52 protein-coding genes, 2 tRNA genes, 1 rRNA gene and 4 pseudogenes (1 of these 59 running past the window's edge) are annotated in these 57,671 nt (G+C 49.2%); 55 read left to right on the top strand and 4 right to left on the bottom strand.

What is annotated here, in order from left to right; translation table 11 throughout:
• From B5G27_RS04490 to B5G27_RS04455, 8 genes and pseudogenes are all read left to right on the top strand, one after another.
• On the top strand, positions 1-398 hold the end of the coding sequence (locus B5G27_RS04490) for a CD1108 family mobile element protein (RefSeq protein ID WP_076779153.1). It extends 1,339 nt beyond the left edge of the window; the window shows 398 of its 1,737 coding nt (coding positions 1,340-1,737); its start codon lies off the left edge, out of view; its stop codon occupies positions 396-398.
• Positions 399-428: 30 nt separating this feature from the next.
• Positions 429-686 carry a DUF4315 family protein gene (locus tag B5G27_RS04485; protein ID WP_002588926.1) on the top strand — a complete coding sequence of 86 codons (258 nt, stop codon included), beginning with the start codon at positions 429-431 and terminating at the stop codon, positions 684-686.
• The gene (locus tag B5G27_RS04480) at positions 676-1,449 is read left to right on the top strand and encodes a DUF4366 domain-containing protein (RefSeq protein ID WP_087177776.1); all 774 of its coding nucleotides are present in this window, start codon (positions 676-678) and stop codon (positions 1,447-1,449) included. The genes B5G27_RS04485 and B5G27_RS04480 overlap by 11 nt, the downstream gene beginning before the upstream one ends.
• A 195-nt stretch (positions 1,450-1,644) precedes the next feature.
• A complete protein-coding gene (locus B5G27_RS04470) occupies positions 1,645-3,744 on the top strand; it encodes a type IA DNA topoisomerase (RefSeq protein ID WP_087177775.1) in 2,100 nt (699 codons plus the stop codon).
• A complete protein-coding gene (locus tag B5G27_RS04465; RefSeq protein ID WP_002588923.1) occupies positions 3,741-4,022 on the top strand; it encodes a hypothetical protein in 282 nt (93 codons plus the stop codon). The genes B5G27_RS04470 and B5G27_RS04465 overlap by 4 nt, the downstream gene beginning before the upstream one ends.
• Positions 4,023-4,024: 2 nt before the next feature.
• Positions 4,025-6,686 (top strand): annotated as a pseudogene (locus B5G27_RS04460) (LPD16 domain-containing protein); the annotation flags it as partial.
• Between the two features lie 26 nt (positions 6,687-6,712).
• Positions 6,713-7,246 (top strand): YodL domain-containing protein, encoded by a 534-nt coding sequence (locus B5G27_RS17020; RefSeq protein ID WP_416385621.1) that lies wholly within the window; start codon positions 6,713-6,715, stop codon positions 7,244-7,246.
• 1 nt (position 7,247) lies between these two features.
• Positions 7,248-7,463 (top strand): transposon-transfer assisting family protein, encoded by a 216-nt coding sequence (locus B5G27_RS04455; RefSeq protein WP_087177774.1) that lies wholly within the window; start codon positions 7,248-7,250, stop codon positions 7,461-7,463.
• Positions 7,464-7,512: 49 nt separating this feature from the next.
• Here B5G27_RS04455 and B5G27_RS16335 read toward each other — a convergent pair whose 3' ends face one another.
• A complete protein-coding gene (locus tag B5G27_RS16335) occupies positions 7,513-8,316 on the bottom strand; it encodes a hypothetical protein (RefSeq protein ID WP_072853160.1) in 804 nt (267 codons plus the stop codon).
• Here B5G27_RS16335 and B5G27_RS16330 point away from each other — a divergent pair.
• The 7 genes and pseudogenes from B5G27_RS16330 (at position 8,315) to B5G27_RS04425 (ending at position 18,628) form a co-directional block, all read left to right on the top strand.
• Complete coding sequence (locus tag B5G27_RS16330; protein WP_072853158.1) at positions 8,315-8,671, top strand: TnpV protein; 357 nt, start codon at positions 8,315-8,317, stop codon at positions 8,669-8,671. The two genes, B5G27_RS16335 and B5G27_RS16330, sit on opposite strands and share 2 nt — an antisense overlap.
• A 767-nt stretch (positions 8,672-9,438) precedes the next feature.
• A pseudogene (locus B5G27_RS17015) lies at positions 9,439-10,020 on the top strand (hypothetical protein); the annotation flags it as partial.
• A gap of 321 nt (positions 10,021-10,341) precedes the next feature.
• On the top strand, positions 10,342-16,713 hold the full coding sequence (locus B5G27_RS04450; RefSeq protein ID WP_439777979.1) for an SNF2-related protein: 6,372 nt from the start codon (positions 10,342-10,344) through the stop codon (positions 16,711-16,713).
• A gap of 1 nt (position 16,714) precedes the next feature.
• A complete protein-coding gene (locus B5G27_RS04445) occupies positions 16,715-17,521 on the top strand; it encodes a DUF3848 domain-containing protein (protein ID WP_002578490.1) in 807 nt (268 codons plus the stop codon).
• Positions 17,518-17,862, top strand: coding sequence for a plasmid mobilization protein (locus B5G27_RS04440; protein ID WP_002578491.1), 345 nt, complete (start codon positions 17,518-17,520; stop codon positions 17,860-17,862). Before B5G27_RS04445 ends, B5G27_RS04440 begins: the two co-directional genes overlap by 4 nt.
• Before the next feature lie 152 nt (positions 17,863-18,014).
• Positions 18,015-18,320 (top strand): hypothetical protein, encoded by a 306-nt coding sequence (locus tag B5G27_RS04430; protein WP_002578492.1) that lies wholly within the window; start codon positions 18,015-18,017, stop codon positions 18,318-18,320.
• Complete coding sequence (locus tag B5G27_RS04425) at positions 18,317-18,628, top strand: CD1845 family protein (protein WP_087177773.1); 312 nt, start codon at positions 18,317-18,319, stop codon at positions 18,626-18,628. Before B5G27_RS04430 ends, B5G27_RS04425 begins: the two co-directional genes overlap by 4 nt.
• 33 nt (positions 18,629-18,661) lie before the next feature.
• On the opposite strand, the gene B5G27_RS04420 is transcribed toward B5G27_RS04425, so the two are convergent.
• Entirely contained in the window at positions 18,662-18,901 is a 240-nt protein-coding gene (locus B5G27_RS04420) for a helix-turn-helix domain-containing protein (protein ID WP_002578494.1), read from the bottom strand.
• 120 nt (positions 18,902-19,021) lie between these two features.
• Between B5G27_RS04420 and B5G27_RS04415 the strand changes: the two genes are divergently transcribed.
• The 6 genes from B5G27_RS04415 to B5G27_RS04385 all read left to right on the top strand — a co-directional run bounded on the left by B5G27_RS04415 (position 19,022) and on the right by B5G27_RS04385 (position 23,421).
• A complete protein-coding gene (locus B5G27_RS04415; RefSeq protein WP_002578495.1) occupies positions 19,022-19,459 on the top strand; it encodes a hypothetical protein in 438 nt (145 codons plus the stop codon).
• Positions 19,460-19,595: 136 nt separating this feature from the next.
• On the top strand, positions 19,596-20,189 hold the full coding sequence (locus B5G27_RS04410; protein WP_002578496.1) for a type IV toxin-antitoxin system AbiEi family antitoxin domain-containing protein: 594 nt from the start codon (positions 19,596-19,598) through the stop codon (positions 20,187-20,189).
• On the top strand, positions 20,186-21,040 hold the full coding sequence (locus B5G27_RS04405; RefSeq protein WP_002578497.1) for a nucleotidyl transferase AbiEii/AbiGii toxin family protein: 855 nt from the start codon (positions 20,186-20,188) through the stop codon (positions 21,038-21,040). The genes B5G27_RS04410 and B5G27_RS04405 overlap by 4 nt, the downstream gene beginning before the upstream one ends.
• Positions 21,037-21,369, top strand: a complete 333-nt coding sequence (locus B5G27_RS04400) for a hypothetical protein (protein ID WP_002578498.1) — start codon at positions 21,037-21,039, stop codon at positions 21,367-21,369. Before B5G27_RS04405 ends, B5G27_RS04400 begins: the two co-directional genes overlap by 4 nt.
• A 55-nt stretch (positions 21,370-21,424) precedes the next feature.
• Complete coding sequence (locus B5G27_RS04395; protein WP_002578499.1) at positions 21,425-22,840, top strand: relaxase/mobilization nuclease domain-containing protein; 1,416 nt, start codon at positions 21,425-21,427, stop codon at positions 22,838-22,840.
• A gap of 284 nt (positions 22,841-23,124) precedes the next feature.
• Complete coding sequence (locus tag B5G27_RS04385) at positions 23,125-23,421, top strand: hypothetical protein (RefSeq protein WP_002576327.1); 297 nt, start codon at positions 23,125-23,127, stop codon at positions 23,419-23,421.
• A gap of 80 nt (positions 23,422-23,501) precedes the next feature.
• On the opposite strand, the gene B5G27_RS04380 is transcribed toward B5G27_RS04385, so the two are convergent.
• Positions 23,502-23,855, bottom strand: coding sequence for a helix-turn-helix domain-containing protein (locus B5G27_RS04380; RefSeq protein ID WP_002576326.1), 354 nt, complete (start codon positions 23,853-23,855; stop codon positions 23,502-23,504).
• 165 nt (positions 23,856-24,020) lie between these two features.
• On the opposite strand from B5G27_RS04380, the gene B5G27_RS16720 reads away from it, so the two are divergent.
• From B5G27_RS16720 to bcrD, 5 genes are all read left to right on the top strand, one after another.
• Entirely contained in the window at positions 24,021-24,218 is a 198-nt protein-coding gene (locus B5G27_RS16720; RefSeq protein WP_009246557.1) for a helix-turn-helix domain-containing protein, read from the top strand.
• Positions 24,208-24,822: a bacitracin resistance transcriptional activator BcrR gene (gene bcrR, locus B5G27_RS04370; RefSeq protein ID WP_002576325.1), complete on the top strand. Its 615-nt coding sequence runs from the start codon at positions 24,208-24,210 to the stop codon at positions 24,820-24,822. Before B5G27_RS16720 ends, bcrR begins: the two co-directional genes overlap by 11 nt.
• Before the next feature lie 180 nt (positions 24,823-25,002).
• Entirely contained in the window at positions 25,003-25,920 is a 918-nt protein-coding gene (gene bcrA, locus B5G27_RS04365; RefSeq protein ID WP_002576324.1) for a bacitracin ABC transporter ATP-binding protein BcrA, read from the top strand.
• Positions 25,913-26,662 (top strand): ABC transporter permease, encoded by a 750-nt coding sequence (locus tag B5G27_RS04360; protein WP_002576323.1) that lies wholly within the window; start codon positions 25,913-25,915, stop codon positions 26,660-26,662. Before bcrA ends, B5G27_RS04360 begins: the two co-directional genes overlap by 8 nt.
• Complete coding sequence (gene bcrD, locus B5G27_RS04355) at positions 26,662-27,489, top strand: bacitracin resistance undecaprenyl-diphosphatase BcrD (protein ID WP_002576322.1); 828 nt, start codon at positions 26,662-26,664, stop codon at positions 27,487-27,489. The genes B5G27_RS04360 and bcrD overlap by 1 nt, the downstream gene beginning before the upstream one ends.
• A 205-nt stretch (positions 27,490-27,694) precedes the next feature.
• Here the strand turns inward: bcrD and B5G27_RS04350 are convergent, their stop codons facing one another.
• Positions 27,695-29,449, bottom strand: coding sequence for an IS1182 family transposase (locus B5G27_RS04350; RefSeq protein WP_087177592.1), 1,755 nt, complete (start codon positions 29,447-29,449; stop codon positions 27,695-27,697).
• Between the two features lie 254 nt (positions 29,450-29,703).
• On the opposite strand from B5G27_RS04350, the gene B5G27_RS04345 reads away from it, so the two are divergent.
• The 29 genes and pseudogenes from B5G27_RS04345 to B5G27_RS04205 form a co-directional block, all read left to right on the top strand.
• Positions 29,704-30,174 (top strand): RNA polymerase subunit sigma-73, encoded by a 471-nt coding sequence (locus B5G27_RS04345; protein WP_002576321.1) that lies wholly within the window; start codon positions 29,704-29,706, stop codon positions 30,172-30,174.
• A 476-nt stretch (positions 30,175-30,650) separates the two neighbouring features.
• The gene (locus tag B5G27_RS04335; RefSeq protein ID WP_002576320.1) at positions 30,651-30,881 is read left to right on the top strand and encodes a hypothetical protein; all 231 of its coding nucleotides are present in this window, start codon (positions 30,651-30,653) and stop codon (positions 30,879-30,881) included.
• A gap of 84 nt (positions 30,882-30,965) precedes the next feature.
• A complete protein-coding gene (locus B5G27_RS04330) occupies positions 30,966-32,177 on the top strand; it encodes a tyrosine-type recombinase/integrase (RefSeq protein ID WP_002576319.1) in 1,212 nt (403 codons plus the stop codon).
• Between the two features lie 145 nt (positions 32,178-32,322).
• Complete coding sequence (locus tag B5G27_RS04325; protein ID WP_002576318.1) at positions 32,323-33,534, top strand: tyrosine-type recombinase/integrase; 1,212 nt, start codon at positions 32,323-32,325, stop codon at positions 33,532-33,534.
• A 314-nt stretch (positions 33,535-33,848) separates the two neighbouring features.
• Positions 33,849-35,603 (top strand): annotated as a pseudogene (locus B5G27_RS04320) (IS1182 family transposase).
• Between the two features lie 785 nt (positions 35,604-36,388).
• Positions 36,389-37,110 (top strand): annotated as a pseudogene (locus B5G27_RS04310) (type I restriction-modification enzyme R subunit C-terminal domain-containing protein); the annotation flags it as partial.
• Positions 37,111-37,125: 15 nt separating this feature from the next.
• The gene (locus tag B5G27_RS04305; RefSeq protein ID WP_087177771.1) at positions 37,126-40,824 is read left to right on the top strand and encodes a hypothetical protein; all 3,699 of its coding nucleotides are present in this window, start codon (positions 37,126-37,128) and stop codon (positions 40,822-40,824) included.
• 67 nt (positions 40,825-40,891) lie between these two features.
• A complete protein-coding gene (locus tag B5G27_RS04300) occupies positions 40,892-41,131 on the top strand; it encodes a winged helix-turn-helix domain-containing protein (protein WP_087177770.1) in 240 nt (79 codons plus the stop codon).
• A gap of 154 nt (positions 41,132-41,285) precedes the next feature.
• Positions 41,286-41,507, top strand: a complete 222-nt coding sequence (locus B5G27_RS17010) for an AlbA family DNA-binding domain-containing protein (RefSeq protein WP_206608977.1) — start codon at positions 41,286-41,288, stop codon at positions 41,505-41,507.
• 72 nt (positions 41,508-41,579) lie between these two features.
• Positions 41,580-42,074 carry a hypothetical protein gene (locus tag B5G27_RS16325; RefSeq protein ID WP_242958228.1) on the top strand — a complete coding sequence of 165 codons (495 nt, stop codon included), beginning with the start codon at positions 41,580-41,582 and terminating at the stop codon, positions 42,072-42,074.
• Positions 42,075-42,532: 458 nt separating this feature from the next.
• Positions 42,533-43,243, top strand: a complete 711-nt coding sequence (locus tag B5G27_RS04290; RefSeq protein WP_242958227.1) for a hypothetical protein — start codon at positions 42,533-42,535, stop codon at positions 43,241-43,243.
• 311 nt (positions 43,244-43,554) lie between these two features.
• The gene (locus B5G27_RS16570; RefSeq protein ID WP_275533026.1) at positions 43,555-43,683 is read left to right on the top strand and encodes a hypothetical protein; all 129 of its coding nucleotides are present in this window, start codon (positions 43,555-43,557) and stop codon (positions 43,681-43,683) included.
• Positions 43,684-43,871: 188 nt separating this feature from the next.
• Positions 43,872-44,360: a DUF6431 domain-containing protein gene (locus B5G27_RS04285; RefSeq protein WP_275533020.1), complete on the top strand. Its 489-nt coding sequence runs from the start codon at positions 43,872-43,874 to the stop codon at positions 44,358-44,360.
• Positions 44,361-44,433: 73 nt separating this feature from the next.
• Entirely contained in the window at positions 44,434-45,849 is a 1,416-nt protein-coding gene (locus tag B5G27_RS04280; protein WP_087177647.1) for a DDE-type integrase/transposase/recombinase, read from the top strand.
• Positions 45,842-46,660 (top strand): ExeA family protein, encoded by an 819-nt coding sequence (locus B5G27_RS04275; protein ID WP_087177648.1) that lies wholly within the window; start codon positions 45,842-45,844, stop codon positions 46,658-46,660. Before B5G27_RS04280 ends, B5G27_RS04275 begins: the two co-directional genes overlap by 8 nt.
• 94 nt (positions 46,661-46,754) lie before the next feature.
• Positions 46,755-47,192: a hypothetical protein gene (locus tag B5G27_RS04270; protein WP_087177768.1), complete on the top strand. Its 438-nt coding sequence runs from the start codon at positions 46,755-46,757 to the stop codon at positions 47,190-47,192.
• A gap of 71 nt (positions 47,193-47,263) precedes the next feature.
• A complete protein-coding gene (locus tag B5G27_RS04265; RefSeq protein ID WP_087177767.1) occupies positions 47,264-48,652 on the top strand; it encodes a hemolysin family protein in 1,389 nt (462 codons plus the stop codon).
• A 58-nt stretch (positions 48,653-48,710) separates the two neighbouring features.
• The gene (locus tag B5G27_RS04260) at positions 48,711-49,424 is read left to right on the top strand and encodes an IMP cyclohydrolase (protein WP_087177766.1); all 714 of its coding nucleotides are present in this window, start codon (positions 48,711-48,713) and stop codon (positions 49,422-49,424) included.
• A gap of 50 nt (positions 49,425-49,474) precedes the next feature.
• Positions 49,475-50,653, top strand: a complete 1,179-nt coding sequence (locus B5G27_RS04255) for a phosphoribosylaminoimidazolecarboxamide formyltransferase (RefSeq protein ID WP_087178140.1) — start codon at positions 49,475-49,477, stop codon at positions 50,651-50,653.
• 207 nt (positions 50,654-50,860) lie between these two features.
• The gene (tsaE, locus tag B5G27_RS04250; protein WP_087177765.1) at positions 50,861-51,289 is read left to right on the top strand and encodes a tRNA (adenosine(37)-N6)-threonylcarbamoyltransferase complex ATPase subunit type 1 TsaE; all 429 of its coding nucleotides are present in this window, start codon (positions 50,861-50,863) and stop codon (positions 51,287-51,289) included.
• A gap of 25 nt (positions 51,290-51,314) precedes the next feature.
• Complete coding sequence (tsaB, locus tag B5G27_RS04245) at positions 51,315-52,523, top strand: tRNA (adenosine(37)-N6)-threonylcarbamoyltransferase complex dimerization subunit type 1 TsaB (RefSeq protein ID WP_087177764.1); 1,209 nt, start codon at positions 51,315-51,317, stop codon at positions 52,521-52,523.
• A gap of 179 nt (positions 52,524-52,702) precedes the next feature.
• Positions 52,703-52,945 (top strand): hypothetical protein, encoded by a 243-nt coding sequence (locus B5G27_RS04240; protein ID WP_087177763.1) that lies wholly within the window; start codon positions 52,703-52,705, stop codon positions 52,943-52,945.
• A gap of 46 nt (positions 52,946-52,991) precedes the next feature.
• A complete protein-coding gene (locus B5G27_RS04235) occupies positions 52,992-53,900 on the top strand; it encodes a ribonuclease Z (protein ID WP_087177762.1) in 909 nt (302 codons plus the stop codon).
• Between the two features lie 10 nt (positions 53,901-53,910).
• Entirely contained in the window at positions 53,911-54,939 is a 1,029-nt protein-coding gene (gene tsaD, locus B5G27_RS04230) for a tRNA (adenosine(37)-N6)-threonylcarbamoyltransferase complex transferase subunit TsaD (protein WP_087177761.1), read from the top strand.
• Between the two features lie 100 nt (positions 54,940-55,039).
• Positions 55,040-55,741: a 2-C-methyl-D-erythritol 4-phosphate cytidylyltransferase gene (gene ispD, locus B5G27_RS04225; protein ID WP_087178139.1), complete on the top strand. Its 702-nt coding sequence runs from the start codon at positions 55,040-55,042 to the stop codon at positions 55,739-55,741.
• Between the two features lie 81 nt (positions 55,742-55,822).
• Positions 55,823-55,908: transfer RNA gene (locus B5G27_RS04220), tRNA-Ser, on the top strand.
• Positions 55,909-56,121: 213 nt separating this feature from the next.
• A complete protein-coding gene (locus tag B5G27_RS16845; RefSeq protein WP_087177760.1) occupies positions 56,122-56,997 on the top strand; it encodes an ATP-binding cassette domain-containing protein in 876 nt (291 codons plus the stop codon).
• Positions 56,998-57,076: 79 nt separating this feature from the next.
• Positions 57,077-57,166: transfer RNA gene (locus B5G27_RS04210), tRNA-Ser, on the top strand.
• A 424-nt stretch (positions 57,167-57,590) separates the two neighbouring features.
• Positions 57,591-57,671 (top strand): 16S ribosomal RNA (locus B5G27_RS04205); the annotation flags it as partial.

Raw genomic sequence — 57,671 nt, 5'->3', positions numbered from 1 at the left:
ACATAGCCAAAAGTCAGGTGGGCAATGTGGGCGGTCAGCCCTACTGGAGCTGGTACGGCTTCAATTCCCGTGTGGAATGGTGCGCCTGCTTCGTGTCCTGGTGCTACGGCCAGATGGGGCTGTCCGAGCCGCGCTTTGCCGCCTGCCAGTCCCAGGGTATTCCGTGGTTCCAGTCTCACGGACAATGGGGCGGGCGTGATTACGCCAATATCGCCCCCGGCGACGCCATCTTCTTTGACTGGGACCTGGATGGCAGCGCCGACCATGTGGGCCTTGTGGTCGGCACAGACGGCAGCCGGGTCTACACCGTGGAGGGCAATTCTGGCGACGCCTGCAAGATCAAGAGTTATTCCCTGTCCTACGAGTGCATCAAGGGCTACGGCCTGATGAACTGGTAAGGCCGATTTATGAGAAAAGGAGTGATTGAAATGGCTAAGAACAAAATCCAGCGCATTGACCAGGAGATTGCCAAGGTCCGTGAGAAGATCGCGGAGTACCAGGACAAGCTGAAAACCCTGGAGGCGCAGAAAACCGAGGCGGAGAACCTGGAAATCGTTCAGATGGTGCGCGCCCTGCGGCTGACCCCGGAGCAGCTGAACGCCATGCTCTCCGGTGGTACGGTCCCTGGCATGGCCGCTGCCTCCGCCAACTACAACGAACAGGAGGATACCGACCATGAAGAATAAGAAAATTTTCAAAACCCTTTCGGCCCTCTGCGCCGCCCTGGTGCTGATGATGGGCCTTTCCGTGACTGCCTTTGCCCAGGGAACGGAAGAACTTCCGGCGGAGGATGCCACCAACGACAGCAATGTGGTCGTGGAGGAAACCGAGGACAGTCCGGCCCTGATCCCGGATGGCAACGCCGCCCTGGTGGATGATTTCGGCGACAACAAGCAGCTCATCACCGTCACCACCAAGGCAGGCAACTACTTCTACATCCTCATTGACCGGGCCAACGAGGACAAGGAAACCGCTGTCCACTTCTTAAACCAGGTGGACGAGGCGGACCTGATGGCGCTGATGGAGGACGGTCAGACCACCCAGGAGCAGCCCGCCACCTGTACCTGTACGGAGAAATGTGTGGCCGGTGCGGTGAATACGGCCTGCCCGGTGTGTGCCACCAATATGAGCGCCTGCACGGGTAAGGAGCCGGAACCGGAGACCCCGGAAGAAACCCCGGAACCGGAAGAACCGGCGCAGAAACCCGCAGGACTGAATCCGGCCATTCTTTTGGCGGTGCTGGCTCTGATGGGTGGCGGCGGCGCTTTTGCCTACTTTAAGCTGGTAAAAAGCAGACCCAAGACCAAGGGCAACGACAATTTGGACGATTATGACTACGGCAAGGATGATACCGATCAGGAGGACGAGGACTCCTGGGAGACCGAGGAATCTGACGAGCCGGACGCTGACGGGGGCGGCGACGAGGAAAGCGAGGACAAGACGGTTTGACCCGCTTCACCGACAGCCCCTATGAACGCATGATGACACGCAGGCCGGAGGGCGGGAAGGAAACTTCCCGTCCTCCTACTTTATCTCCCGGCCACCCCTGTTATGGCTGCGGAAATTACCGTGACGGTCAGCCCTGCGTGGGATTCTGCCACCGGCAGCTGACCGCATGGCTGCGGGAAAGGAGGATGAAAAACCATGAAGCTGGTGATCGCTGAGAAACCGTCCGTTGCCCAAAGTCTGGCCGCCGTGATTGGGGCCACCGCCCGCAAGGACGGCTATCTGGAGGGCGCCGGCTGGCGGGTCAGCTGGTGTGTGGGCCATCTGGCTGGTCTGGCCGACGCCGACGCTTATAACCCGGACTACGCCAAGTGGCGCTATGACGATCTGCCCATTCTGCCGGAACCCTGGCAGATGGTGGTGAGCAAGGACAAGAAGAAACAGTTTGATGTGCTGAAGCAGCTGATGAACGCCCCGGATGTGACCGAAGTGGTAAACGCCTGCGACGCCGGACGCGAGGGGGAGCTGATCTTCCGCAGCGTCTATGAGCTGGCGGGCTGCCAGAAGCCCATGAAGCGGCTCTGGATTTCCTCAATGGAGGATTCCGCCATCCGGGAGGGCTTTGCAAACCTGCGCCCCGGTGCAGACTATGACGGCCTGCGGGATGCGGCCCTCTGCCGCGCCAAAGCGGACTGGCTGGTGGGTATCAATGCCACCCGGCTGTTTTCCGTGCTGTACCACCGGACCCTCAACATCGGACGTGTCATGTCCCCGACGCTGGCCCTCATTGTCCAGCGAGAAGCCGAGATCGACACCTTCAAGCCGGTGCCATTCTACACGGTCACACTGGAGCTGCCCGGTTTCACCGTTTCCGGGGAGCGCATGGCAGACAAGGCTGCCGCCCAACAGCTGAAAACGGCCTGCCAAGGTGCGGCTGCCACAGTGAAAAAAGTGGGGCGCAAAAACAAATCCGAGAAGCCGCCCGCCCTCTATGACCTGACCACCCTCCAACGGGACGCCAACCGGCTGCTGGGGTTCACCGCCCAGCAAACCCTGGACTACCTGCAAAATTTGTATGAAAAGAAGCTCTGTACCTACCCTCGGACGGACAGCCGCTATTTGACTTCGGATATGGCGGCGAGTCTACCGGAGCTGGTCCAGCTCACTGCCGGGGCGATGCCCTTTTCCAATGGCATGGAGATTGCCTGCAATGCCGCCCAGATTGTCAACGACAAGAAAGTGACCGACCATCATGCAGTGATCCCTACCCGCAACCTCCAGGGCGCGGACCTGTCCGGCCTGCCGGTGGGCGAAAAGGCGGTGCTGGAGTTGGTGGCTCTGCGCCTGCTGTGCGCCGTGGCCCAGCCCTATACCTTTGCGGAAACCGCCGTTGTTGTCGAGTGCGCCGGAGCGGAGTTTACTGCCAAAGGCCGCACAGTGAAAAATTACGGCTGGCGGGCGCTGGACGCTGCCTATCGCGCAGGGCTGAAGAATGTGGAGCAGGACAAAGAACCCGAGGACAAGGCTCTGCCTGAGCTGTCTGAAGGTCAGACGCTGCCCCTTTCTGGTGCTACCGTCAAGGAGGGCAAGACCACCCCGCCCAAGCACTTCACCGAAGATACGCTACTCTCCGCAATGGAGACTGCCGGGAAGGACGATATGCCGGAGGATGCCGAGCGCAAGGGCCTGGGGACCCCGGCCACCCGCGCCGGGATTCTGGAAAAGCTGGTTTCCACCGGCTTTTTGGAGCGCAAAAAGAGCAAGAAAACCGTGCAGCTCATGCCATCCCATGACGCGGTATCCCTTATCACCGTGTTGCCGGAGCAGCTGCAATCGCCCCTTCTGACTGCTGAGTGGGAGTACCGGCTGGGTGAGATCGAGCGTGGCGAGCTGGCCCCGGAGGATTTCATGGCTGGGATTAGTGCCATGCTCAAAGAACTTGTGGGAACCTATCAAGCTATCAAGGGAACGGAGTATTTGTTCAGCCCTTCCCACGAAGTGGTGGGCAAATGCCCCCGCTGTGGCGGAGAGGTTGCAGAAATGCAAAAAGGCTTCTTCTGTCAGACAGAATCTTGCAAATTTGCAATTTGGAAAAACAACAAGTGGTGGGAGATGAAGCACAAGCAACCTACCAAAGCCATCGTAACGGCACTGCTCAAAGATGGCCGCGCTCATGTGAGGGGCTTGTACTCCGAGAAAACCGGCAAGACCTACGATGCCACTGTGGTGTTGGCGGATGATGGGCAGTACGCCAACTTCAAGCTGGAGTTTGACCAGCAGAAAGGTGGCAAACGATGAAGCTCTCACGCTATGAACAGGAAACCATCATCCTCTACAACCAGGCCGAAGCCACCGCCGAGGTCTATACCCATGACCCCCGGCTGCTGGAGAAGCTGCGGCGACTGGCAGAGAAATACCCGGACCAGATTGTGAAAAAGGACCGCCAGACCTTTCTCGTTCCCAAACGCTGTGTGTCCGTCCGGGAACCTTACAGCGCCGAGCGCCGTAAGGCAGCCAGTGAACTGGCCAAGGCTGCCGGATACAGGCCGCCCACCCCCAAGAAAGGCAATGAGTAAGCATGGCTGAAAGTGTCTTTGAGGCTGTCAAGCAGTCCATCACCGTCCGAGAAGCAGCGCAGATGTACGGAATCGAGGTCAACCGGAGCGGCATGGCCTGTTGTCCCTTCCACGATGACAAAAATCCCAGCATGAAGCTGAACGAGGAATATTTTTATTGCTTTGGCTGCGGAGCCACCGGCGATGTGATTGACTTCACAGCGAGGCTCTACAATCTGTCCCCCAAAGAGGCCGCCGAGAAGCTGGCCCAGGATTTTGGCCTGGCTTATGACAGTCAGGCCCCTCCCCGGCGACGCCATGTCCGCCAGAAATCCGAGGCGCAGAAATTCAAGGAGGACCGAGACCATGCCTTTCGTGTCCTGGCCGACTACTTTCATTTGCTCCGCAAGTGGGAAACGGACTACACACCCAAAACACCGGAGGAAAATCCACATCCCCGATTCATGGAGGCAATCCAGAAAAAGGACTATGTGGGCTATCTGCTGGATTTTTTTCTGGAGAACAGCCCGGAGGAGCAAAAGCTGTGGATTGCCGAACATCAATCAGAAATAGCCAAATTGGAAAGGAGAGTGAAATTCATGGCTGATAAGACCACCAATCGAGAACGGTTACAAGAGATCACAGCGGGCATTGAACAGGGTATCAAGGAACTGTTTGAGAGCGAGAAGTATATGCGCTATCTGTCCGTCATGTCCAAGTTCCACCGCTACTCCGTCAACAACACCATGCTCATCTATATGCAGCGCCCGGACGCCACCCTGGTGGCCGGGTTCAACAAGTGGAAAAATCAGTTTGAGCGCCATGTGAAAAAGGGTGAGCATGGTATCACCATCATTGCCCCCACGCCCTACAAAAAGAAGATCGAGGAAATGAAGCGCGACCCGGATACTCATGCACCCATCCTGGACGCGGATGGCAAGGCGGTCATGGAGGAAAAAGAAATTGAAATCCCCATGTTCCGTCCGGTGAAGGTGTTCGATGTGAGCCAGACGGACGGAAAGCCCCTGCCAGAGCTGGCCTCCAGCCTGTCCGGGACGGTGCCGCACTATGAGGCTTTCATGGAAGCTCTGCGCCGCTCGGCTCCGGTTCCCATCGAGTTTGAGCCGATGGCCGAGAACATGGACGGCTATTTCTCCTCTGACCAGCAGCGGATCGCCATCCGGGAAGGCATGAGCGAGGTGCAGACTGTTTCCGCCGCTGTCCATGAGACCGCGCACAGTAAGCTCCACGACCCCAAAAAGTACGAAGCGGAGCCGACCTGGAAGATCGTGATGGTGAGCGAGGGCGGCACCAAGCATGACTTCCGTCTGGACTTCGCCACCGAAGCAGAGGCGGAACAGGCCGCCGCCGAGGAAGGCTGGCGCTATGTGGACGAGAATCGGTTTGAGTGGCGGTTGGAAGTGGAGGAAGATCTGACGGCGGTGAAACAGGCCGCCAAGAACCGCAACACCGAGGAAGTGGAGGCCGAGAGCATTTCTTATGCGGTTTGCCAGTATTTCGGCATCCAGACCGGCGAGAACAGTTTTGGCTACATCGCTTCCTGGTCGAAGGACAAGGAGCTGAAGGAGCTGCGGGCCAGTCTGGAGACCATCAACAAGACTTCCTGCGAGCTGATTAACGACATCGAGCGCAACTACAAGGAAATCTGCAAGGAGCGCGGCATTGACCTGACTGCCGCCACGGAACCGCAGCAGGACTCTATCGAGCAGCTGGCAGCAGACATCGACCAGTTCACTTTCGATTATGACCCTTATGAGTATCGGAACAATGCAGATAGCCGTGAGGACGCACTGCACGAACTGACTGCCACACTCCGAAGCGGAGATGCCAGCGGTGTACGCGAATGGCTCCAGAATATCGTGAACGAGGATGAACCGGATGAAACCACCCAAAAAGCTGCCGAGCTTATGGGACGCTTGGATCAGCTGGTGCCGATGACTGAACCGGAACAGCTGACCGAGCCGGAAAATACCGAAAGTGTCCAGCCCAGCGCCGAGTACCGGGAGGCCCTGTTGGTGCTGGATGATACCAGCTACCTTCATGTTCAGCCCTGCGACACCGGCTGGGACTACACGCTCTACGATGTGGCAACCATGAAGCAGATGGACGGCGGCCAGTTGGACGGGCCGGATATGGGCCGTTCCACAGCGGTTAGCCATATCTGCGAGGACCTGGGGATGGGCGGCAAGTCCATCAAGTATGCGCCGCTGTCCATGATCGAGACTTTGCAGGAGGCGGCTTACCACCAGATGCAGGAACAGGTCAGCCAGCAGACCACAGAAGCTGCCGCCACCCAGCTGCCGGATGCCCAGGAGCAGGCGTTGGACGAGTATCCCATGCCGGACCCGGCACTGACTCAGGATGATCTGGAGAAATGCGGCTACCTGGACGGTGACCTTCTGCCCCTCTCCAAAGAGCGAGCCTATGAGCTGATGGAGCGAGACCTGACCGTTTATATCGTCCAGGAGGGTGAAAACCCGGAAATGGCCTTTGACACTGCCGACCTGGACGCCCATGACGGTATCTTTGCTGTGTCCCGCGAGGAATGGGAGCAAAGCCCGGACTTTCACGAAAAAGTTTTGGAACGACAGGATCGGCAGTTGGAACGGGAACAGGCGTTTCTTTCCCATGAGGGAAATTGTTTTGCTATTTATCAGGTGAGCAAGGATGACCCGCAGAATGTGCGTTTTATGAATCTGGATTGGCTGCAATCGCACAATCTGTCCGTAGAGCGGAGTAACTATGACCTTATCTATACCGCCCCTCTGGACGGTTCCGGCAGCACTATGGAGCAGCTGGAAAGGCTGTATGAGCAGTTCAATCTGCAAAAGCCGGTGGATTTTCACAGCCCGTCTATGAGCGTCAGTGACATCGTTGCCATCAAGCAGAATGGTCAGGTATCCTGTCATTACTGCGACAGTGTTGGTTTCACCCAGGTGCAAGGTTTCTTGCCGGAAAATTCGCTGAGAAATGCGGAAATGACGGTGGAAGATGATTACGGCATGATCGACGGTATCATCAATAACGGCCCAAAGGAGCCGACAGTGGCCCAGCTGGAACAACAGGCCCGCAGTGGTCAGCCCATTTCTCTTATGGACTTGGCAGCAGCCGTCCATCGAGAGGAACGGGAAAAGAAAAAGTCCGTAATGGAGCAGCTGAAAAGCCAGCCCAAGACGGAACACAAAAAGACAGCGCAAAAAAAGAGCGCGGAAAGGGAGCTTTGATATGAACAACTTCACCTTTGAGGAAACGAACCTTCTTTGCATCTACAACACCGGCAGCCGCACCGGGCTGATCGACGCTCTGACGGAGATGCGCGGTGAGCTTTCGCCGGAGGAAGCCGAGCTGCGGGAACTGACGGACAGCGCCCTGGGTAAACTCCAAGCTATGAACGACACCGAGTTTGCCGAACTGGAGCTGTGCCCAGATTTCGACGAGTAAAAAACACACATAAAGACCTGATGGGACGGCCTGATATGCCGTCCCATTTCTATTCAACATGAAGGGAGGACAGAAAACCATGCCATCCAAAGCTGAATTTTACCGGCAGATGGCCGAACAGGTATCGACCCAGCTTGTAGGCAGCTGGAAGGAGTGGACGGCTTTTCTCACCACCGCCGCCCGCCTTTATAAATACCCATTCCACGAGCAAATGATGATTTACGCCCAGCGCCCGGATGCCACCGCCTGCGCCGAGTATGACCTGTGGAATGAAAAAATGGGACGGTATGTGCGCCGTGGCTCCAAGGGTATTGCCCTGGTGGACGATTCCGGCGACAAGCTTCGCCTGCGCTATGTGTTCGATATTTCCGATACCGGCACCCGTGAACATTCCCGTACACCCTGGTTGTGGCAGCTGGAAGAACAGCACATTGGGCCTGTGTCGGCCATGCTGGAGCAAAACTACGGCGTTGCCGGTGACAATCTCGCCCAGCAGCTCACGGATGTAGCCGGAAAGCTGGCGAGTGAGTATTGGGACGATCATCAGAGAGATTTCCGCTATATCGTTGACGGTTCGTTCCTGGCGGAGTACGATGATTACAACATCGAAGTCCAATTTAAGTCCGCCGCCACCGTCAGTATCGCCTATGCCCTGATGTCTCGCTGTGGGCTGGATACGGAACAATATTTCCAGCATGAGGACTTCATGCCGATTTTCGATTTCAATACCCCGGCCACGGTTGGGGCGTTGGGCGCGGCGGTCAGCCAGATTAACCAGCAGGTTTTGCGGCAGATCGGCGTCACCATCCAGATCTATGAGCGCGAGCAACTCGCGGAAAGGAGCGTTACACATGGAGAACAGCCTGACTTACACGATGAACGGAGATTATCAGATTCCCGACCTGAAGCTGACCGAACAGCCGGAGAAGCCCCTGGGCAAGTACGGCAGGATGCGGAAAGCGTACCTGAAGGAACACCGGCCCCTGATTTACAATCAGCTGCTGCTGACCGAGAAGCTGTACCCGCACCTCATCGAGATCGACGAGACAGCGCAGAGCCGTCTGGAGCAGATGATGCCCCAGCTGGCGAAAGACGCGGGCGCGACGGAGCAGCTGAAAGCCAGCGACCCGATGCGCTGGGTGGGCCTGATGAACACCTGCAAAGCACAGGCCGAGGAGATTCTGATGGCGGAGCTTATTCACAGCTGAGTTTCTTCCTCTCCGAAGCAGAACAAATCAGAATCATAGATGAAGCAGAGAATGTGAAAACATCCTCTGCTTTTTCTTTTGCCCAGGCTGACATCGACCATGTGCTGCGGCTGGGCGGCAACACCTATCGCCAGAGAGAGCGCATTGTCGCGGCCTTTGAGGAGCAGAAGTCCACCACCGAGATCGCAGACACCCTGAAAACCCTGTACCATGGCGGCAACGGGATTGGCAGCATCACTGCATGGTATGCCGAGGATGGAATCCATCTTTCCCACGGCAAAACTGCCCGTTACGATAAGTCCGCCCAGGTCATTTCCTGGGAGAGTGCCGCTGAGCGTATCGGCCAGCTTTTGCAGGACGGCCAGTTTGCCACCAATGTGGAGCTGGCTGAGGCTGCGGGCTATGAACGCTCCCTCCTCGCGGAAAAGTTCTGGAATCTGTACCACGATTTCAGCGAGGAAGCCAGAGAAGCTGGGTATCTGCCCATCCTTTCCAACAATCCGGGGCGCGGTTTCCCGGAGGAATCTGCATGGCTCACCGAACAGCTGAAAAGCCCGGAGTTTCGCCAGAACCTTGCGGAAGAATATGCTGCCTTCTGGACGGCCTACCAGCAGGATCGGGATTTGCTGCGCTTCCACTACCATAAACCCAAAGAAATTTGGGAGAACCTGCAAGATCTGTCCTTGCCTCGCACCACCTTTACCTCTCAGTTGACGGAAGTACCTTCGGTCAAGCAGTTTATCTCTGAGGACGAGATCGACGCCGCCATGACCAGAGGCAGCGGATTTGAGGGCGGTAAGGGCCGAGTTTTCACCTTTTTCCAGGAACCCCATACGGATAAGGAAAAGGTGGATTTTCTCAAACATAAGTATGGTATTGGCGGTCACTCCCATGCCCTGTCCGGTGCAATGAAAAGCGATGAAAGCCACGACGGAAAAGGTCTGCACTACAAAAAAGACGGCTGCCCGGATGTGCATTTCACCTGGGAGAAAGTCGCCAAACGGATTACCGACCTGATCCAGAAGGGACGCTATCTCACAGAACAGGAACAGGCGGAGTATGACAAAATCCAGGCAGAAAAGGCCCTGGCGGAAGAAGATGCCCTGCAAGCCCAGCAGCCGGACCCGGCTGTGTGGGAATACAACGGCGTCAAGGAGCGCCACCCGGATGATATAATCCTCTACCAAATGGGGGATTTTTTTGAGCTGTACGGTGAGGACGCCAAAACTGCTGCTGCGGAACTGGACCTCAATCTCACGACCCGCGCTATCCCCGGCGGTGGCCGTGTGGAAATGTGCGGCTTTCCGGCAAACCGGCTGGAGCAGGTTGTGGAACAGCTGCGGGATAAGCATGATGTGACCATTTCCGCTGTCCCGAAGGGCGGCAGGGAGCGGCAGGAGTATTCCATGCCCTCTATCGACCATGAGGCGGAACAGCACATCAATGCCCAGGAAGCGGAGTTTGGCGCAGACGGGACCAGAGTATTTCAGGAGACCGAAGCAGCCGCAGCCCCTACGATTCGAGAACTGCATGAGCAATACAAGCCCATTGTACTTGCCGCTGTTATGGAAGATGTGCCATATCGCAATGCCTGCGGTCACAGTGACCATGAGAACGCCGTGATCGAGGGCAATGCCGCTATTCGCCGTGCTGTCCTGGGATCTGGCAACATGGAGCTGCTCCGCCTCTATTCCGACACACCGGAGTTCCGCCAGCGCCTTCATCGAGAAATCATCGACGAGACCTATCCCAAGCTCCATGAGCTGCTGCACCCTCTCACGGACAATGACATCGACAAGGCTATCCAGGACTGGAACGGCAAAATCGAAAGTAAACACGCCGTTGTCCGTTACATGGAGAAACATGGGCGGGAAAAAGATACCGCTGCATGGCTGGCCCATGAGTTTGACGGCGGCGATGGCAAAACCCCGTTTTCGGTTCGCCCGGAAAGCCCCGAAGGAACGGTGCTGCCCTGGCCCAAGGTACAGCGCCGGATCGCTCAGCTTATCAAGGAGGACCGGTTCTACACCGAAGCGGAACAGGACCGGTTCGACAACATCGACCCCATCGCCATTCGGGAGGCTTTGGCCGAGCGCGGCATTGTGAATGGTGAACTGGTGGATGAGGAAAAACTGGATAATGACCCATTCATCCAGCGTGTTATGGCGGATGTGGAGGCCATATCCAGAGAGAGCGTCCCGGCAGATGAGCCGGAACAGCCTTCTCCCCATAATTTGCGTGTTCTGGTTTCAGATGAGGAATACGCTGCGGCTCGTGGCACACTCCGGGAGCGAACCTCCTACGATCCAGCGGTTCCTCCTTACAATGTGGGTGATATTGTCTATCTGGATGACCGGCCCCATCAGATCACAGAGCTGCGGGATGACACGGTGCAGCTGCTGCCCACCGGCATGAGCTATCCCATCTACCGGGCTGAGAGCCGGGAACGGTTTGAGCAGCTTTTGCGGGAGGATAACCGCAACGACTTCTATACCGAATTCCTGCCTGCAAATCTGGATACGGTGGACCAGGACCTTCGGGATGTGCTGGCCCATGGCCTGATTGGTGAGGCGGACAAGGCGGAGCTTTCCGAGCTTCTTCGCAACGGCAAGAGTAACCAGGAGGTAGCCTTGTGGCTGAGCCGGGCCTATCCCAACATCGTGGAAACGATGGAGCTGGAGACCGGCGAGACCGCCGATTACCGCACGATGCCGGAAGGTATCGAGCTGGAAGTGCTGGATGCAGATGAAAAGCGTCTGGCCATGCTGTTCTTCCAGTGGAGCGAGGTTGCGCCTTTGCTGCGCGGGATGTATGCCCGTCAGTTGGACGGTTTTGAGCAGGAACGCCCCGAACCGGCTGCCGAAACCCCGGCCTTCCAAGCCGAGACTGTGGCTGTCTATCCGGGCGATAAGAACAATCTGCCCTATGATGTGGTTGTTCAGACCCTGCGAACCAATGAGCCGGAGCCGCCCACGCCTGCTGTCGAGCCGGAAAAGACTCTGGATGAGGTACTGGACGAACACCCCGTTTCCATTCAGGTAAACGGCGAGTGGCAGACCTTCCCCAATGTCAAAGCTGCCGAGGAAGCCTCTTATGAGGAATACAAGGCCAATCTGCGTCGCACCGCCGAGAATTTCCGTATCACTGACGATCACCTGGGCGAAGGCGGCCCCAAGGCTAAGTTCCAGGCCAATGTCGAGGCAATCAAGCTGCTGAAATACCTGGAGGAAACCACCGAGCAGGCAACGCCGGAACAGCAGAAAATCCTTTCTCGGTATGTGGGCTGGGGCGGCCTTGCCGATGCCTTTGACCCCGACAAGGAAAGCTGGAGCAAGGAATATGCCCAGCTGAAGGAACTGCTGACCCCGGAGGAATACGCTGCTGCCAGAGGTTCCACCCTCAACGCGCACTACACCAGCCCTACGGTCATCAAAGCGATTTACGAGGCTGTGGGCCGCATGGGATTTGAGACCGGCAACATCCTGGAGCCGTCCTGTGGTGTAGGCAATTTCTTCGGTATGCTGCCGGAGGAAATGCGAAACAGCCGTCTTTACGGCGTGGAGCTGGATTCCATCAGCGGGCGTATTGCCCAGCAGCTCTACCCCAAGGCCGACATCACCGTGGCAGGGTTTGAGACCACCGACAGGCGGGATTTCTACGATCTGGCGGTGGGTAATGTACCGTTTGGCCAGTATCAGGTTCGGGATAAAGCCTATGACAAGCTGAATTTCAGCATTCACAACTACTTTTTCGCCAAGGCTCTGGATCAGGTTCGTCCCGGTGGCGTGGTGGCCTTTGTCACCAGCCGCTACACGATGGACGCCAAGGATTCCACCGTGCGCCGGTATCTTGCTCAGCGCGCCGAACTGCTGGGGGCCATCCGTCTGCCCAATGACGCTTTCAAAAAGAACGCAGGTGCCGAGGTCGTTTCGGACATCATCTTCCTGCAAAAGCGTGACCGTCCGTTGGACATCGTGCCGGAGTGGACGCAGACCGGGCAGACCGAGGACGGCTTTGCCATCAACCGCTATTTCCTGGACCACCCGGAAATGGTGCTGGGCCGACAGGAACCGGAAAGCACCGCCCACGGCATGGACTACACCGTGAACCCCATCGAGGGGCTGGAGCTTGCCGATCAGCTGCATGATGCCGTGAAGTACATTCGCGGCACCTACCAGGAGGCCGAGCTGCCGGAGCTGGGCGAGGGCGAAGCCATCGACACTTCTATCCCTGCTGACCCCAATGTGAAAAATTACTCCTACACCGTTGTGGACGGCGATGTGTATTACCGTGAAAACAGCTGTATGGTACGGCCTGACCTGAATGCCACCGCCGAAGCCCGTGTGAAAGGACTGGTGGGTCTGCGAGAATGTGTCCAGCAGCTCATTGATCTGCAAATGGACGCCGCCACACCGGACAGCGCCATCCAGGACAAACAGGCCGAACTGAACCGGCTCTATGACAGCTTCTCTGCAAAATATGGTCTTATCAATGACCGGGCGAACCGGCTGGCCTTTGCTGATGATTCCAGCTACTATCTGCTCTGCGCGCTGGAAGTCATTGACGAGGACGGCAAGCTGGAGCGCAAGGCGGATATGTTCACCAAGCGCACCATCAAGCCCCACAAGGCGGTGGACACTGTGGATACCGCAAGTGAAGCTCTGGCCGTATCAATTTCCGAAAAAGCCTTTGTCGATATGGCGTATATGGCGGAGTTGACCGGCAAGACCGGCGACGAACTGGCCGCCGAGCTAAAAGGCGTGATCTTCCGTGTACCTGGGCAGTTGGAGAAAGACGGCACTCCCCATTATGTAACAGCCGACGAATACCTGTCCGGCAATGTGCGGCGCAAGCTGCGTCAGGCACAGCGGGCCGCACAGCAGGACCCTTCCTTTGCAGTCAATGTGGAGGCCCTTACCGCTGCCCAGCCCAAAGACCTGGATGCGTCGGAGATTGAGGTGCGCCTGGGCGCTACCTGGATCGACAAAGAGTACATCCAGCAGTTTATGTATGAGACCTTCGACACGCCGTTTTATCTCCAGCGCAATATCGAGGTCAACTATTCTTCTTTCACCGCTGAGTGGCAGATCACCGGCAAAAGCTCTGTAAGCCAGAACAATGTGGCAGCCTATACCACCTACGGAACCAGCCGTGCCAATGCCTACAAGATTCTGGAGGACAGCCTGAACCTGCGGGATGTCCGTATCTACGACACCATAGAGGATGCAGACGGCAAAGAGCGCCGGGTGTTGAATGCCAAAGAGACCACCCTGGCCGCCCAAAAGCAGCAAGCGATCCGGGACGCTTTCAAAGACTGGATTTGGAAAGACCCGGACCGCCGCCAAGCTCTGGTCCGCCAGTACAATGAGGAAATGAACTCCACCCGTCCCCGTGAATACGACGGCGGACACATTACTTTCGGTGGTATGAACCCGGCCATCACCTTGCGGGAACACCAGAAAAACGCTATCGCTCATGTGCTGTACGGCGGCAATACGCTGCTGGCACACGAGGTAGGCGCTGGCAAAACCTTTGAAATGGTGGCTGCCGCCATGGAGAGTAAGCGCCTGGGCTTGTGTCAGAAATCCCTCTTTGTGGTGCCGAACCATCTGACCGAACAATGGGCGTCGGAGTTTCTGCGGCTCTATCCTTCCGCCAACATTCTTGTCACCACCAAAAAGGACTTTGAGACCCACAACCGCAAGAAGTTCTGCGCCCGCATTGCCACCGGCGATTATGACGCCATCATCATGGGACACAGCCAGTTTGAGAAAATCCCCATCAGCCGAGAGCGTCAGGAACGGCTCCTTCAGGAGCAGATCGACGAGATCACCGAGGGCATTGCCGAGGTGAAGTACAGCGGCGGTGAGCGTTTCACGGTCAAGCAGTTGGAACGCACCAAGAAGTCCCTGGAAGCCCGGCTGGAGAAATTGCAGGCCGAGAGCCGCAAGGACGATGTGGTAACATTCGAGCAGTTGGGTGTGGACCGCCTGTTCGTCGATGAGGCGCATAACTATAAAAACCTGTTTTTATACACCAAGATGCGGAATGTGGCAGGTCTCTCCACAAGCGATGCCCAAAAGTCCAGCGATATGTTTGCAAAGTGTCGCTATATGGATGAACTGACCGGAAACCGTGGTGTGATTTTCGCCACTGGCACCCCCGTATCGAACAGCATGACCGAACTTTACACCATGCAGCGGTATCTCCAGTATGACCGCCTGCAAGAGCTGAACATGACCCACTTCGACTGCTGGGCCAGCCGCTTCGGAGAAACCGTCACGGCGCTGGAGCTGGCACCGGAAGGCACCGGCTACCGGGCAAGAACGAGATTCAGCAAGTTTTTCAACCTCCCGGAGCTGATGAACTTGTTCCGTGAAGTTGCCGACATCAAAACCGCCGATCAGCTGAACTTGCCCACCCCGGAGGTGGAATACCACAACATCGTGGCCCAGCCTACTGAACACCAAAAAGAGATGGTGCAGGTTCTCTCCGAGCGCGCCTCCAGGGTACACAGCGGCAGCGTTGACCCCTCAGAGGACAATATGCTCAAGATTACCGGCGATGGCCGCAAGCTGGGTCTGGACCAGCGTATCATCAACCAGCTGCTGCCGGATGAACCCGGCACCAAGGTCAATCAGTGTGTGGGTAATATCATGCAGATCTGGCGGGACGGCGAGGCTGACAAGCTGACCCAGCTGGTATTCTGCGACATTTCCACGCCCCAGGCAGCCCCCTCCAAAAAGGCAGCCAAACAGCTGGATAATCCCACACTTCATGCGCTGGAACAGGCTGTGCCGTTGGATGAGCCTGAGCCTGCCTTTACCATCTATGAGGACATCCGCCAGAAGCTCATCGCCCAGGGAATGCCCGCCGAGCAGATTGCTTTTATCCACGAAGCCAAGACCGAGGTGCAGAAGAAAGAACTGTTTTCCAAGGTTCGCACTGGGCAGGTGCGCGTCCTGCTGGGCAGCACCTCCAAAATGGGCGCTGGCACCAATGTGCAGGACCGGCTTGTGGCGCTCCATGACCTGGATTGTCCGTGGCGTCCGGGAGACCTTGCCCAGCGCAAGGGCCGTATCGAGCGCCAGGGCAACCAGAATCCGCTGGTCCATGTGTACCGCTATGTTACCGAGGGAACTTTCGATGCCTACCTGTGGCAGACGGTGGAGAACAAACAGAAATTCATTTCGCAAATCATGACCAGCAAAAGCCCGGTCCGCTCCTGCGATGATGTGGACGAAACGGCGCTGTCCTTTGCCGAGATCAAGGCCCTGTGCGCCGGAGACCCCCGTATCAAGGAGCGCATGGATTTGGATGTGGAGGTTGCGCGTCTGAAGCTGATGAAAGCTGACCATCAGAGCAAGCAGTACCGCCTGGAGGATCAGTTGCTCAAATACTTCCCCCAGGAAATCGAAACTAACAAGGGGTTTATTAAAGGCTTTGAAGCGGATCTGGAGACCCTGGCCGCCCATCCTCACCCGGAGGATGGCTTTGCTGGAATGGAGATCCGGGGCGATGTGCTGACTGACAAAGAAAACGCCGGTGCAGCCTTGCTAGACGCCTGTAAGGAGGTCAAAGGCTCCGAACCGGTGCAGATCGGCAGCTATCGGGGCTTTACTATGTCCGTGGAGTTTTCCGCTTGGAAACAGGAATATACGCTCCTGTTGAAAGGCCAGATGACCCACCGGGCAAGCCTCGGCACAGACCCGCGCGGAAACCTCACCCGTATCGACAATGCACTGGCTCAAATGCCTCAGCGTTTGGAAGCCGTGAAAAACCAGCTGGACAACCTTTACCAACAGCAGGCCGCAGCCAAAGAGGAAATCGGAAAGCCGTTTCCCTTTGAGGATGATCTGCGAGTCAAGTCCGCCCGTCTGGTGGAACTGGACACGCTGCTGAACATTGACGGCAAGGGCCATGCCCAGCCGGAAACTGTGGTTGCCAAGAGCGCACGGCCTTCGGTGCTGGACAGCTTGAAGCGCCCGGTGCCACCCCGTAGCCCTGAAAAGAAACCGAAACAACATGAGGAGGTGCGATAACATGAATACCAACGATCTGAATACGGCCCTTTATGAGAAGATGGCCGCTGAACAGGACAAATACCGGGACTGGCTGAAAAGCCAGCCCCCGGAGGAAATCCTGCACCATACCTATGAGTACACCGTCCGGGAGGACATTGTGATGGCGATGGAGGACTTGGAGCTGACCGATGCCCAGGCCCAGGCGCTTTTGGATTCGCCTACACCGCTGGCCGATGTGTACCGTCACTTTGAGAAGCTGGAGACCGGCTACATGGATGTGATCCGGGACAGCATTGAAAACCGAGCGGATGATGTGTGTAAGGTTTTGGAAGAACAGCGGTCCATCCCTCTCTATCTCCATTCTGCCGCCTATGCGTCCCAGCATGGGGAGATGGCACAATATAACCGCTCTTATCAGGCAAACTTTGACTGTAAAGAGGCCATTGAACACGCCATCAGCGCCCACTATGCGGATAACCGACTGGATACGGAGTCTGCGGTTAAGGCGGTGCTGGAAAAGTTCGGGTCGGAACGAGTACAGTTCATCCTTGCCAACACCATCCAGCATAAGGACAGCGACGGTCGCGTTTCCCGTGACAACAAAGCCTGGGCAAAGACCATTCCCATGCCGGAGGACAGCGGCACTTCGCGCCACTGTGCTTATCTGGTTGTGGATGAGGTCAATCTTGGTCTGACCGATCTGTTTACACGGCAGGCACGAAAAACGCTTCAGGAACCGGAGAAAGGCTCTGTCTTGCAAAAGCTCAAACAGGAGCCTACCACCCACAAGCCTGCTTTATCGAAGAAACAGGAGCCGGAACGATGAGCGCCAAAAAGCGTAAACGGGATGTGCCGGTCCTGTTTTGGGTTTCCGATGCGGAGATGGAAGCGATCCAGCAGAAAATGGCACAGTTCGGAACAAAAAACCTGAGCGCCTATCTGCGGAAGATGGCTGTGGACGGCTATGTGGTACAGCTGGACTTGCCGGAGCTGAAGGAACTGGTATCCCTGTTGCGCCGAAGCAGCAATAACCTGAACCAGCTCACCCGACGGGTACATGAAACGGGGCGGATTTATGATGCTGACCTGGAGGATATAGCCCAACGGCAGGAGCAGTTATGGGAGGGCGTGAAAGAAATCCTAACCCAGCTTTCCAGGCTTTCGTAACAGGGATATATGCCCCAACTGCGGAGGGAGGAACGGCGTTCTTTTCGCCGCGCCTTCCTCCGTTTTTTCTTTTGCCCATATCCTTGTCTTTTTGAAATGTTGGAAGGATAATATGGGTAGAAAACAGATTGCCGCAAAGGAGTTGAGAATAGATGAAAACCTTTGAGAAGGTGTTGGAGATTTTTCGTGAGTATTTGGACTGTGATCTAGAGGAAGAAGTCCTCCCTTGTCGAGAAGGTTATCTCCGCGTCACATGGAATGGAGATTCCCGCTACTGTGTGGATGGACTTCTCAGCCGGACACCGGACGAACTATTCGAGGTGCTGTTATCTGATTATCGCAGCTATGAGGAACTGCGGCTAACCAAAGGATGCCGAGAAGTGACGGAAGAAGATGAAAGACAGGCAGAAATTCTCTGTCAGAGCTTTCGGGAACGATGGAAGGAGGAAGAAAAATGAGGGCGATCTGGTTCATTCTGAAACTGCCGTTGAAGATTTTAATGGCTCCGGTGATTCTGTCGCTGCCCCTGTTCGTCTGGATTTGTGTGGGGATTGTCTATGTCTCCGGTTTGGTGCTGGGGCTTATCAGCATGGTGGTTGCCCTGCTGGGTGTGGCAGTTCTGATTACTTACTCCTTGCAAAACGGCATTATCCTGCTGGTGATAGCATTTCTCATTAGTCCCTATGGTTTGCCAATGGCTGCAATCTGGCTACTGGGCAAGGTACAGGACTTGAAGTTTATCATTCAAGATTTGGTTTATGGATAATATGAAAACCTCCGACGAATTTCGTCGGAGGTTTTATGGTTCTAGGTTATCTTCTTGAAAAAGCGGCGATGCAAAAAAGGTATCTATCCCAATCCCCATTCCTTGGCACATCTCATGAATGATCCGTAGCTTAACCGAATCATACGAGCAGTTGATGACATTTCCAATCGTAGACTTGGGAACACCGCTTTTCATATACAGTTGATATTGTGTCATTTTTCTTTCATCTAGTAATTCTAACAGACGTTTGCTTACCGCCTCGTTTAGCTTCATTCTATACACCGCCCCTGTGACTGTACTATATTTAGTATATGGGCAGTTTTGCTAAAATTGGTCCCTGTACCTGTACTAATAGAGCTATTTGCAGTATGATGGTAATAGGGGTGCCATCGTATGAACGTAACTTTTTGTGGCCATTCGCAAATCACAAAGGCAGACAATATTGCGAATTGGCTTCGCAATGTAACACAAGACCTAATTGAGCAAGGAGCAACAACTTTTTATCTTGGAGGATATGGAGAGTTCGACAGTTTAGCAGCGTCTATTTTACGGGAACAAAAGAAAAAGTATCCGCAAATCGAGCTGGTTCTTGTATTGGCATATTTGAACACTGGCCGGGATGTTTCTGGCTATGACAGTACCGTGTATCCACCGCTGGAAAACGTACCGCGCCGTTTTTCGATTTCTCATAGAAATCGCTGGATGGTAGAGTCCGCCGATGTAGTGGTGGCCTATGTTCTCCATGATTGGGGCGGAGCAGCCACAACGTTACGGTGTGCCAAACAGAAAAAGAAGCAGATTATTTCATATCGTGATGAAATGGGCAGCTGAGGTTGTCTATTTTGCTGCCACTTCATATTTCCAAAACTGTTGAACGTTAAGCTGTCGGTAAAATTATGCCGAATTTTCATCACTTTACTTTTGAACTAATATTGCTTATAATATTAGTGTGAAAGGAAGTGGTACGGTGGGACAATTTGAACAGCTGGATCAGCTGCTGGAAACACAGGATGGGATGCTGCGAACAGCTCAAGTAGTATCTGCTGGTATTTCTAAGCCTGTTTTTTATGATTATGTGCACTCACGGGAATTGGAGCGGGTCGCGCATGGAATTTATCTTTCCAAGGATGCCTGGGTCGATGCCATGTACTTACTTCATCTGCGGGTCGAACAGGCAGTGTTTTCCCATGAGACAGCTTTATTTTTTCACGATCTGACAGACCGCGAGCCGCTGGAATATACGGTCACAGTCAAGACCGGATATAATCCCTCCAAGCTGAAAGCAGAGGGCGTACAGGTATTCACCATTAAGGCGGAACTGCATGGGGTGGGCCTGACAACGGCTCAGACACCATTTGGGCATACAGTTCCTGTCTATGACCTGGAGCGCACCATCTGCGACCTGCTCCGCAGCAGGAACAACATGGAGATGCAGACTTTTCAAGGGGCATTAAAGATGTATGCCAGAAGAAAAGACAAAGACCTGCGGACATTGATGCGGTATGCCGGTATGTTCCGGGTAGAAAAAATTCTGCGGCAGTATTTGGAGGTGCTTTTATGATAAAAACAGCAAGGCAGTTGAAGGATCTGATCCGCAATCTTTCCAGAAAAAAATCTGCGGACGCCCAGCTCTTGATGCGGAACTACATGATGGAGCGTTTTCTGGAGCGTATCTCCCTTTCTGAATATCGTGACAAATTTATTCTGAAAGGCGGTATGCTGGTAGCGGCTATGGTTGGTCTGGATGCCCGTTCCACGATGGATTTGGACGCTACTGTAAAAGGAGCCAATGTCAATGTGGAGGACATAGAGAATTTGATTTCCGCTATTGTGAGTGTCCCGCTTGATGATGGCGTCAAATTCCAGCTGAAAAGTATTTCGGAGATTATGGATGAGGCGGAATATCCGGGGATTCGCGTAAATATGACTACAACCTTTGACGGTGTGGTGACGCCTTTGAAGATTGACATTTCCACAGGGGATGCCATTACCCCCAGGGAGATCCGCTACTCTTTCAAGCTGATGCTGGAAGATCGCTCCATTGATATTTGGGCGTACAATCTGGAAACGGTTCTGGCCGAAAAGCTGGAAACGATCATTACCAGAACTACCACCAACACCCGCATGAGAGATTTCTATGACATTTATATTCTGGAACAGCTGCATGGGAATACATTGGACCCTCAGATTCTCCATGATGCGCTGCGGGCCACTGCTCACAAACGCGGGACAGAACGACATCTTGCAGAAGCTGCCGAAGTTTTTGAGGAAGTGGAGAACAGCTCGGTTATGCAGAAACTTTGGGAATCGTACCGCAAAAAATTTTCCTATGCGGCAGATCTGGAGTGGAACATCATCATGGGGGCGGTGCGCAGTTTATACGCTCTCAGTGAAAAGGAATCGAGCCTATGAAGAAGCACGGCCATTATTGTAAAGTCTGCGGAGAATATAAGGCTAATGAAAAATTTTCCGGCAAAGGTCATGCGGCGCACGTCTGTAAATCCTGTGCTTCTTTGCCGCCGGAGAAGCAAGCGGAGCAAATGACAATAAACCGCTTGCTGAATCTCCCATGGAGATTATCAAAGGAGCAGATTTCCTGGCTGAAGAACCGAATGAAAGATAAGCGCCGGGAAGTTCGTGCGCTGGCAAAAGAACAATACGAGATGAGGTTTCCTCCGAAGCGGTTAGAGGACATCGAGGACAATTTTGATTTTCTCGATGAGGACGATTTAATAGAATAACAAAAGCGGTCTGCACCATGCAGGCCGTTTCTTTTTTGGAAAGGAGGTCTCCCTTATGGCAACCACACGCATCATGCCGCTGCATATCGGCAAGGGTCGGACTGAGAGCCGTGCCATCAGCGATATTATTGACTATGTGGCAAATCCCCAAAAGACCGACAACGGAAAATTGATTACCAGCTATGGATGTGACAGCCGCACTGCTGATGCAGAGTTTCTGTTGGCAAAGCGGCAGTATATTGCCGCCACCGGACGAGTGCGCGGTACAGATGATGTGATCGCCTACCATGTGCGCCAGTCGTTCAGGCCCGGAGAGATCACACCGGAGGAAGCCAACCGGCTGGGCATAGAATTTGCCAGGCGGTTCACCAAAGGCAATCATTCCTTTGTGGTCTGCACCCACATCGACAAATCGCATATTCATAATCACATCATCTGGTCGGCGGTCAATATGGATTGTGACCGGAAGTTCCGTAACTTTTGGGGAAGCACCAGAGCTGTTCGACGTTTAAGTGACACCATTTGTATCGAGAACGGACTATCCATTGTGGAGAACCCCAAGCCCCACGGAAAAAGCTACAACAAGTGGCTGGGCGAACAAGCCAAGCCCTCCCATCGGGAACAGCTACGGGTGATGATTGACCGGGCGCTGGAGCAAAAGCCAGCAGACTTTGACACACTTCTGCAACTGCTTTCCGAGATGGGCTGCGAGGTATCTCGGCGCGGGAAAGCAATCCGCCTTAAAGCTCCCGGCTGGAAGAATGTAGCCCGTATGGATGACAAGCTGGGAGCCGGGTACAGCGAAACAGAAATCCGTGCGGTGCTGGCTGGAGAAAAGCAGCACACGCCCCGCAAGAAATCCACCGTGCAGCCGGAGCCACCCAAGGTCAATTTGCTGGTGGATATTCAGGCAAAATTGCAGGCCGGGAAAGGTGCTGGATATGCACGCTGGGCCAAGGTTTTTAACTTAAAACAGATGGCGCAGACCGTGAATTTTCTTACCGAACATCACCTACTGGACTATACAGAGCTGGAAGAAAAAGCGGTGGCGGCTACCGCCCATCACAATGAGCTGTCAGCGCAGATTAAGGCGACGGAGAAACGCATGGCAGAGATCGCCGTCCTGCGTACCCATATCGTTAATTATGCCAAGACCCGCGAGACCTATGTTGCCTATCGCAAGGCCGGTTATTCCCGAAAATTTCGGGAGGAACATGAGCAAGAAATTCTGCTCCATCAGGCGGCAAAAAATGCCTTTGATGAGATGGGAGTGAAGAAGCTGCCCAAGGTCAAAGACCTGCAATCTGAGTATGCCAAACTGCTGGAGGAAAAGAAGAAAACCTACGCCGAGTACCGGCGTTCCCGTGAGGAAATGCGGGAACTTTTGACGGCAAAGGCCAATGTGGATCGGCTGCTGAAAATGGATGAGGAACAGAAAAAAGAACAAGAAAAAGACCACGGCCAGCGGTAAGCCGGTCATGGTCATAAGCGTCCATCGGACGCGTAGCCGCAGAATGAAATTCTGCGTTCAAAGGGGCTTGGGGGCGCTGCCCTCAACAAGCAAAGCAGAGGGGGAAATCACGTCAGGATTTTTCCCTCTGTGGGCCGAGTGTATTAACACCGGCATTGCTTGCCACTTTTGTTCGCAAACAATATCCGTATCCTTTACACGATGATTTACTTTTATTATCATAGTCGTAATAAGTATATAAACTACTTACATATAAGCACCTAAAATATGAAAGGGCTGATAAAATGATGACCTTTGAAAAGGTTTTAGAAGTATTCAACGATTACCTAAATAAAGATAGTGTTTTGGAGGTGGTGAACACTAAGCGAGGATACACCGTTATGATTTGGGATGAAAAAGATGAGCAATGGTTTGGTGTGGAACATTGCAAAGCCCCCGAGCTTTTACGGGATGCCTTACTTGATGGCTATCGTGATTTTTTAGAGCAACAACTTACTCATAACCGCAGGAGTTTAACCGAAACAGAAATCTTAGATATTCAAAACCGATGTGAACAGCTTTATGATTTGTGTGGAGAATAAAAAAATAACCTAAAAAGTGCGATAGCCTGTGTAGGTGTCGCACTTTTTTCAGTTGGCTTGGCTTACGAAAACAGCGTTAATTATTCCGCAGTTTCTCTTGCCTTTTTCAAGCCTTGAGCCGTAGCTTCCATCACGATAAGCTCCTTTTCTTCCATATCATTCAACAGTACATCAACTTGTTTGCGGCGATTGTTGTCGCCATCTTCATTGCATGGAAAAAAGAACTGGTCTACAGAGATGTCAAGCAAGGTAGTAATGAGATAAAATTTGTTAAGCCTTGGGTGCTGCCCCCTGTTCTCTATATACATAATAGAGCGTGGCGTAAGGTCTACCAGTTGGGCAAGATATTCCTGTGTCCACCCTTTTGCTTCCCGAGCTTTTTTTATCGCTATACCTAACGGCTTAAAATCAAGTTTTCTTTCATCTTGGTACATTTTAATATCATCCTATATCATTGTACATTTCGGGTGATGATATTTGAACGAAGTATGATTTTATGTTTAGTAGTGTATAATTTCGTATTAGTGGAGAGAAACTTGCTATTATTCGTCATTCCGTATATAATAATTATATACTCTTTGCGAAAGGAAGTTGATATTATGAATTACATTTCTGTGAAAGCCGCTTCTGAAAAATGGGGCATATCGGAAAGACGGATACAAAAATTATGTGAGGAAAATCGCATTGACGGAACTGAAAAATTTGGTCGTGCATGGATGATACCAAAAGATGCAGAAAAACCCGTTGATGGACGTATGAAAACAAGGAACAAACAGGAGGAGAATCATGGAATTTAATGAAAAGCTACAACAGCTTAGGACTGGAAAGAACTTAACGCAGGAACAACTTGCGGAGCAATTATATGTATCAAGAACAGCCATTTCAAAATGGGAAAGCGGCAAGGGTTACCCTAACATTGAGTCGCTCAAGTGTATTTCTAAATTCTTTTCTGTGACCATAGATGAACTGCTATCGGGCGAAGAACTGATTACACTTGCCGAAACTGAAAATCGTTCCAACTTGAAAAAAATTTACAGTTTCATTTATGGAATATTAGATATGATGGCGGTTACTTTTATACTTTTGCCGTTGTATGGTAACCTTGTTGACGGATATATTTATTCTGTCAATCTACTTTCATTTACAGACACTACCCCAATATATCTTGCAATCTATTGGATTGTTTTTATTGTTTTGATTGCACTTGGGATAGCGAAACTGATGTGTGTTTGTTTTGAAAAGGAATCATGGAGCAACATAATCACAAAATGCTCTCTCGTGCTGAGTACGCTTTTTATCTGCTTCTTCGCTGCGGCAAGACAACCCTATGTAACCGCCCTTATGTTTCTGCTATTTGTTGCTAAAATATTTGTCTGGATAAAGCAAACCCAAACAAAGTAAAATGCCATAAACCCTTTAAAATAGGCTCTGACACGATAAGTGTCGGAGCTTTTTTCGTGCTGACATCTATTGTGTCGGCATTGTGACGGTAGATTTCTTGGCTTCTATGCAATACTCGTGGATAATAAGATTGTGGTCAGCGAAAACAAGAACAGCAACCCACGGAAAGGAGAATCAAATATGGATTATATCATTGAAACAGAAAATCTTACGAAGCGATACGGAACAGCCACCGTTGTCGATAAGGTAAATCTTCATGTGCCAAAGGGCAAAATTTATGGTTTGCTCGGCAGAAACGGAGCAGGCAAAACCACAGCAATGAAAATGATGTTGCAGCTTGCTTTCCCAACGGAGGGAACGGTACGCTTGTTTGGCACAAACTATAAGGAAAATATCCATACCCTTTATAGCAAAGTAGGCTCTATTATCGAAACACCGGGATTTTACAGTAATTTAACAGGGTATGAGAATTTGCAAATTCTCGCTAAACTGCGAGGGGGAGTATCTAAAAGTGGAGTAGAAAAAGCTCTTGAAGTTGTGGGGCTGCATAAGGAGAAAAGAAAAGTCTTTTCCGATTATTCCCTCGGAATGAAGCAACGGCTTGGTATTGCCGCCGCCATTATGCACGAGCCGGAGCTTTTAATACTTGACGAACCGATTAACGGACTTGACCCCATTGGAATAGTTGAAATACGCTCATTTTTATCTGAACTTAGTCACAATCATGGCATTACCATTTTTATCTCAAGCCATGTTTTAAGCGAGATTGAACAGATAGCAGATATTATCGGCGTTATGCACGAGGGGCATTTAGTAGAGGAAGTGAATATATCCGAGCTTCACAAAAGGAATCGAAAATACATTCAATTTGATTTATCTGACAGTGAGATAGCCGGAAAGATTTTAGAAAACCACTACCACATGACGGATTTTACAGTGCAGGACGGTACGGTGAGAATTTATGACTTTAGCCAAAGTGTTGGAGAAATCAATCGAGAATTTGCACGAAATGGACTGCTCGTGACAAGGATAAATGATAGTGAGGAAAACTTAGAGGACTACTTTTCTAAACTGATTGGAGGTGGCGGTATTGCTTAATCTTATTTCTTGTGAATTATTAAAACTAAAGCGTTCAAAAATGGTGCTAATTAGTGTGGCAGGGGTATTATCTACCCCACTTTTGATGTTAATAGAAGCCTTGCAAACACATTTTGATAAGCCGGAGATTATCTTTACCTTGTCTGACATATACAGCGACAGTGTACTGTATATCATGCTGCTGGTAAACATTATGATATATGTGGCAATTGCAGCTTACTTGTTTAGCAGAGAGTACACAGAAAGCACCCTCAAAACCATATTGCCCATACCCATTTCAAGGACAAAACTATTAATTGGAAAATTTTGCACCCTGCTTCTTTGGATTGTTATGCTAACCCTTGTAACATGGGCAGGTATATTTATCGTTTGTGGGCTATATGACGCTGTCTTTACATTGGAGGGATATAGCTTACTAGTGGCAATAGTATGGCTCCCCAAGTTTTTGTTTGGCAGTATCCTGATGTTTTTAACAGTTTCTCCTTTTGTGTTTGTTGCTATGAAAACAAAAGGATTTGTCGCCCCGATGATTGGCTCTGCCGTGATTGTCATGGGAAGTGCCGCACTTTCAAATCAAGAATGGGGAGCGTTGTATCCGTGGACAGCCACCTATTTCTTGGTGCAGGGTAAACTTCAGAGTACCGGCTATCCTACACTGCTGTCTGTATCTATTATTATTCTTGTATCAGCAGTTGGTTTTCTTATGACCTTTCATCATTTTAAAAAGGAGGATTTGAAATAATGGTACTTGATTTTATAGAAATTTTAAAAGTTATTTTTCTTGGAATTGTTGAGGGTATTACTGAGTGGCTACCTATCAGCAGCACAGGACATATGATTCTTGTGGACGAATTTATCACACTTAATATGAGCGAAGCATTTAAAGAAATGTTTTTTGTTGTTATTCAACTTGGAGCTATACTCGCAGTGGTTGTAATGTTTTGGAACAAGATGTTTCCCTTTCAATTTAAGAACAAAGCACAGTCAATTGTTAAAAAGGATACTTTCTCGTTGTGGTTCAAGGTTGCGGTAGCTTGTGTACCGTCAGCTATTATGGGGATTCTATTTGATGATTATTTGGATGCTTACCTCCAAACCCCCATTGTGATTTCAATCATGTTAATCTTTTATGGTTTGTTATTCATTCTCATAGAAAATTGGAATAAAAAGCGTACTCCTACTACTATGGCACTTTCTGACATCAGCTATAAAACAGCAATCTTGATAGGGGCATTTCAAGTGTTATCACTTATACCCGGCACATCACGGTCGGGAGCAACGATTATAGGTGCTTTACTCATAGGAGTTTCACGAGTGGCAGCAGCAGAGTTTACTTTTTTCCTCGCAGTACCTACTATGCTTGGAGCAAGTGCTTTTAAGCTGTTAAAATTCGGGTTTGAATTTACAAGTGCAGAACTGCTCGCTCTTGTTCTCGGTATGGCTGTGGCATTTGCGGTATCTGTCTTAGTAATTAAATTCCTAATGAACTTTATCAAAAAACATGATTTTAAGGTGTTTGGTTGGTATCGAATTGTGCTTGGTATACTTGTTGTACTTATAAAATCTTAATAATGCGTTTTCTTTGTGCGCGAATAAAAATGGGGCTGTCGGTTAATACCGATTTTTGACTCCTGACAAACAGGACGGGGACAATCCCGCAGAATACGGACTTTTTTGAGCCGTTATTCTGTCGGAGACTGCCTCCGTCCTGTTTGTAAACGCTATTTTAGGGCGCAATAACCCCTTGGCTGGATTTTTCAGAGCGCTCCTCTGGTTAAGCCGCTTCCTGCTCCTTTTTCCCTTCAAATTTTTCGATTTCCTGATGTAAAAACCGATGATATTTCATGATGTTCCGCCCTATGGCATACAGCATGAACTCTTTATATACTTTCTCTTTCGAACGGTAGTTAAAACGACGGAAGTTTTCGTTCTCTTTGATATCTCCAAAGTGACCCTCTGTCTGGATCGACCGTGTCTGACGTTTCAGGATCCCTTCTTCACTCTGGATATTCGTGTTGGACTCCTCCCTCAGTTCTTCCCAGCGTTCATTGATCTTCATGACCTTGTTCTGGTCCGGATTCTTTTCGGGATTGTATTTATAAAGACATTTCGATTTATATTCACATTCACTGCAGTCCGCACAGCCGTATACCTCTACTGTCTGTGTGTAGCCGTCCTGTTCTTTGCTTTCTGTCCGGATATGGTGCAGTTCTCTTCCGTCATGGCAGATATAATAGTGCTCATTCTCAAAAACGGCGTATGTCATGTTGTAATACTTCCCGATGTCTTCTTTGTATGCCCGTGTCTTCCTCTTCTCATGGTCCTGCAGCTTGATGAAGCTGCGGATCCTGTTCTCTTTCAGATACAGCAGGTTCTTTTCACTGCAGTAGCCGCTGTCGGCAGTGACTGCCTCCAGCTTATCCCCAAACGCTTTCCTGTGTTTTTCCAGAACTGGGATCAGCGTGTTGTAGTCTGTCCGGTCATTGCTTACATATCCGTGGACAATAAAGTAATTTTCTACTGCGATCTGGACGTTATAGGCAGGTTTTAACTGCCCGTTCATCATATGGTCCTCTTTCATCCGCATGAATGTCGCTTCCAGATCTGTCTTAGAATAGCTGTTGCGGTCTTTCCCCATGATCTTAAAGCATTCTTTATACTCCATCAGGCGCTTTCCGCATTCTTCCAGTCCCTCATAAAGTTTCTGGATCTCCGGCTTACGCATTCCCTTCCCGAAAACAAACTCAATCCCTTCTCCCTCTGCAATCCGCATCAGGTTCTTCTGCAGTTTCCGGATTTCAAGCGGGGAACAATGATCGATCTCGATTATGGTATTATTAGGGATCTTCTTATGCTTTGTCAGTTTCCGCTCCCTGTTCTTTTGGATGATCTTCCTGACTTTGTCCATCCCCTCAATCACAAACATATGTGCATCCCCAAGGTCATATTTCGGGCCATACCCATTGTCCAGCAGGAAAGCGTTGTACTTTGTATAAAGGGCATCAATCGTATCCAGCAGGCCTGCAAGATGGTAATTCAGGCTGCCCCGCCAGACAAAGGTATATCTGTTGGCATTTGCCTCCAGTTTCGTTCCATCGATATAAAGTTCTTTCAGTGTAAGAAACCCTTCTTTTTCCAGGCGGCGCATGAACTGGTAATTCAATTCATCCAGGACTTCCCCTGTGAGCTTTTTGCCTTTAAAATCGTAAAAAACATCCCTTTGAGGCTTCTGCCCTTTCGTCAGCCAGATAAAAGCAAGGTCTCTCTGGCACAGATCAACAATCCGGTCAACGGCCCGGACTCCGCGCATGTTTGCGTAGGTAACGACAGCATACAGCATGATTGGGTTAAACCCGGTTCTTCCCTTGTTTGGATAACAGGCCAGCAGGCCTGAAAAATCTAATTCCTCCATCACTTTTTTCAGGGTATAGACTGGATCGTCATCGGGTAGACTCAATTCGAAGAAACTGAAGTTAATTTTCTGTTGCCCAATTTCAAAAAAGTCGTTATAATAATCTTGTTTTTGCATAGTTCCATTATAACATGGAACGGAGAGAAAGATGGTTGTCGTTAGCCATCTTTTTCTCTTTTTACAGGATAAATTTCAGGGGCAGTTGTGACTCATGCGAGTCACAACTGCCCCTGTTTTGGACTATCTATTTCCCGACAGCCCCATTTTTGTTTCTGGGGATGGAAAACAACCCAGAGATTCTCGTTGTCGATCTCCTCCTGATTTTAGTTTGCATGGTGAATTTTGCAAATTGAATCTACAGGAGGTTAATAATGGGATTTAATTATGGATATGAGAAAAAGAAGTTTGATAGTAGATGGAAGCGTTTAGAAGTTGAGTATTGTGATGCAGGGATGAGCGAAGAACAGATTGCTGCCATGAAAGAATATGACTGGGCATGGTTTTGCAGTCAAAGGGTTTTTCAAAACCATACGCAACCAATACCTTGTGAACAATATGATGAAGTATGTGGTCAATCACAGCTGTTCCGAAAGTTTGCATCGTTATCTTATCAATGGGATGTTGATAAGATTGATCAAACGCGATATGGATGGTTGGCTTCGGTGGAAAACGAACAACTACTGTTGAGATTGAAGAAGCTGTCGAAGAAAGATTTGGAGCTATTGACATTACTTTTTGTGGATGGTTATCGTCAAATTGATGTAGCACGTCTTTGGCATTGTTCCAGAAGTGCTGTTGCACAAAGATTTAAAAAAATAAAAAAATTTTTGAATAACACTTAACAAATGAAGCGTATCAGTGCCTACCCATTGAGGGAAGAACATTCTCCCAATGTGGAGCTTGACAATTTCATAGACGGCATTTCCGGTACATAACCTATGTACGAGCGAATCAGGCACGCCGCGAAGATGGACAGCCCCAGGAGGTGATGAATAGGACTGTTCCGAGCGATCCACGTCAGCCTGATACCCGAAAGTGGCATTTCAGGGCGCGATGACTGCATAGGGGTTAAAGATACTTCCTCACGGCCTCCTAAAGACTTGGGGGGAACTCTGCGGCGCACGAGTAAAACGACGCTGTGGAGTTATGACAGCCGCGCCAGCGGAGACCGGAATGTCCCCATCGCCAGGGGTGCGTGGCAAATGTGGCGAGTAAATTTTTCAAAGTCAGATACCATGCGCTGGCAGCTTCGGTTGCCAGCGCATTCATGTGATTTTGAAAGCAACAACCACATCTTTGACAGAAAGGGGGACCACCTATGGAAAAATTGATTTCGCGGAAAGAGGCTGCCAAATTACTGGGGATTAGCATTGCCACTTTGGATGCAGCTCGAAACAGTGGGCTAATTTCCTATGTTCAGTATGTGCAAAATGGTTGCGTGTACTTTACAGATGCTGGCCTTCAGGAGTATATCGCAAAATGCACCCATCGTGCAAAGCCAGTGGAAAAAAGCGCTACATACCGCAAGCTGCGAAGTGTCCGAGCTTGAGCTGTTCCGTATCCTTGCTGGAACCTAATATGTCTGATAAAACAAAGGTACAGCGCTGGACATTATTCTTAGGAGGTGACGGAATTGGCAAAAAGAAAAAGGGCAATTCCTCAATATGGTACGGTCGTGCTTAACGGCATTGAATATTATAGAACCAGAGTCGAAGATTCGGATGGAAACAGAGTGGCGCTTTATGCAAAGACGCCCGAAAAGCTTTATGACAAGGAACTGGAGGCGTTAGAGCAGATTGACAGTACTACGTTTCGTCGAAGATCGCCTACGGTTGCTGAGTACTGTGAGAAGTGGCTGCTGATGCAGTCCGTCCATGTTCGGGCCACCACCTTGACAGATTATACCTCTAAGGTGCGGCGGCACATTATTGGAGGGCTGGGAGACAAGAGAATGGCTGATGTATCCCTGGATGACATCCAACTTGCCCTCGTACCTGTTTCCAAGAAGTCGGCTTCGGTTTATAAGTCTGTGGTGATTCTCTGCAAGTCCATTTTCCGGGCGGCCAAGGAGAGCCATGTGATTGACGAGGACCCGACCATATACCTGGATGCAAAGGGAGGAGTTCCCCAGGAAGAAAGACAGGCATTGACGGATGAACAGGTTGAGCGGCTTTTGGACACGATCCGGGATTTGCCGCCCTATGTATTTGTGATGATCGGTTTATATGCCGGTCTGCGCCGGGAAGAAATCCTGGCGCTGCAATGGGATTCTGTGTATCTGGATGCAGAGGCTCCGTACTTAACGGTACGGCGGGCATGGCACACAGAACATAACAGGCCGGTCATTCTTACCGAGCTAAAGACCAAAGCGGCACAAAGAAACATTCCTCTCCCGGTCTGTCTGGTTGAATGTCTGAAAGATGCAAAGAAAAAATCCACTTCGGATTATGTGATTGCCAATCGGGACGGTGATCCGCTATCCTATACACAGTTTAAGCGGCTGTGGCAGTATATTGTGACGCGGACTGCAAAGCCGAGAATGGCCAGAAAACTTGTGGACGGAAAGTATGTAAAATATATGCTTTACCCGAAACTTGGAGAAAAAGCCAGGAATAACGGCCATGTGGTATATAGCCTGGATTTTGAAGTGACACCGCATCAGCTGCGGCACACCTACATCACCAATCTGATTCATTCTTCGGTGGACCCCAAAACGGTACAATATTTGGCGGGCCATGAAAGCAGCAAAATCACGATGGACATTTACGCAAAGGTCAAATACAACAGGCCGGATGATCTTGTCAAAGCAATGGGCTGTGCCTTTGACTTATGGGACGCTGTGTAAGTTCCGAACAATTCAGAAAATGAAGTAAGAGCGAGACAAGGATGTCTCGCTCTTAGTTTTTCCTTGGCCGTATCTTTGATTCAATTTGAAATCTCTGATAAAAAGGAGGTGTAGATACATCACCACGCGAGAAAGGAAATTAATTATGGCAAAGAAGAAAAAAAACATACCTCAATATGGAACCGTCACACGAAAGGGTGTCCTGTATTACAGAACCCGGATTCTGGACGCAGACGGCAAGCAGGTGAGCTTGTATGGGACTACCTGCGAGGAACTGTACGATAAAGAGCAGGAGGCGAGACGCCAGGTAGCGGAGATCATCTTCCACCGGGAGCATCCTACTGTGGCCGAGTATTGTGAGAAGTGGCTGTTGATGCAATCCGCAAAAGTGTCGCCGGCTACACTGAAGGGCTACGCCTCCAATATGAAGAACTACATTATCAAGCCTTTGGGAGATATGTATATGGAGGAAGTAACAGCGGATGATATTCGTCTGGCGCTGATCCCATTGTCCAATAAGTCCGAGAGCCTGCACAATACGGTGAATATGCTCCTCAAGTGCATTTTTTACTCGGCAGAGCGGAGCCAGTTGCTGGAATACAATCCGTGTGAGGGGATTTCGGCAAAAGGAGGGAAACCGACCCAAAAGAAAGATTCGCTGACAGACCAGCAGGTGGAAGTGCTGCTGGAAACCGTCAAAGGACTTCCGCCGTATCTGTTTACCATGATCGGCTTATATGCCGGTCTGCGCCGAGAAGAAGCTCTCGCCTTGCAATGGGATTGTGTGTTCCTCGATGCACCCACTCCATATATCTCTGTGCGGCGCGCATGGCGATCAGAGCATAACAGACCGGTTATCTCTACAACGCTTAAGACGAAAGCAGCAAGAAGGGATATTCCCATTCCCAAATGCCTTGTGAATTGTCTGCGGGAAGCCAAGGCTGCCTCCAAATCGGAATATGTGATTGCCGATAGTGAGGGACAGCCCTTGTCATATTCGCAGTTCAAACGTGTCTGGCAGTACATCGTTGTTCGGTCTACCAAGGAGCGTACCTATTATAAGTATGTGAACGGACAGAGCATCAAGTACACTGTTCAGCCGAGTCTGGGAGGACATCAGAAAAACAATCCCAACATTGTGTATAGCCTGGACTTCGATGTGACACCGCACCTGCTGCGGCATACCTACATCACCAATCTTCTGTATGCAGGTGTTGACCCCAAGACGGTCCAGTACCTTGCCGGACATGAGAACAGCAAGACAACTATGGACATCTATGCAAGAGTAAAGTATAATAAACCAGAACAGCTATTCGATGTAGTAAATTCTGCATTTCATCAAGCTGTCCCCTCGTAAAAGTGGCCTGTTTTTTGGTTAAGGAATAGGACAACCGAGGGGCCGAGGCTCAAAAAAGCCCGGAATATCAAGGAAAATCATCGCTCAGACGATTGAAATACGGTCTCAAAGCAGCTCGTAGAGCTCCGCAGTTCAGCAAGCGCTAAACTTTATCAAAACGCTTCAAAAAGGGGCTGTCGGGAAATAGATAGTCCAAAACAGGGGCAGTTGTGACTCGCATGAGTCACAACTGCCCCTGAAATTTATCCTGTAAAAAGAGAAAAAGATGGCTAACGACAACCATCTTTCTCTCCGTTCCATGTTATAATGGAACTATGCAAAAACAAGATTATTATAACGACTTTTTTGAAATTGGGCAACAGAAAATTAACTTCAGTTTCTTCGAATTGAGTCTACCCGATGACGATCCAGTCTATACCCTGAAAAAAGTGATGGAGGAATTAGATTTTTCAGGCCTGCTGGCCTGTTATCCAAACAAGGGAAGAACCGGGTTTAACCCAATCATGCTGTATGCTGTCGTTACCTACGCAAACATGCGCGGAGTCCGGGCCGTTGACCGGATTGTTGATCTGTGCCAGAGAGACCTTGCTTTTATCTGGCTGACGAAAGGGCAGAAGCCTCAAAGGGATGTTTTTTACGATTTTAAAGGCAAAAAGCTCACAGGGGAAGTCCTGGATGAATTGAATTACCAGTTCATGCGCCGCCTGGAAAAAGAAGGGTTTCTTACACTGAAAGAACTTTATATCGATGGAACGAAACTGGAGGCAAATGCCAACAGATATACCTTTGTCTGGCGGGGCAGCCTGAATTACCACCTTGCAGGCCTGCTGGATACGATCGATGCCCTTTATACAAAGTACAACGCTTTCCTGCTGGACAATGGGTATGGTCCGAAATACGACCTTGGGGATGCCCATATGTTTGTGATCGAGGGGATGGACAAAATCAGGAAGATCATCAAAAAGAACAGGGAGCGGAAACTGACAAAGCATAAGAAAATCCCCAATAATACCATAATTGAAATCGATCACTGTTCCCCGCTTGAAATCCGGAAACTGCAGAAGAACCTGATGCGGATTGCAGAGGGGGAAGGGATTGAGTTTGTTTTCGGGAAGGGAATGCGCAAGCCGGAGATCCAGAAACTTTATGAGGAACTGGAAAAATGCGGAAAGCGTCTGATGGAGTATAAAGAATGCTTTAAGATTATGGGGAAAGACCGCAACAGCTATTCTAAGACAGATCTGGAAGCGACATTCATGCGGATGAAAGAGGACCATATGCTGAACGGGCAGTTAAAACCTGCCTATAACGTCCAGATCGCAGTAGAAAATTACTTTATTGTCCACGGATATGTAAGCAATGACCGGACAGACTACAACACGCTGATCCCAGTTCTGGAAAAACACAGGAAAGCGTTTGGGGATAAGCTGGAAGCAGTAACTGCCGACAGTGGCTACTGCAGCGAAAAGAATCTGCTGTATCTGAAAGAGAATGGAATCCGCAGCTTCATCAAGCTGTAGGACCATGAGAAGAGGAAGACACAGGCATACAAAGAAGACATCGGGAAATATTACAACATGACATATTCCGTTTTTGAGGATGAGCACTATTATATCTGCCATGACGGAAGAGAGCTGCGCCATATCCGGACAGAAAGCAGAGAACAGGACGGCTACACACAGACAATAGAGGTATACGGCTGTGCGGACTGCAGTGAATGTGAATATAAATCGAAATGTCTTTATAAATACAATCCCGAAAAGAATCCGGACCAGAACAAGGTCATGAAGATCAATGAACGCTGGGAAGAACTGAGGGAGGAGTCCAACACGAATATCCAGAGTGAAGAAGGGATCCTGAAACGTCAGACACGGTCGATCCAGACAGAGGGTCACTTTGGAGATATCAAAGAGAACGAAAACTTCCGTCGTTTTAACTACCGTTCGAAAGAGAAAGTATATAAAGAGTTCATGCTGTATGCCATAGGGCGGAACATCATGAAATATCATCGGTTTTTACATCAGGAAATCGAAAAATTTGAAGGGAAAAAGGAGCAGGAAGCGGCTTAACCAAAGGAGTGCTCTGAAAAATCCAGCCAAGGGGTTATTGCGCCCTAAAATAGCGCTTGCAAAAAGACGGAGGCAATCTCCGACAGAATTATGGATTAAAAAATGTCCATATTCTTCGGGATTGTCTCCGTCTTGTTTGTCAGGAGTCAAAAATCGGTATTAACCGACAGCCCCTTTTTCACGTCTCCGGAAACATTGTGGAATGGCGTGAAACGGGGTGAAAAAGAATCCAGTGAATATATGAAATTCCAGCAGAAGATGAAGAAAACGGAGCGGAAAATGTATACCATGGAGCAGATAAAAATTCATGAGCGCATAGAAGAAAAACGAGAAGCGGCACAGCAACATTCATTGCAGTGATCAAGGAATAGCAGATATTTTGCTTGATATCGAATGCTTGTTCTGATAAAATACAATCAGGCACTGCCAGAGAACGGTAGGCGGTTAGTCCTTCGACAGAGGGACTGAACCCTCTGATTACATAGAGATCTCTGTAAAGGGAAATCTGGGAAAGGAGGGCGAACTTATGAGTGATTATGAAATGCTCTCCATCGTTTTGATGATACTTGGTATTGTCGTTACGATCTTAATAGCATATATTAATCATACGAAAAAGTAACCGCCCCTCGACCAAAGGTTTACGGTTACTTTTCGTAACTAATATGAATTTGGACTAACCGCTTATCGGTAGTGCCTTTTTACATTTTTATTCTAGCAAAGAACGGGGAGAATGTCAAATTTATCTTATGCTGGTTAAATCTACACAAAACTTCAACAAATATAGTTACCAGAATGCATTGATACAGCATATGAGTGAGAAAGTGCAGGAACTAAACCGGGAAAACTTTGCAGTCCGTCAGCACCTGAAATATGTGAATCTGTATTCCAATCAGTCCAACTATCAGACTCTGGGCTATGAGGATACACTACTTGTAGAGGAAGAACTGGCCCCACTGATCCTGCCGGATAGAGACGAGGCAAGCGCGGTTCGGTTTGATGCATTAATGTATGGAATAGAACTGGCATATTTGATTGGAAAGAAATATGGAAAAATAAGGCGAAGGCAGAATATTATGTCCGACAGCATCAGGATGATCTTGTTATTGCAAAACTGAAAAAGAATAAGCTGATGACTCAGGATGATATCAAAACATTGGAGAAAATTTTGTGGAGTGATCTGGGAACGAAGGATGAATATGAAGCAGAATATGGGGACAAGCCTCTTGGAGAATTTGTCCGTGAGATTGTGGGACTGGATATGAATGCTGCAAAAGAAGCCTTTTCTGAATATCTGGATGGGGCTAATCTGGACAGCGGACAGATTTATTTTGTGAATCAGATCGTGGAATATATCGTACATAATGGATTGATGAAGGACTTGTCAGTGCTGCAGGAGGCTCCGTTTACAGATCAGGGAAATGTGGTAGAACTGTTTACTGATTTTACGGTATGGGCAGAAATTAGAAAAGTAATTGAGAGTATTAACGCAAATGCAACGGTTGCATAAAAGGGGGGTGAGGGATTGAGTAATGTAAATCTTATACAAAGTGCGATTATGCAATTGGAGGGTGGCGCCTTTCAAAAATTGTTTGATGAATATCTCTACAAAAAATATAAATTTAAGAATATTCAAACGCTTGGAGTTCAGACTGGCACTAATAAACCAACAAAAGGTACACCGGACTCCTATGTTCTGACGGATGATGGAAAATACATCTTAATTAACTATGGAACTGTGAGTTCGCAGCCAGCAGAGAAAATACGAGAGGATATCGTATCGTGTTTTGATAAAGCGAAACTATCACTACCTAAGAATAAAATTAAGAAGATCATCTGCGGTCACTGTTCTACCAATATTCATATTGAGCAATTCAGTAGCATTATGGAAGTTGTTGAAGGGGTAGAGGTGGAACTTATTGGAATTGATACTCTTTCACACGATTTGGCATTAATCTATCCCCATATTGCAAAAGATGAACTTGGCATCCCAATTGATACAAATCAGTTTTTTGATGTTGAAGATTTTGTTAAAGCATATGATGCAAACGGTATCAATGCGCCGATTGATTGTGAATTCCTTCATCGAGAGTCTGAAATTAGTGAAACGTGTGATAGCATTAACGGTAACAGGGTTACCATATTGACCGGCCCGTCTGGAATTGGAAAGACACGATTGGCTTTAGAAGTATGTCGAAAACAAGACGAAGATGAAGTAAAAGTTTACTGCATCAAAAGCAATGGAAATTTATTATATGAAGATATTAAGTACTATATTTCTGATCCTGGAAAATATTTAATCTTTTTTGATGATGCTAATATGGTGGCAAGTTTGGATAATGTGCTTAATACAATTTTAACTTTATCAAGAGATTATGAGGTCAAAGTTCTTATTACAGTGCGAGATTATGCTCGAGATAGGGTAATCCACTCAGTATTGAAGTATGCAAAACCTAATATTATTGAAATTGGACGCTTTAAAGATGATGAAATAAAAGACATTTTAAAAAATGATCTTGGGATTTTAAATTCTGATTATCTTAAAAAGATTACAGCGATTGCCAATGGAAATATAAGGCTTGCATTCCTTGCTGGGATTAGAGCCATTGATGATGGGTATCAAGCAATAAGAAATGCTGAAGATATTTTCAAAAATTATTATGGTCGGATTATTGATGATGCTAAGCTGACCAAAGATGATATTATGATGCTTTTTTTTATTGCTGTAGCTGGGCCAGTGAAAGGCGTTGAAAACCAGCTGTTTAATGCTTTGAAGAAGTTGTATGGCAACGAGATTATTGAAAAGGATATAGTAGAAAATCTCTATTCTTTGGAACTAGTCGATTGGTTTAAAAATGAGATAACTAAGATATCGGATCAAAGTCTTGGCAACTACATAATGTACTATGTTTTATTTGAAAAGAAATGGATAAGCGTGGAAAGCTTAATTTCTATTGGATTTCCATATTATAGAAATAAGGTCATATATGTTCTTAATACTCTAATGGAAATATTTGATTCTGAGGAATTGGCAAAATATGTGGAAAATTCAATTATTTCTGCCTGGGAAAATGCACCAACTGAGCAAGCAATGGAATATCTTGAGTCTTTCTATAGAGTTGATCCTGATAAGGCACTTTCCATTATAAAGAAGCACATAGAGCAAGAGAACACTGTGGCTTTTGATTTGCGTAGTTACGATATCAATAGTAAAAAGAATTATCATAATATCTCTACAAAAGAGATAGAAATCTTGGGAGGGTATAAGTATACGGATAATTTTGATGATGCAATAGATCTTCTAATATTGTATTTTACGAAAAGACCTGATTTGATAATGGATTTCTATTTCGTTCTAAGCGAGCGTTTATTATATGACGAATATTCATGGAAGAATAAGTATAGTCATGAAGTGCGCCTTCTAGATAAGTTGTGGTGCGTTACAGAAGAAGGTGCAAATTATAATAACAGTATTTTATACTTGCAAATCTCTGAATATGCCTTAAAAACTGAGATATCATTTACTGAAGCGGTCAGAAACAGTAGATCTGTCAATTTTGTAAGAATGACTCTTGGATTTACTGAAGAGATAGCAACTATCCGAACAAGAATATGGAAGAACCTGGCTATTTTACGAAAGAATGAAGAGTATCGTAACCTTGTTAATAGCATTCTTGAAGTAGTTCATTTCAATGGGTTAAATGAAGAAGATTCCAAGAAATATTTACAATCGGATTTTGATGTTATTTATGAAAATGTTATAGACAAAGATAAGCCTGACTTCTTTGATGCAAAGATTGTGGCAAAATATAAAGAAGTAGCCCAGCGAATTGGAGTAACAATCGATGATCGTTATCTGATTTCCAAAAGTAATCCGGAATTTATGATATATAAGATGCTGACTCGGGAGCATTTGATTGGAAGAACTATAGAAGAAGATGAGAAAATACGCAAGGATTTTATCTCAAGAGAAACCATTTCATACACACTAGCTGATTATCGAAGGCTGTTTGTATCATGTCGCTTCTTAGAAAAAACTGTGTATGAAAGAGATCAATGGTCTTTAAATAGTGGTCTGGATTGTGTTTTTGAAGTATTGGAAGATAATAGTGACTTCTATGTAAATGTAATCACTGAATATTTCAACGAAAATGCACCATTTAAGTTAGATGGATACCGCCAGATAAAATATCTGATTGATCATATTGGATATGGAGCAACACTGACTTTAGTAAGTGATAAGGTGTTTGATAAGAAGAATACTTGGTTATCTTTTATCTGGGAGTGTTTACCAGAAGAAAGCGTCAATGAGAAGGTGGTTAATGATTACAAAGGATTTGTGCTCAATAATCTTGTTAAAGGCAATTCTATAATTCCTACAGTACAAGTAATGAACCGGTATTGTGAAAGAGACCAAGAACTCAAGGATAAGGTGATCGAGGCAATTGTAAATTCCCCCAAAATTTCAGTTGCTTTTTTAGGATATGTATATTATGACGAAGAGGTTGAGGCTATTCTTCATTTTTTCAGAAACGATTTAGATGCGTTAACAAGTATTTACATGAATGCAATCGAGAATAGTAATCATGTGGATTATGGTGGAAAACTTTTCATAAAAATATTTGAACAACGACCTACAATATGGAATGAGTATGTAGATTGGGTTAAGGATAATATTTATCGAGATGGTTATGAACAAAAGATTTTTGAGTTGATATGGACTGTTGAAAAATGGAGAGAATGTGTTGACTATGCGTTTAATGTTCTCATAGATGATGACATGAGATTTTTCATAGAGGAGTCAGCAAGATTATTATTTGCGAAATCACGGGATGGGAACGTACTGGAACGAAAGAAATGGTGGCTGTTTGATAAACTTCACGAAAGAAATAAGGATGTCGAGAAATGTAGAAAGCTTATTGATGTGGTTGTCACAGTTATGCCAGACTGGAAGTTAGAGTATATTCTTGAATTTTTAAAAGAGGACAAGAAGCTAGAGGATTTTGAGAAACTTCATCTATTTCCGTTATCCTATTCATGGTCGGGAAGTGAGGTCCCACTTATTCTTGAAAAAATTGAATTTCTCCAATCTTTAAAGGATAGCCTAAAAGGAATTGATTATATAGATCATAGAAAATACCTTGAAGAACGACGGAGAAGCCTTGAAAAATATCAAGAAGAAGTGGAATTGAGAGAGTATCTTGAGAATGCAGATTACGCATAAGGGAAAGAAATAAAGTGATTATAGGGGGTATTTACTATTCAAAAGATATTCCGGGAGACATGGAAAGATGAGCAAAATAATACGAATGCAGAAATTCCAAAACATCTTTTTTGATGTTTTGAATGATGTTTTGGAAAATCAGATAATTCAACTTTTGATTAAGAATAATAGGCTCAGCCAAAAGCAAATAGCTGCAAAAACAGGCCGATTCATAGCATCCGCACAGCGGGCAATACAGAAACTTTCCGAACAGGGAAAGATTGTTCGTGAAGGCGGCAAGCGCTTTGGACATTGGGAAGTGAAGTAGAAATATACTAATAAAGAGAGCTATGTAAGCCACCAGATGAAATTTATTTTGATACGATTTGAAATGTCAGGTCGAACAATAGAAATCCAGACCGATTAAGCCCCGGGTACTTATCAGCACCCGGGAAAAACCTAAGAGTTGGTAAAAATTTGTTGTGGCGTTTGCAAATACAAAGGGTGGTCATATTCTCTTTGGTGTGACTGATAATGGGCATGACCCGATAGGGCTTGATGATGCACAGAGTACAGCAAGTAAAATTTCAGAGCTTTTAACCTCAAGAGTAGAACCGCCGGTACGCTATACGCTGACGCCTTTTAGCAGCAGAATGGATGGGCGGTTATGTATTGATCTGGAAGTGGCCAATGGACCTCATTAGCCGTATTACTATGTTCATGAAAAAACAAGAGGAATATATGTAAGACGAGGAGACAGATCCGAAATTGCCACTGTGATCGAACAGAATAATTTGATCTTGAAAGGAATGAATAAAACATACGATTCGCTGCCCAGTTCCTATAAATTTTCAGATGTCGGTTTTACATTGCTTACAGCAACATTAAAAAAGGAAACAGGGGACGATTTTGATTTATCAAAAGATATTGTTTCAATGGGCTTTGTGACCGAAAGCGGACAAGTAACAAATTCCGGATTGCTTCTTTGTGATCAGGGTTATTTAAAACAATCAAAAGTTGTATGCACCAGATGGAAAGGTATAGAAAAAAGCTCTGTAGAAGGAGCGGCATTGGATGATGAGGAATTCTCAGGCGTGTGCCATCTATGCGGCGAAATAAGATTATTTCTGATACTTTTGGAAGGCTTCATTATATGGAACGCTGGGGGAGTGGTATTCGGAGAATCCTTAATTCTTGCGTTGATTATGCAGAGCAACCGGAATTCTATTCTGATGAATATTTTTTATTGTAACTTTGCCAAATCGAAGTAAGGCTCGTTACGCACAGCTGGAATTAAAATTAGAAATTGAAAGCACAAAACCGCAACAATCTTCCGATAAACCGCAACTTTCTCTTGGAGATTTGCAACTTTCTTCAGGTGAAAAGGAGAAAGTGGCTAAAATGTAGGGCGGGAAGGAATTTCAATAAGAGAAATTTTGAAAAGTTGCTGGAATTATGCGAAAAGAGAAAAATGGCGAGTACTATTTTAACAAGTAATAGCCACAAATATAGGATTTGGGATACAACAATATACGCTCCAGACGCCACAAGGCGCTGCATGGCCTCCCGGGACATTTTTCCTGGGGAGCTTTATGTTTCTTAAAAGGATCTGTTTAGGGTGAGTGCCGTAAAAAGTAGTTGAAATCGCACGGATGCTCTGGCAAACTTAAATCAGATCATGAAAGAATGCAATTATTTTACGTCAGATCAATACGAGGAGAAATCGATCATGAAGAAATATACCCTTTCAATAACATACGTTATCCTGCTTACCTTGTGCGTTCCCTTTGCATGCCTCTACATATGGCTTTTGACAGTGCTGCCCATACCCTGGGATGCGTTGACAGCATGGGCGGATACGTTTGGGCGGGGCCTGCTTGTATTCTTTCTGTTTTTGCTTCCGGTCGGGATCTACTGGCTCGCAGTATTGATCCTTGGAGTGCTGGAACTCGTAAGATCTTTTAAGGTGTACAAAACCGGAGATGCAGCCGGATGTGTCAATGGGATGTTGATCCATAAATATGGGCTTGTTATTTTTTTCGCGGTTAATTTTATTGTTATGTTCCTTTTTTATCTTATCCTGACTTTGGGGACTCTTGTGGGGACAAGGGGGCTTGCGCTTTTTGCAGCGCCTGTCCTTCTGCCGTGGCTGGCCGCGTCGGTTGCTTTTTCCGTATTTGCATCGTGGCTTGCCATTGTGCCTGGAGCATTTTACGGGATACAGGTGATCCGCATTACATATAGGGAGAAAAAGACGGGGACCGGCGCTGCGATATGGCATGGGATCCTTCAGTTTGTATTTCTGGCAGATGTCCTGGATGCTATGTATCTGGCGGTGAAAAAATGGGGGATGGGGAAGAAGAGTTCTGTTGTGATCGGTTTCCTGTATGTGCTGATGCTGGCAGGGGTCATATGGGGCGCGGTAAAGGTGTTCGGCTGACCGAAAATAGTATTTGGGAAAGGCGTTTGGATGACGCTTCTGCAAAGTGCTTTTTCAAAATGTTCCTGCCCGGCTGTGATAATCTGCACAAAAATTAGGGTGGATATATTAAGGCAAAATGACGAAAAAATATAAAAATTATTAGACTTCTTACAATTATCCTAAGAAAATGTTAAAATAATTACAGAGGATTTGTAAAAAGACCGTTACAGCGTTGTACCGGTCTTTTTTGGGTAATACTCCAGGTGACAGGAAAAATGTGGGAACGCCGTACATATTGTGGAAGCCGGGCAGAGAAAAGGAGGATCTGTATGCTGGACAGAGGAGACGCGGTAGTTTATAAGTGCAGAGGACTGTATAAGGTGGAAGAGATCGGCACGCTGGATTTTTTGTATTCGGACAGCGGAAGGGTATATTATACACTGTTGTTGATTTCTTAAAATAGCATATTTATGATCTACTTGCCTGTCAGCGGATTGCTCTGTATACTGTCATAAGACTACAGAAAGAAAAAGTCTCAGAGCACCCTCCCTGGAAAGTCGTGTACTCTGAGACCCGGTTATAAAAACCATGGTTATTATATCAGAATACACACTGACCTACAAGGCGGACTCCGGTGTTTTTTGTTATGAGCAGTGATGACACCCCTGTCTGCCCCGTCTGTGGCGGTACTTTGAAGTATCGCGATACCAGACTACGTATCCGGAAGAAGGAAGGCGGCGTGAAAGAGTATCTTATGATCCGCAGGCTCCGCTGCACGGAATGTCATCGGTATCACAATGAGCTTCCTGATTGTCTTGTACCCCACAAGCATTATGAAGCCGAGGTGATCTCCGGCGTGATCGACGGGATCATAACATCGGAGGATGCTGATTCCGAAGACTTTCCTTCCTTGCAGACCATGTTGCGATGGCTCCAGTGGTTCCAGATGAACCTCGTAAATATTGAAGGATTCCTGCGTAATGCCGGATACCGGATACTTGGATTGGGAGAAGAACTTCTTTTCTCTCACGCGTCACTGCTCGATACCATACGCCAAACACATCAGGACTGGCTGGAGCGTATCCTCCGTATCATCTACAACAGCGGCGGTTTTTTACCTGCTGTACCGTGGTGATGTTATGCACCTGTTTTGATTCGTCTGTCACAGAGCTGGCAGGTATAGTGGTCTCAGAAGGAGGTCACTATATATGAATACCAATACAAACAGAATCAAACAATGGCAGGAACAGGAAGCTCTTTCCCGATTCCAGCTGATCGCGCCGCTGCTCCGGGAAGATCTTGACGATGCAAAGAGGCTGCGGCTCCGGAAACAGATTGCTCAGGCCAATGATATTTCCGTCCGGTCCATCTACCGCTATGAAAAAGCCTACCGTGAAGGACAGTTTGCCGGCTTAAAACCAGCCACACGCGAAAAACGCCGTTCACAGAAACTTCCGGAAAACTTTGATCTTCTGCTTGAGCAGGCAATCCAGCTCCGTAAGGAAGTCCCGGAGCGGTCTGTTGCACAGATCATCTGCATACTGGAACTGGAAGGCTATGCTGCACCGGGAGTCCTGAAACGCTCCACTCTGGAACGGCACCTGTACCGGGCTGGTTACGGAAGGGAACAGATGCAGATGTACCGCGATGCGCGGGGGAGTTCTTCCAAACGTTTCTGCAAACCGCACCGTATGATGCTGGTACAGGGGGATATCAAGTACGGTCCCAAACTTCCGATCGGGAAAAATGGCGCCAGAGTACAGACGTATCTTTCCTCTGCAATCGATGACCATTCCCGCCTCCTGCTGGCTTCCCGGTTCTATGACAGTCAGGAGGAAGCCATTGTTGAGGATACGTTCCGCCAGGCGATCCTCCGATACGGAAAGTTTGACGCCTGCTACTTTGATAACGGTTCCCAATATATCGCCAGGCAGATCAGGCTCTCTCTTTCAAGACTGGGGATCCGGGTTCTCCATGCAAAACCGCGGAGCGGCAAAAGCAAAGGGAAGATTGAAAAGTTCCATCAGGTAGTGGATATGTTTAACCGGGAGGCAAAACTAAAAAACATCAAAACCCTGGAAGAGCTGAACCGGCTGTGGGCCGTGTTCCTTGATGCGTACTATCACCAAAAACCCCATGAAGGGATCAGCGAATACTACGAAAGCCTTGGTGCGGCAGTCCCGGAATCAGGGATCACTCCCCTTCAGGAATGGAACCGTGACAGCCGTCCTCTGACCTATCTGGATGTCTCTGTTGTATCCGAAGCATTTCTGCACCATGAGATACGTAAAGTAGACAAGGGCGCCTGCATCAGTTTCAGGGGCAGAAAGTATGAAACGAAACCGGCTCTGATCGGATATAAGGTTGAGATCTCCTATGATCCTGCGGCTCCGGAAACTATTACGGTAAGTTATCCGGGATACGAGCCGTTTCCCGCACAGCCGGTCAGGATCGGCGAGTTCTGTGATAAGAACCCAACACTTCCTGCTGCAATGCAGGAACAGACTCCGACAACCTCGCGCTTCCTTGATGCGCTGGAAAAGAAACATTCGGAATCGACCCGCCAGCGGGCAGACGCGATCTCGTTTGCTTCTTACCGGAAGGAGGCGGATCACAATGTATGAATCATTCTTCGGGATGACCAATACACCTTTTGTACGTGACATCCCAGCAGAAAAACTCTATGAGTCTGACGCTTTCCGGGAAACGCTCGGCAGGCTCTGCTATGTAGCAGACCGGCAGATGTTTGCGGTCGTAACAGCGGATCCCGGCTGTGGAAAATCCACTCTGATCCGCAGGTTTTATTCGGAACTTCCGAGGGAAGAATATATCATCCTGTATCTTTCTGATTCCAAGCTGACCCCACGGTGGTTTTATAAAGGGATGCTGGACCAGCTGGGGCTGGAAGCACGGTTCTACCGTGGCGATTCCAAACGTCAGCTCCAACAGCAGATCGAGATCATCCACGGTGTCCAGCATAAAAAGGTGGTATGCGTTCTGGATGAGGCGCACCTGCTGGAGAAAGAAACACTGGAGGAATTCCGTTTCCTTCTGAACTACAGGTTCGATTCTGTAAGTCCCATGGCCGTCGTGCTCGTAGGGCAGACAGAACTGTGGGATAACAAGCTGAAACTTCAACGGTACGCAGCAATCCGCCAGCGGATCGATATGTACTGTACACTTCCGCATCTAGACCGGGCAGAGACGGAGAAGTATGTCAAAAGCCACATGGATTATGCGGAATGCAGCCAGGAGATCTTTACCACCAAAGCAATGGACGAAATCCATAAGGCTTCAGCCGGGATTCCGAGAATGATCAACCGGGTATGCGAAAAATCGCTTATGTATGCGTTCCAACAGCAAAAGCGGCTCGTCGATGATTATATGGTCAAGTATGTAGTGGAACACGAAATGCTTGGAACCGTAACCGGATAGAGAAGGTGCCGTCCGAATTCCGGACGGCCCATACATCAACCATCACGGTGACAGTAAACTTAGCAACTTAAAGACAACTCATGAGAGCAGTCTGGTGACAGCTCATGAAATCAGCAACAATACACTGCAGTCTGTGGAGGATTCCGGGGACAGGGTGTATGTGCCTGCGGATGATGAGAGACACATCCGCAGGCCGGTGAGCCGGGAGGAGGCGCTCGCCCTGATCGGACGCATGCCGGATATCGAGACGCTGCGTGTGAAGAATGAGAAACTCAGAGAGCAGGAATATAAGGACTGTATTTCAGGATATTCGCCGGAAGGCTGGGTGAGAGTCCTTAAGACTGCGTACAGCCGGACAAAGAGCCGGGGATCGGTCACCAGCGTGGACAAGAAGTACCAGGTGCTTTTGGAGCATGCGCTGTTCAGTGAGTTTTCCTATGCACTGGGCATGCCTGAGGGACAGGTGCCGGGATTTATCGCAGAGCATGTGAAAACGAAAGAGCTGAAAACGAAAGAAAGTCAAAGCAAATGACGGTATCTTGCGCAAACAGCATTCACATGATATACTTCTCCTGATAATAATTTATTAGGAGGAGTTTTTTTATGGACGCGGACCCTGCGGGGAACACTATTATTTTCGACTTGTTACTGTTGTTGTTTTTCACTTTGCTGAACGCATATTTTGCCGGAGCGGAGATGGCGGTCGTATCTGTCAATAAGAACAGGATACGCAGCCTTGCCGAGGAGGGAAATAAAAAGGCAAAAGTGATCGAGGGATTGTTTGAGGACTCGACGAAGTTCCTCTCTACCATCCAGGTGGCGATCACATTTGCAGGATTTTACTCATCGGCTTCAGCGGCATCGAGCATCTCGCCGGTCCTGGCGGACTGGATGCACAGTGTGGGGATCCCATACAGCGGGCAGATCGCCCACAATGGCGTGACGCTGATCCTGATGTTTTTCAATCTTGTGTTCGGTGAGCTTGTGCCGAAGAGGATCGCGCTGCAGAGGGCGGAAGCGTTCTGTATGATGACTGTCATGCCGATCCACTATATCTCGATCATCCTGACACCGTTTACCAAGCTGCTGTCATTCTCTACGAAGCTGGTCCTGAGGATCCTTCATATGAAGACAGAAGACCAGGAGGAGGCTGTGACAGAGGAAGAGATCAAAGCGCTTCTTAAGATGGGAAATGAGAGCGGTACATTTGATGATGATGAGCGTGAGATGATCGACTCGGTGTTTAAGTTTGATGAGAGGACAGCCAAGGAGATCATGGTGCCGAGACGTGATGTGTTTACCATTGACATTGAAGATTCTTTTGAGTCTCAGATCGATGAGATCCTTCAGACGAGGCACAGCAGGATTCCTGTATACGAGGAAAGCATTGACAATATCATCGGCGTCCTCCACGTGAAGGATGTCATGATCGAGCTTCGGAAAAACGCGCTGGAGGAAGGCGACATCAGGCGGATGCTCCACAAACCGTTTTTTGTGCCGGAGACAAAGGATGCGGACGAGCTGTTCCGCAGCATGCAGGAGACCAGACATCATATGGCGATCCTGGTGGATGAGTACGGCGGATTCTCCGGTATCGTGACGATCGAGGATCTGGTGGAGGAGATCATGGGCGATATCAATGAGGAATACGAGGAAGTCGTTCCTGATATCCAGGCGGTCAGCGAGGATGAATACCTGCTGGACGGCGGGATCCTGATCGATGACCTGAATGAGGAGCTGGGGCTGAAGCTGGAGACAGAAAACTACGATACTCTTTCCGGCTACCTGATCGAGAAGCTGGGACACATCCCGGAGAAGGACGACAGAGACACAGTCCTCTCGGACAATCTTGTCTTTACAGTGGAAGAAGTCCGGGACAACCGGATCACAAAGGCGCGGCTTAAGATCGAACCTGCCGCGGCGGAAGAAGACGGGGAGCGCAGTGGGAAAAAGAAGCGCAGAGAGTCTGAGGACGCCGCAGAGGAAGAGTGACAGAGTAAGAAATAGATTTAAGAAACCAACGATTCGTAAAGAAAGGAGATGCAGCGCGATGAAGATGCTGTCTATTGAGGAAGAACTGAAAAACAATTCATATCCCGGGAGAGGGATCATCATAGGGAAGACCCCTGACGGGAAGAAGGCAGTTACAGCTTATTTCATCATGGGGAGGAGCGAGAACAGCAGGAACCGTATTTTCGTGGAGGACGGAGAGGGGATCCGCACACAGGCGTTTGATCCTTCGAAGCTGACAGATCCGAGCCTGATCATCTACGCTCCGGTGCGTGTTCTCGGCAATAAGACGATCGTGACAAACGGCGATCAGACGGATACGATCTATGAGGGCATGGATAAGCAGCTTACTTTTGAACAGTCTCTGCGCACAAGAGAGTTCGAGCCGGACGGACCGAACTACACGCCCCGCATCTCCGGGATCATGCATATAGAAAATGGCACATATAATTATGCCATGTCTATTTTAAAGAGCAATAACGGCAGCCCGGACAGCTGCAGCCGGTATACATTTGCCTATGAAAATCCGGCGGCGGGAGAAGGGCATTTCATCCATACGTACATGTGTGACGGAGATCCGCTCCCGAGTTTTGAGGGCGAGCCGAAACTGATCGGCATTTCCGATGATATGGACGCGTTTACTGACCTTCTCTGGAACAGCCTGAACGAGGAAAATAAAGTTTCCCTTTTTGTCCGCTATATCGACATCGAGACAGGGAAATATGAGACGAAGATCGTAAATAAAAACCAGTGACTGACATTGAACTGGAAGATGGATTCAGAAGAAAAGGAGCGGATAAAAAGATGAAAGAATTAGAACTGAAATACGGATGCAACCCGAACCAGAAGCCGTCCAGGATCTACATGAATGATGGAAGCGACCTGCCGATCGAGGTGCTGTGCGGGCGTCCGGGATATATCAACTTCCTGGATGCTTTTAACGGCTGGCAGCTCGTTTCCGAGCTGAAAAAAGCGACCGGGCTTCCGGCGGCGACATCATTTAAGCATGTGTCCCCGGCGGGAGCGGCAGTCGGACTGCCTCTTTCCGAGACGCTGGCGAAGATCTACTGGGTGGATGACCTGGGAGAGCTTTCGCCGCTGGCGTGCGCCTATGCGCGTGCGAGAGGCGCGGACAGGATGTCATCTTTCGGTGATTTCATCGCGCTGTCCGATGTCTGCGATGCAGATACCGCAAGGCTGATCAAGCGCGAAGTGTCTGACGGCGTGATCGCGCCAGGATATGAGCCGGAAGCGCTGGAACTTTTAAAGCAGAAGAAAAAAGGAAACTACAATGTGATCCAGATCGATCCGGATTATGTGCCCGCGGCGCTGGAGCGCAAGGAAGTGTACGGCATTACATTTGAACAGGGAAGGAATGAACTGCATATTGATAAGGATTTCTTCTCTAACATCGTTACAGACAACAAAGAGCTTACAGACGCGGCGAAAGTGGATCTGGCGATCGCTATGATCACCCTGAAATATACACAGTCCAACTCTGTCTGCTATGTAAAGGACGGACAGGCGATCGGCATCGGAGCGGGGCAGCAGTCACGTATCCACTGTACACGCCTCGCCGGACAGAAGGCGGACAACTGGTGGCTCAGACAGTGCCCGAAGGTAATGGGTCTCCCGTTCAAAGAGGGCATCAAGCGTGCGGACAGGGATAATGCGATCGATCTGTACATCGGGGAGGAGTACATGGATGTCCTCGCTGACGGCGCGTGGGAAAATATTTTTACAGAGAAACCGGAAGTGTTTACACGCGAGGAGAAGCGGGCATGGCTGGACAAGATGACAGATGTGTCTCTTGGTTCAGACGCGTTCTTCCCGTTTGGTGACAATATCGAGCGCGCACACAAGAGCGGCGTGAAATACATCGCGCAGCCGGGCGGTTCCGTGCGGGATGACAATGTGATCGAGACATGCAATAAATACGGCATGGTGATGGCATTTACAGGGATCCGTCTGTTCCATCACTAAAAGAAGGATGCAGTAAGGCAGCCGGCAGGACGCAGACCGGGAAAGTCCGGTAAGACAAAGGGATGCGCGCCGGCTGCCGCATTGCGTGTGAGGCGGCGTGCAACGGGAAGGAGCGCGCGGGTATGGGTATGCCCACGGAGCTGTATATCCCTGAGGATAGAGTGCAGATATGCCGGCAGAGGATATCGTTGAGAAAGGAGTACGCATATGGTGATAGAGACCAATTCCCCGGAAGAGACATTCCGCGTGGGAAAAGAGCTGGGAGAAAAGGCATACGCCGGTCAGGTGTTTACCCTGACGGGAGATCTGGGAGTCGGGAAGACCGTGTTTACCCAGGGACTGGCAAAAGGGCTCGGGATCGAAGAGCCGGTGAACAGCCCGACATTTACGATCGTCCAGGAATACGACGGCGGAAGGCTGCCCTTCTATCACTTTGACGTGTATCGGATCGGCGACGTGGAAGAGATGGAAGAGGTCGGCTTTGACGACTATGTGATGGGAGAGGGAGTCTCCCTGATCGAGTGGGCGGACCTGATCAGCGAGATCCTTCCGGAGAAGCGCACGGAGATCCTGATCGAGAAAGACCTGGAGCGAGGGTTTGACTACCGGAGGATCACAGTGGCGCAGAGAGAATGAATGGGAATAGAAAGCAGGACAGACTATGAGAGTATTGGCGATAGACAGCTCAGGGCTGACAGCTACGGCTGCGATCGTAGAGGATGAGCAGACGGTCGCGGAATATACGATTAATTATAAAAAGACACACTCACAGACGCTTCTGCCGATGATCGACGAGATGGTGCGCATGGTGGAGATCGATCTGTCGACGATCGATGCTATCGCGGTGTCTGGCGGCCCGGGATCCTTTACCGGGCTGAGGATCGGCTCGGCGACGGCAAAGGGCCTGGGGCTTGCGCTGGGTAAACCGCTGGTCCATGTGCCGACAGTGGATGCGATGGCTTACAGTGTCTACGGGTGCGAGGATATCATCTGCCCGATCATGGATGCAAGGCGGAGCCAGGTCTACACAGGGATCTATACCTTTGTCCCCGAGCGCGCGGCGGAAGATACGGAGGAGATGAGATACCGCTTTAAAGTGGTGCGCGTGCAGATGGCAGTATCAGTGGAGGAACTGATCCGGCGTCTGAATATCTATGGGAAACGCGTAGTGTTTTTGGGAGACGGTGTCCCGGTGTACAGAGAGAGGCTTGCTGAAGGACTGAAAGTACCGTTCTTTTTTGCCCCATCGTACATGAACCGACAGCGAGCGGCAGCAGTCGGGGCGCTGGGGATCCGATATTACCGTGAAGGCTGGTATGAGACAGCGGCAGAGCATAAGCCGGAGTACCTGCGGGTGTCCCAGGCAGAGCGGGAGAGGGCGCAGCGGGAGAAAAATGCGGTGCCCGAGGTCCGCAAAATGACAATGGAGGATGGGGCGGCAGTGGCAGAGATGGAGCATCAGCTCTTCCCGGATGCATGGAGTGAAAAATCGGTCCTTGAGACTCTGGCACAGCCGAACGCGATCTGCCTGATGGCGGAGAAAGCAGGGCGCGCCGCAGGGTATCTGCTGGCGTATACGGCGACAGACGAGGCGGAGATCGCGCGGATCGCTGTGGCAAAAGAGATGCAGAGGCAGGGGGTTGCCAGTGCCCTTTTAAAGGAACTGGAAGTGATCTGCAGGTCCGGCGGGATCAGGAAGATCCTCCTGGACGTGCGGGCGGGCAACACGGCGGCAAGGGCGCTTTATGTTAAGGCGGGATTTGCAGAAGATGGCATCCGGCAGCGGTTTTATGAGAATCCGACGGAAGACGCCATTCTTATGAGCCGCCCGGTGGAGACCGGGGAAGACAGCGCGGGAGAGGCAGAATAAGCGCAGCGTCGCCAGCGCAGGCGTGTAAGCATTGACGTTCCAAAGCAGGCGCCGGTGTATATGGCGGCTGGAAATCGGGCCACAGTACCGGCAGCAGTTCCCAGTAGGAATCTGCGGTCCGGTCAGATATACTTTAGGCGTAACAGAGAACAAGACTGTTTTTTACAGGAGGAAGATGTATGCGCCAGTATCAGATAAAAGAAACAAAAGAAATTAAAAAAATCATCTGCAACCAGTGCGGAAAAGAAATCCCGGTAGTGGACGGATATCCCAGGGAAGGGGTATTCAGTGTGGATCAGGAATGGGGATATTTTTCCGAAAAAGACGGTGAGAGACACAGCTTTGACCTGTGCGAGGAATGCTATGACAGGCTGCTCGCGTCTTTTAAGCTGCCTGCGGAGATAGAGAACAAAGCGGAATGACAGAAAAATCATACGGATTTTTAGAAATAGAAAACAGAGGGATCAAATGTTAGATGTATGTTTGCTCGGGTGCGGCGGGATGATGCCGCTCCCGTACCGTTACCTGACAGCGCTGATGACCCGCTTTAACGGCAGCAGCCTGCTGATCGACTGCGGGGAAGGAACCCAGGTGGCGGTGAAAGAAAAAGGGTGGAGCTTCAAGCCCATCGATGTGATCTGTTTTACCCATTATCACGGGGATCATATCAGCGGCCTCCCGGGGCTGCTCCTTACTATGGGGAACGCGGACCGGCGGGAGCCCCTTACGCTGATCGGGCCGAAAGGACTGGAGCGTGTGGTGGGGAGCCTGCGCGTGATCGCGCCGGAGCTGCCTTTCCCGATCGTTTGCAGAGAGATCGAAGGGGCGGAGCAGACTTTTGAGATGAACGGATACCGCCTGAAGGCGTTCCGCGTCAACCACAATGTACTCTGCTACGGGTATACCCTGGAGATCGACCGCGCGGGGAAATTCGACGCGGCGAAGGCGAAAGCCCGGAATATCCCGCTTCCGTACTGGAGCAGGCTCCAGAATGGAGAGACGATCAAGGCGGAAGAAGGGGTGTTTACCCCGGATATGGTACTGGGTCCCCCTCGGAAGGGCCTGAAGCTGACTTACACCACAGATACGAGGCCCACGGAATCTATCCGCAGAAATGCAGAAAAATCGGATCTCTTTATCTGTGAAGGGATGTATGGGGAGAAAGAGAAGGCTGCCAAAGCGGCGGAATATAAACATATGACATTTTACGAAGCGGCACAGATCGCGGCAGACGCACAGGTGGGAGAAATGTGGCTGACCCATTACAGCCCGTCCCTGACCCGGCCGGAGCCTTATATGGAGGAGGTGCGCCGCATATTCCCGGCTGCAAAGGCGGGGAAAGACGGAATGTCAACAGAGCTGATGTTTAAAGATTGAGAGGCGTAACATGAAAGAGATAAGAGATATCAATATCCTGGCCATCGAGACGTCCTGCGATGAGACTGCGGCAGCGGTGGTCCACAACGGGAGAGAAGTCCTCTCCAATGTCATCTCATCCCAGATCGACCTTCACAAGCTGTACGGCGGAGTCGTGCCCGAGATCGCATCAAGGAAACATATCGAAAAGATCAACCAGGTGATCGAGGAGGCGCTGAAAGAGGCGGAGGTGACATTGGACGACATCGACGCGGTAGGCGTAACCTATGGCCCCGGGCTTGTGGGAGCGCTTCTTGTGGGAGTGGCAGAGGCGAAAGCCATCGCGTATGCCCGGAATCTCCCTCTGGTGGGAGTGCATCATATCGAGGGGCATATCTCTGCGAATTATATCGAGCATCCGGATCTGGAGCCGCCTTTCCTCTGTCTCGTCGCGTCAGGCGGGCATACCCATCTTGTCCGTGTGGCGGAGTATGGGAAATATGAGATCCTCGGGCGCACACGGGACGACGCGGCGGGAGAGGCGTATGACAAGGTTGCCCGTGCAATCGGTCTGGGCTATCCGGGAGGACCGAAGATCGACCGGATCGCAAAAGAAGGAAATCTGGACGCAGTGAAGTTCCCGAAAGCACATATCGAAGGCGCGCAGTATGATTTCAGTTTCAGCGGACTGAAATCCGCGGTGCTGAATTACATCAACGGCTGTAAAATGAAAGGTGAGAGCTTCGATCCTGCGGACATCGCGGCTTCCTTCCAGAAGGCGGTCGTAGAAGTCCTGGTGGAGAATTCCATGAGGGCGGCAGAAGACTATGGCGTGTATAAGTTTGCCATCGCAGGCGGGGTGGCTTCGAATACTGCGCTCAGGGAAGCTATGGAACAGGCGTGCAAAGAGCGGGAGATCCGTTTTTACCGCCCGTCGCCGATCTATTGCACTGACAATGCGGCAATGATCGGAGCTGCGGCGTATTACGAGTATCTCGCGGGCACAAGGCATGGATGGGATCTGAATGCAGTGCCGAACCTGAAACTGGGCGAGCGGTAGGAAAGACTGATTCCGCGGAGAGGATGAGAGCTGGAGAAAGGCTGGCTCCGTGGCGGCGGATGAGAGCAGGAGAAAAGCGGAATTATCCGGGAGGGCGTATATGGAAAAGAAATTCTGCACAGCTATCGTGCTTGCCGGGGGCAGCGGGAAGCGGATGGGAACAAAAGTGCACAAGCAGTATCTGCTCATGGGTGGGAGACCGGTGCTCTATTATTCTCTGAAAGCATTTGAGGACTCTGAGCTGATCGATGAGGTCATCCTTGTTACAGGCAGCGGAGAAGAAGAGTACTGCCGGAAGGAGATCATAGACAGGTATGGGCTGTCCAAAGTGAAGAAGATTGTCTCCGGAGGGGCGGAGAGATATGATTCTGTCTGGAACGGGCTTCAGGAGGCAAAAGCCGATGGGTTTGTTTTCATCCATGACGGTGCAAGACCTTTCGTGGACGAAGAGACCATCCGGCGGGGATATGAATGCGTAAGCGTTGACCGGGCATGCGTGGCGGGAATGCCTGCAAAAGATACGGTCAAGATCGCGGATGAAAACGGCTTTGTGGCGGATACGCCTGACCGGAGCAGGGTCTGGGTCGTCCAGACCCCTCAGGTGTTTGAGACGGCTCTTGTCAAAGAAGCGTACCGTCTGCTCATGGAGAAAGGACATCCGGCGGTCACGGATGACGCTATGGTGGTAGAGCAGATGCTGGATTTTCCGGTCAGGCTTTTTTATGGCTCGTATGAGAATATAAAGATCACCACACCGGAAGATCTCGGGACGGCGGAAGGGTTTTTGAAAAACAGGTATTGACATGGATTTTATATCTGTGTTAGAATAAACAGCGTCGCACAGGGAAAATATAGTAAAGTATCTTATCTGCGGCGTATATATGGAGAGGTATCGAAGTGGTCATAACGAGGCGGTCTTGAAAACCGTTTGTCCGAAAGGGCGCGTGGGTTCGAATCCCACCCTCTCCGTTTTTAGGACGGAAGCTGAAAGGCTTCCGTTTTGTTTTTTTGTTTACCAGTCTGTGTGTGCCTGCAAAAAGGCGCGTTCCTGTAAATGTCTATGTGAAGGAGCCTTCCCCGTATATCCCCGGAATATAAAACGCAATACTGTAAGAAGTTTGTAAGAAGTCCTTGTTTAAATATAAGTATCACCAGGAGAAATGAGGAAAAGGAGAAGCAGCTATGGATATTTTGACAGCAAAAGGGCTTGTAAAATATTACGGAAAAGGTGAAAGTCTCGTAAAAGCAGTCGACCACACCAGTTTTTCCGTGGAGAAGGGGGAGTTTACCGCGATCGTAGGGACGAGCGGTTCCGGGAAGACAACGCTTTTAAATCTGATCGGAGGCCTGGACAGACCGGATGAAGGGAAGATTATTATCGACGGGCAGGATATTTCCGGGATGAAGCCGGATGAACTGACTATATTCAGGCGGAGAAAGATCGGATTTATCTTCCAGAATTACAACCTGGTATCCGTTCTGAATGTATACAAGAATATCGTAATGCCGGTAAAGCTGGATGGAAATAAAGCGGACACAGCCTATATCAAACGGATCACAAAAATGCTGGGGATCGAGCATAAGATGAAGTCCTGTCCAAACCAGCTCTCCAGAGGGCAGCAGCAGAGAGTGGCGATCGCGAGGGCGCTGTCAGCCAAGCCGGCGATCATCCTTGCCGACGAGCCTACCCGTATGTCAGGAGATCGGGAAGCGCAGGCAGTATATGACAGGCGGTGGACAGAAGAGGCTCTTTTTAATATACTGGATAATGCTGTCAAATACGGCGAGCCGGGGATGCCTGTATGTGTTACAGTGACATCGTACGAGCTGTTTGTCAGGATCGATATCATGAATTACGGAAATGAAATACCAGGAGAAGAATACCCCAGGATCTTTATGCGCTATTACAGAGGCGGTAATGCGGTCTTTGTAAAAGAGGGGATTGGGCTCGGTCTGTATCTGTTCCGTGAGATCATCACGGATCAGGGTGGATATATTAAGGTGAGCAGTGCAAAAGGGATGGGGAATGTTTTCAGTGTTTTCCTGAAAAAACGGTAAGATGTCTCAATTTTTATATTTGGAAAAAAAGTACTGGACAATAAGCTCAATATCGTGTATATTAAATGACGGACATTTTGGAGAAGTACCCAAGCTGGCCGAAGGGGCTCCCCTGGAAAGGGAGTAGGTCGTTAGTAGCGGCGCGAGGGTTCAAATCCCTCCTTCTCCGTTTGGTATTATCGCGGTACCATTCAAAGAATCGCTGGGAGAGTTCCAGTGATTTTTATATGTTGAATGTTAAATTGTGGATAATATCATGTAAAACCACCAGATATAGTACCGGGAAGAAAACTTGAAAAAGTTGTAAAAAAGTGTTGACAAACACTTGGTAAAAATGGTAATATATCTAAGCTGACTCGTGAGGGACAGCGAAAAACAAAACAAATTAAAAAAGTTCTTGACAAACGAAATGAGATTTGATAAAATATCAAAGCTGTCGCTTGAAAAGAACGACAGGAACCTTGATAACTGAACAATAGACAACAACCCTTGAAAATTTCTTTGAAGAGAAAATTTCTAAGAACGGTTCAAACGAACCAAACACAGTAAAGGGATAGAATTGCTAGCAGTAATTCTTGAACAGAACAAACACTTTTAACGAGAGTTTGATCCTGGCTCAGGATGAACGCTGGCGGCGTGCCTAACACATGCAAGTCGAGCGAAGCACTTTACTT

Source organism: Lachnoclostridium sp. An76 (assembly GCF_002161355.1).
GTDB lineage: Bacteria > Bacillota > Clostridia > Lachnospirales > Lachnospiraceae > Mediterraneibacter > Mediterraneibacter caccavium.
This window is presented reverse-complemented; position numbering and strand designations above follow the sequence as displayed.

What these genes read in the sequence shown, in the direction of transcription:
- B5G27_RS04420 (WP_002578494.1), bottom strand. Translation starts at nt 18,901, where the DNA reads ATGAAGCTAAACGAGGCGGTAAGCAAACGTCTGTTAGAATTACTAGAT.
- B5G27_RS04450 (WP_439777979.1), top strand. Translation starts at nt 10,342, where the DNA reads ATGGAGCTGCTCCGCCTCTATTCCGACACACCGGAGTTCCGCCAGCGC.
- B5G27_RS04385 (WP_002576327.1), top strand. Translation starts at nt 23,125, where the DNA reads ATGATGACCTTTGAAAAGGTTTTAGAAGTATTCAACGATTACCTAAAT.
- B5G27_RS16845 (WP_087177760.1), top strand. Translation starts at nt 56,122, where the DNA reads ATGGATATTTTGACAGCAAAAGGGCTTGTAAAATATTACGGAAAAGGT.
- B5G27_RS04345 (WP_002576321.1), top strand. Translation starts at nt 29,704, where the DNA reads ATGGGATTTAATTATGGATATGAGAAAAAGAAGTTTGATAGTAGATGG.
- tsaB (WP_087177764.1), top strand. Translation starts at nt 51,315, where the DNA reads ATGAGAGTATTGGCGATAGACAGCTCAGGGCTGACAGCTACGGCTGCG.
- ispD (WP_087178139.1), top strand. Translation starts at nt 55,040, where the DNA reads ATGGAAAAGAAATTCTGCACAGCTATCGTGCTTGCCGGGGGCAGCGGG.
- B5G27_RS04350 (WP_087177592.1), bottom strand. Translation starts at nt 29,449, where the DNA reads ATGCAAAAACAAGATTATTATAACGACTTTTTTGAAATTGGGCAACAG.
- B5G27_RS04290 (WP_242958227.1), top strand. Translation starts at nt 42,533, where the DNA reads ATGAAGAAATATACCCTTTCAATAACATACGTTATCCTGCTTACCTTG.
- bcrA (WP_002576324.1), top strand. Translation starts at nt 25,003, where the DNA reads ATGGATTATATCATTGAAACAGAAAATCTTACGAAGCGATACGGAACA.
- B5G27_RS04415 (WP_002578495.1), top strand. Translation starts at nt 19,022, where the DNA reads ATGAACGTAACTTTTTGTGGCCATTCGCAAATCACAAAGGCAGACAAT.
- B5G27_RS04480 (WP_087177776.1), top strand. Translation starts at nt 676, where the DNA reads ATGAAGAATAAGAAAATTTTCAAAACCCTTTCGGCCCTCTGCGCCGCC.
- tsaE (WP_087177765.1), top strand. Translation starts at nt 50,861, where the DNA reads ATGGTGATAGAGACCAATTCCCCGGAAGAGACATTCCGCGTGGGAAAA.
- B5G27_RS04485 (WP_002588926.1), top strand. Translation starts at nt 429, where the DNA reads ATGGCTAAGAACAAAATCCAGCGCATTGACCAGGAGATTGCCAAGGTC.
- tsaD (WP_087177761.1), top strand. Translation starts at nt 53,911, where the DNA reads ATGAAAGAGATAAGAGATATCAATATCCTGGCCATCGAGACGTCCTGC.
- B5G27_RS04455 (WP_087177774.1), top strand. Translation starts at nt 7,248, where the DNA reads ATGAACAACTTCACCTTTGAGGAAACGAACCTTCTTTGCATCTACAAC.
- B5G27_RS04285 (WP_275533020.1), top strand. Translation starts at nt 43,872, where the DNA reads ATGAGCAGTGATGACACCCCTGTCTGCCCCGTCTGTGGCGGTACTTTG.
- B5G27_RS16720 (WP_009246557.1), top strand. Translation starts at nt 24,021, where the DNA reads ATGAATTACATTTCTGTGAAAGCCGCTTCTGAAAAATGGGGCATATCG.
- B5G27_RS04255 (WP_087178140.1), top strand. Translation starts at nt 49,475, where the DNA reads ATGAAAGAATTAGAACTGAAATACGGATGCAACCCGAACCAGAAGCCG.
- B5G27_RS04400 (WP_002578498.1), top strand. Translation starts at nt 21,037, where the DNA reads ATGAAGAAGCACGGCCATTATTGTAAAGTCTGCGGAGAATATAAGGCT.
- B5G27_RS16330 (WP_072853158.1), top strand. Translation starts at nt 8,315, where the DNA reads ATGGAGAACAGCCTGACTTACACGATGAACGGAGATTATCAGATTCCC.
- B5G27_RS04445 (WP_002578490.1), top strand. Translation starts at nt 16,715, where the DNA reads ATGAATACCAACGATCTGAATACGGCCCTTTATGAGAAGATGGCCGCT.
- B5G27_RS04430 (WP_002578492.1), top strand. Translation starts at nt 18,015, where the DNA reads ATGAAAACCTTTGAGAAGGTGTTGGAGATTTTTCGTGAGTATTTGGAC.
- B5G27_RS04395 (WP_002578499.1), top strand. Translation starts at nt 21,425, where the DNA reads ATGGCAACCACACGCATCATGCCGCTGCATATCGGCAAGGGTCGGACT.
- B5G27_RS04300 (WP_087177770.1), top strand. Translation starts at nt 40,892, where the DNA reads ATGAGCAAAATAATACGAATGCAGAAATTCCAAAACATCTTTTTTGAT.
- B5G27_RS04260 (WP_087177766.1), top strand. Translation starts at nt 48,711, where the DNA reads ATGAAGATGCTGTCTATTGAGGAAGAACTGAAAAACAATTCATATCCC.
- B5G27_RS04335 (WP_002576320.1), top strand. Translation starts at nt 30,651, where the DNA reads ATGGAAAAATTGATTTCGCGGAAAGAGGCTGCCAAATTACTGGGGATT.
- B5G27_RS04275 (WP_087177648.1), top strand. Translation starts at nt 45,842, where the DNA reads ATGTATGAATCATTCTTCGGGATGACCAATACACCTTTTGTACGTGAC.
- B5G27_RS04405 (WP_002578497.1), top strand. Translation starts at nt 20,186, where the DNA reads ATGATAAAAACAGCAAGGCAGTTGAAGGATCTGATCCGCAATCTTTCC.
- B5G27_RS04380 (WP_002576326.1), bottom strand. Translation starts at nt 23,855, where the DNA reads ATGTACCAAGATGAAAGAAAACTTGATTTTAAGCCGTTAGGTATAGCG.
- B5G27_RS04425 (WP_087177773.1), top strand. Translation starts at nt 18,317, where the DNA reads ATGAGGGCGATCTGGTTCATTCTGAAACTGCCGTTGAAGATTTTAATG.
- B5G27_RS16335 (WP_072853160.1), bottom strand. Translation starts at nt 8,316, where the DNA reads ATGTGTAACGCTCCTTTCCGCGAGTTGCTCGCGCTCATAGATCTGGAT.
- B5G27_RS04265 (WP_087177767.1), top strand. Translation starts at nt 47,264, where the DNA reads ATGGACGCGGACCCTGCGGGGAACACTATTATTTTCGACTTGTTACTG.
- B5G27_RS04280 (WP_087177647.1), top strand. Translation starts at nt 44,434, where the DNA reads ATGAATACCAATACAAACAGAATCAAACAATGGCAGGAACAGGAAGCT.
- bcrD (WP_002576322.1), top strand. Translation starts at nt 26,662, where the DNA reads ATGGTACTTGATTTTATAGAAATTTTAAAAGTTATTTTTCTTGGAATT.
- B5G27_RS04470 (WP_087177775.1), top strand. Translation starts at nt 1,645, where the DNA reads ATGAAGCTGGTGATCGCTGAGAAACCGTCCGTTGCCCAAAGTCTGGCC.
- B5G27_RS04325 (WP_002576318.1), top strand. Translation starts at nt 32,323, where the DNA reads ATGGCAAAGAAGAAAAAAAACATACCTCAATATGGAACCGTCACACGA.
- B5G27_RS04235 (WP_087177762.1), top strand. Translation starts at nt 52,992, where the DNA reads ATGTTAGATGTATGTTTGCTCGGGTGCGGCGGGATGATGCCGCTCCCG.
- B5G27_RS04440 (WP_002578491.1), top strand. Translation starts at nt 17,518, where the DNA reads ATGAGCGCCAAAAAGCGTAAACGGGATGTGCCGGTCCTGTTTTGGGTT.
- B5G27_RS16570 (WP_275533026.1), top strand. Translation starts at nt 43,555, where the DNA reads ATGCTGGACAGAGGAGACGCGGTAGTTTATAAGTGCAGAGGACTGTAT.
- B5G27_RS04465 (WP_002588923.1), top strand. Translation starts at nt 3,741, where the DNA reads ATGAAGCTCTCACGCTATGAACAGGAAACCATCATCCTCTACAACCAG.
- B5G27_RS04240 (WP_087177763.1), top strand. Translation starts at nt 52,703, where the DNA reads ATGCGCCAGTATCAGATAAAAGAAACAAAAGAAATTAAAAAAATCATC.
- B5G27_RS17020 (WP_416385621.1), top strand. Translation starts at nt 6,713, where the DNA reads ATGAATCTGGATTGGCTGCAATCGCACAATCTGTCCGTAGAGCGGAGT.
- bcrR (WP_002576325.1), top strand. Translation starts at nt 24,208, where the DNA reads ATGGAATTTAATGAAAAGCTACAACAGCTTAGGACTGGAAAGAACTTA.